Raw genomic sequence first — 55,947 nt, 5'->3', positions numbered from 1 at the left:
GCTGGCGCGGCGCGGCATCCACTTTGCCTGGGTCATCGTCGCCATCACTTTCCTCACCGCCTTGACCTCGTCGGCCGCGCTGGGCTTGCCAGGGGCGCTGATGCAGCCCTTGAGCCGCGAGTTCGGCTGGGATGCCGAGCAGATTTCCTCGGCCCTGGCCGTGCGCTTCGTGCTGTTTGGCCTGATGGGGCCGTTTGCCGCCATCCTGATGGAGCGCTTCGGCTTGCGCAATGTCATCTGTGTGGCGCTGGGCCTGATCGCTTGCGGCATGCTGCTGGCCACGCGCATGACACAGTTCTGGCATCTGGTGGCCCTGTGGGGCATCCTGCTGGGGCTGGGTTCGGGCATGACGGCGCTGGTCTTGAGTGCGGTGGTGGCGAACCGCTGGTTCGAGACGCACCGGGGCCTGGTGGTGGGCGTGCTGACGGCCAGTTCGGCAACGGGCCAGCTGCTGTTCCTGCCCGTAGGCGCCTGGCTGATCGAGCACTTCGGCTGGCGCACGGCCGTCATGCCTGTGTTTGCCAGCTGCGCCATCGTCGCCGTGCTGGCCTTCCTGTGCATGCGCAACCGCCCGCAGGATGTGGCCTTGCGTCCGTATGGCGCCGACTCGGCCACGCCTCTGATGGCGCCGCCTGCGGCAAAGATGACGTTTGCCACGCCGTTCGTGATCCTGCGTAGCGTGGCTTCCAATCGTACCTTCTGGATACTCTTCGGCACCTTCTTCATCTGCGGCCTCAGCACCAACGGCCTGATCCAGACGCACTTCATTTCCCTGTGCGGCGACTCGGGCCTGTCCGCCGTGCCGGCCGCCTCCGTGCTGGCCATGATGGGCGCGTTCGACCTGTTTGGCACGATCTTGTCCGGCTGGCTGTCGGACCGCTATGACAACCGCAAACTGCTGTTCTGGTATTACGGCTTGCGGGGGCTGTCCCTGTTCTGGCTGCCGTATTCGGAATTTACCCTGTACGGCCTGTCACTGTTCGCCATGTTCTACGGCCTGGACTGGATCGCCACCGTGCCGCCCACCGTGAAACTGGTGGGGGCCACGTTTGGGCGGGAGCGGGCGGGCATGGTGTTTGGCTGGATCTTCGCCGGCCACCAGCTGGGCGCCGCCGTGGCCGCGTATGGCGCAGGCCGCATCCGCACCCTGATGCTGACCTACAACCCGGCCCTGTTCGCCGCTGGCGCCGCCTGCCTCGTCGCCGCGCTGCTGGTGCTGGCAATCGCCCGCCAGAAGGCGGCCGTGGCCACAGTCCAGCCTGCATGAAAAAAGCCAGGCCCGCGTGAGCGGAGCCTGGCTTTGCAAGAAGTGCGCAGCAGGATTATTTTAAATATTTCGCCAGCCAACCCTCTACTTCGCTATAGAAGAAGCGGCTGTTCTCGCCCTTCAAGATCCAGTGGTTTTCGTCCGGGAAGACCAGCAATTTTGCCGGCACGTTCAGGCGTTGTTGCACGGCAAAGTTCATCAAGGCATTGTTGGCCGGCACGCGGTAATCGAGTTCGCCCACGGTGATCAGGATCGGGGTCGTGAAACCCGTGCCTTTTTCATGGTTGCCCGCTTGCATGACGGGGCTTTGATCGCGCCACACGGGCAGGTTCGACCAGACGGGGCCGCCCGCATTCGTTTCACGACCGAAACCGCCGTCGCTGGTGCCCCATTGCATGATCAAGTCCATTTCGCCCGCGTGCGAGACGATGGCCTTGTAGCGCGTTGTGGTCGCTTGCAGCCAGTTGGCCAGGTGGCCGCCATAGCTGGCGCCGCCGGCGGCCAGTTTCGTGCCGTCGATGAATGGATATTTCTTGATGGCCTCATCGACGCCCTGGTTGACTTCATCGCCCGGGCCTTTCAAGGGGTCGAACTGGATCGAGCGCGAGAATTCCTCGCCGTAACCCGTGGAACCCTTGTAGTCGGTCAGCAAGACAACATAGCCTGGCTTGGCCAGCAAGTGATAGTTCCAGCGCAGCACGAACTGGTCGCGCCACATGCTGGCCGCGCCGCCGTGGATGACGGTAAACAGCGGGTATTTCTTGTTCGGATCGAAATTGGCCGGCTTGACGAGCATATTGTGGATCTGGCGGCCGTCGGCCGTCGTGAACCAGAAGTGCTCGGGTGCCTGCCAGTCGATTTTATTTGCCTTGTCCGTGTTGAAGGCTGTCAGGCGTTTCGGCTGCTTGCCGGTGAAGGCATAGATTTCCGGTGGGTTGATGGACGACTCCCACACGCCGACCAGGGCTTTGCCGCCGCTGCTCAGCGAATTGATGCTGCCCGTCGGCAAGGATGGCTCCTCGCGCACGTCACCACCCTTGGCATCGATCGAGTACAGCTTTTCCAGGCCCGCGTGTTCATAGCTGAAGATGACGCGCTTGCCGCCTTCTGGCAGCACGAAACGCGAAATCGAACGGTCCAGCTTGGCCGTGAGTATCGTTGGCGCAGGGTTGCTCATCGGCCAGGCGAAACTGGCCAGGCGCTTCACGTCATACACTTTACCGGGCGTTTGCGCGTCGCTGAGGGCGAACAGGGTCTTGCCGTCGGCGGCGAATTTCAGGCTGCCATAGCTATGCTTATCCTGCGTCAAACGCTGCGCTTCGCCGCCTGCCACCGGCAGCAGATACAGTTGTGAATACACGGCTTCGCGCTGCGCCGCATCGCGGTTGGTGGCCGCATTGAAGACGATGGCCTTGCCATCGGGTGTCCAGACGGCGTCCAAGGATTGCCCCTCGTCGCCCTGGCCGCCGCCAAAGCCCGGCAGGGTGACCAGTTGCGTGCCCGACAGGATGTCGCGCGCTGTGTTGTCACCTCGTGCTGCGGCGTCGGCGTCGATGACGAACAGGCGCACTTGCTTGTCGGTCAGCCATTTGTCGAAATAGCGGGGTGCCGTCGTTTCATATGAACGGGCGCTGACCTTGCGTTCCTTGCGCTCCTTCGCGCTTTGCTTGACGTCGGCTTCCGTCTTGTTGCCTGGATAGATGTCGCTGATGAACAGCAATTGCTTGCCATCCGGACTCCATTTCGGCATGCGCGCGCCCAGGGTGAGCGAGGTCAGGCGCTGCGCTTCGCCACCAGCGGCCACGTCGAGGCGGTAAATCTGGCCCGCTTCATCGCCGTCGCGCCTGGCGACGAACACCAACTGGCGGCTGTCCGGCGACCAGGCCACGGCGCTTTCGCCGCTCTTGGAATAGCTCAGGCGGCGCGCGGGGCTGTCGTCAAGCAGCGACTTGATCCACAGGTCCGACCATTGCTCCTTGCTATCGTAGGCGCTGTCGACGACGGAAAACACGGCCCACTTTCCATCCGGGCTGGCGACGGGCGCGCCCACGCGTTTCATCAGCCATACGTCTTCATGCGTGATGGCATGTTTGGCATTGGCTTGCGTAGCGGCAACTGGGGTGGTGGCCTTGATATCGGCGGCGTGGACGGTCGTTGCCAGCGAGGCGCAGGCCGCTGCGATCAGCAGGGAGCCGAGGGAACGGCGAAGACGGGGTAAGGTCATGGGCGTGGTCCGGGAAGTGAAAAAGAGTACAGCGGGCAACATTATTGCCCATGGTTTCCTGCACTGCCAAGCCGGAGTACCGTTACTTACCAGGCGGGATAGGCGCGTAACGGGCGGGTGCAGCCTGGATGATCAGTTAAACTTGCCGCTTTACTCACGCTGGCGCTGCCTGAACATGAAAATTTGTCTACCCTCATTGAAAACGCTATTGCTGGGCGCGGGCGCGCTGCTGGCCGCTCCGGGCTTTGCCGCTGCCGCCGCTCCGTACCCGAATACCAGCGCCATGGGCGTGGGCCACGCGGAAAGCACGGCCTGGTATGCGACTTGCCTGAAGGTCAAGGATGCGGCGCCGCCGCCCGCCGACCTGCCGGCGCCGTCCTCCGTGGCATCGTTGCAGCAGTGCCAGGCAACAGACCTGTATTACGATACCAAGAGTATGTCTTCGCCCAAGCCTGCCGACTGGCGTCCCGCGCGCCATTGCGCGATGGCCACGCAAAACAGCGCCGTCTTGATGATGCTGTACCAGAATGGACAGGGCGTGCAGAAAGATCCGCTGCTGGCGCTCAAGTATGCGTGCAGCATCGATGCGGCGCCGGCCGAGATGCAGGGCCGCATCGAACACTTGCAGCAGATCAATGCCAGCGGACGCGGCATGATGGACTGGTGCGACGACATCACCAGCGGCTACATGATGGGCGTGTGCAGCGCCATCGATGCGCGCCAGAAACAAAGAGTGCGTACGCAGGCGACAGGCAAAGTCAGCGCAAGCATGCCGGCCGTGGCGCAAGCGTCGCTGCAAAAACTGCAGGCGGCGGCCAGCAAGTTTGCCGATGCGCGCGCAGCGAACGAAACGGACTTGAGCGGCACGGCGCGCGCCGCCCTGAGCATCGCCGCCCGCACGGCCGAGCTCGATTTGCTGGCGCACGATGTGCGCGAGTACGAAGCGGGCAAGTTGCCGGCCAGCATGTCCAAAGAGCAGGTGGCGGCGCTCGACAAGGAGCTCAACGCCATCTACGGCAAGCTGATGAAGAAGCCGGCCGAGACATACGCGGGCGCCGTGGGCAAGGATGGCATCCGCGCCACCCAGCGCCTGTGGCTGGCGTACCGCGATGCCTGGATGAATTTTGGTGCCGTGCGCTATCCGTCCGTCACCAGCGACACCTGGGCTGGCTGGCTGACGGCGCGGCGCAATACCCAATTACAAGATCTGCTGGAGAATTGAAGCATGCGCGAAGCCTATTATCACGAAGATGATTTTTGCATGATCGAACTGCTGCCGCTGGATAACTTGCAGCACTGTTTGACGCAGATGGGCGAGCAGCAGGTGTTTGCTGACGCGCACCGCAGCGGCGCCGGCTGGACGCAGATGTACGTGCCCGAGGCGCCGCCGTCGCAGATGCGCGCGCTGGGCCTCACGGCCGACCAGTTGCGGCTGGCGCTGGCGGACGCCATGCCGCCCTACGACGCCGTCTACACGGGCTACAGCAGTTATCGCGTGGAATGCAAGAACGTGCTGGCCTTTGGCGGCGAGAAAACGGAAACCCTGTTTGCCGGCCTGGGTGACGACGGCATCGTGGTGGATTTGTGGTGCAGCGACGCCATGCCGCAATTGCTGCTGCTGCCCTTGAAAGAGCAGTTGCTGCTGGCCGACTGGGGCGCGGGGTTTGCGTGCCCGTTGGCCGATGGCGACTTGTTTGTCCGTTATTTGGAGGAATACGAACTCGACTAGGGTAGGTAAACTTACTACTCGCAGGCGATGGCGTTCGGTTGCGCCACCTTTACCACCGATTGCAAACGCGCCATGTCGTTGCCGTCGCCTTGCTCGACGTACGGTTGATACGTGTCGATGACGATGCGCGCACGCGCTTGCCAGCCGCAATTGTCAGCCTGGCGCGCGGGCACGCGCAGCAGCCGGCGCGCCTCGCCATCGTTGCTGAAACAAAACCACGCGGCGTGCGTGGCGGCAGGGCGGGGCAGGCGGCCCCACTGCGCCTTGTCGGGCGCGAAGCAGACGCGGTTGCCGATGATCTGCAAGCTTATCTCGTCCGTGCGCGCGCTGTACTGGCCGTCAAGCACGATGGGCGCTTGCGCCTGGGCGGGCAGCGATAAAGAGCACAGCAGGGTGGATAGCAGGGGGGCAAGTTTCACAGTGCGTCTTTCCGTATCGTCAGCAGATGCGCCAGTATATCGGCACTGGCGGCGCACGATTGCATTGCTCGCGGGGAGATTCCTTCCGCATCCGTCACGCACTGCTTTCGTTCAGCTTGCCTCTGGTTGAATTTGGGCAAAAAAGGGTTGGCAAGTGGTAGTTTGCCAATCCTGTCTGTAATGCTGTATTCGTGGCAGGAGGGGATTAAAGGTCCCCGTTGCCACGGACAAGGAATACTGTAGTCAAAAGAACTTCAACCAGCCGAAACAGGGAATATTTTCGCCGCTACGCTCCTTATGGGCCTACCGGTACAAATACCAGCAGAGGGTCGTCTGTCTGGCCCACCATCATGAGTCCATCAGCAGAAATACCCAGGGTGCGGGTCATCAGGTTCCTCGCGTACCCTGCAAACTTGAAACTCTTGAGCAGTGCACCGTTTGCGTCGTGCACCCAGACATCGGCGCTCGAATACCAGCCTGAGATGCCGCAGTAAACGCGGTCATCGCTGCCCACCTCGACGTTGTTGGGGTAGGCGTCGCCGCCACTGAGGCTGCCGATGAAGCTCAGGTCCGACGGTTTTACGCTGCTGCAGCGGTATGGCGCCCCCGAAGCGACATACAGGCGCATGCCGTCAGCGCTGACCGCGATGTCTTGTCCATTCGATGCGCCGTTGATGAAGCCGGCGGAGGCTGCCGAAGCGCTGAACAGTGTGCCGCCACCGATATCGGCGTAGTCAACTGCGATTGCGCTTACCGATGCCGGGCTATAGCCTGAATCTTGCAAGTAGAGGCGGCTTCCGTCGCTCGATGCTGCCATGCTGTCGCCATTACTGATCATGCCCACCACGGCGCCTGTGCTGGCCAGGTATGCCTTGCCGTCGGCCGCTGCCACAATCTCTACGCCATTTGGCCGCAGCGCCAGCAAGGCCGACGATTGCTGGACTGCTGCTGCCATTGGCCAACTGGTTTTTTTCGTCAGCGTAGCCAGGTCCACGACGATGATATTCCGATTGGCGGTATCGTAGGTGTAAAGATGCCGGCCATTCGGGCTGATGCTCATGTCTCCCATCGCGGCACCGAGATTGCTGATGGTGCCGACCTGGGTGGCGGAATAGATGTTATACACATCGATATTACCTGCACCGTTGTTTGCATACAGCAAAGGCCGGATCGGATCGGTCTTGAGGTGGCTGTAGGTCTTCGTCAACTTCGTCGTGACGGCAGGCGTGACGCTTCCTTTCCAGAGCGCCACATGCAGCTGCTCTGAAGTCTGAATGCCATTCTCGCTGGCCAGGCTGACGGTGGCATAGCTGATGGCGTCGACCGGTAAAGTGGATGGGTCGGCCGTCAGTGTCAGCGCATTTCCGCTGCGTTGCACTGTCAGCCATGCCTTGTCTGAACTGGCAGTCCATGCAGGGGCCAGCCCGAAGTTGTCGCGCACGGTGACCTTGCGCGACAGGCGTGACCAGCCTGGGGTGGAAGACAGCCCGATGCCGACTTCCGAGAACAGCAGTTTGCGCGTATCGCGCTGAGCGGTGATGGTGACTGGCACCGAGATGGTATCGCCATTGACTTGCGTGCTTGTGGTCAAGGTCGTGGTACTGGTTCCGATGGGCTGGCTGGCGCCGATTTGCGAAAACACAATGCTGCTGCCAGCCTGATTCACCGTACCGCTGGTAGCGCTCGCGCCCAGCCATGCAGGCAGTGCCGAGAACGACCAGGGATAAGCGTTCTCCATGGTGTTGAGATTCAGCGTCAGGCTTGCTGTCGACGCAGGCGAGCGGCCATAAGGTCCTCCGAGCGTGATGCTGTCAATCGAGGGCGTTAAGGTGGCTTTCGTCAAGTTCAGCGTGACAGGAACCTTGCTGTCGCTGACGTTCGGTGCGGTAATCGTTACGATTGCATCGTGCCGGCCGCTGGCAAGCTTGCCGTTCGCCGGATCGACATATACCGATGCAATGGCAGGCGTGGTGCCGCTCGTCGGCGTCACGCCTAGCCATGCCGCGCTGGCGGTGGCTTTCCAGTTCGCCGCCAGGTTAGCTACCGTAAATTTCACGGGCGCTGCCGCAATGGGGGCGCCGTTGATGCCATTGAAGGTAATCTGGCCGTGATCAATGGAAAAAGCGGCAGGCAGCAATTCGGCACTGACAGGCAGCGAGGCGATTTGCCCGTCGCTGCTTGTGACTACGACAGTGCCCGTCTGGACTCCAGGTGCCATGGCGGAAACATCGTAGCCGACAGTAAACGAGCTGACGCCGCTACCTGCTGCCGTCGAGACTTTGATCCATGCCGCGTTCGTGTTCACAGTCCATGTGCGACTTTTCGCGCTGACGTTGACAGTGACGGGTGCTGGCGCCGGATTACCTGCAGAAATGGTCGCGTTGAGAAGGCCCAGTGGCGCCACTGTCATTGGTGACAAGGGTATCGGCACGACAGTGATCGCATATGGCAACTGCATCGGCGAACCGGGGAAGTGTTGCGTACAAGCGGCATCCTTGCAAACTTTGACTGAAAAAGTGCCTGTATGTTTTCCGATGGGCAGCGTTGGCGCAGTCTGGAGCAGAATGCTGTAACTGCTTGAGCTTAGCTGGGAAAATTGTACCTCCGGCAGTATCACGCCTGTCGTATCGATGACGTAGGCGAACACACTGTTTGCATTTTGAAAATCCGATGGCGTGTTCACGGTCGCTAGCAGCGACAATGCCTTCGTGCTCCCCTCATCGGCGGTGGCGGCGGCCGTCGGCACGCTGAATGTCAATGTAGGCGTGGGCGTCGGAACAACTGGCACTGGGACAATTGGCACCGGAGGGGCAACGCCGCTGCTTCCGTCGCCTCCACCGCTTGAGCTGCCGCCGCCACCACAGCCAGCCATTAATGTGGTTGCGAGCAAGTAAGCCAGTGCGCGCGAAGTGCTGTACCTGAAAAGAACGGACGCCATTTTTGTCGGATGTAATAATTGAGAGAGAGGCATTATTGCTTATTTCAAATTGCTTGAATAGCATTTAGTTGCCAATAATTAATTTCATTTATTCGTTTTCTTTTCGCAAATAGTGGCATTCTCGACGCATTGCCTGTATGGCATCGTTGAAGCTGGCGAGCTGGATATGCTGGGTTAAGGCAGTTCCGGGAGAGTTTCTGCACTTGGCAGTGACCGGGGCACATTTTCCCCATGTGGGCAATATCACGGATAAAGACGCAAAAAAGGGTTAGCAAACGATAGTTTGCTAACCCTGATCTGTACTGCTGTATTCGTGGTAGGCCGTGCGGGATTCGAACCTGCGACCAACGGATTAAAAGTCCGCTGCTCTACCAGCTGAGCTAACGACCCGAAAGAGGCCGCATTATATATCAGTTGAAAAAGAATGCAAAGCATTCCTGCGAGAAAATGCAGGCCAGCTAAGGCAGGGCTGCCGTGAGCTTTTGCACTTCGTCGATGCTGGTCGTGCCATCGATGATTTTGCGCGCACCGGCGATGCGCAGCGGCGTCATGCCGTCGAGCAGGCTTTGGCGGCGCAGCGCGTGCAGGTCGGCGCCCGCCTTGATCAGCTGGCCGAAGGTTTCCGTCACGCTCAGCAGTTCATAAATGCCGGCACGCCCCAGGTAGCCGCTGTGCCGGCACAGGGCGCAGCCAACGGGGCGGTACATGGCCTGTGGCCGTTCCAGCTGGCTGCCCGTCAGGCGCTGCCATGCGGCGGCGTCCGGGGCGGCGCCCGGCTGTTTACAGTCCGGACACAGGCAGCGCAGCAGGCGCTGCGCCAGCACGCCAGCCAGGCACGCTTCCAACAGATAGGCGGGCAAGCCCAGTTCCAGCAGGCGCATGACGGCCGAGGGCGCGTCGTTGGTGTGCAGGGTCGACAGCACCAAGTGGCCCGTCAGCGCCGCCTGCATGGCCATCTCGGCCGTGGCCAGGTCGCGGATCTCTCCCACCATGATGATATCGGGATCTTGCCGCATCAGTGCCCGTACGCCATCGGCAAACGACAGTTCGATGCCGGCCTGGGTTTGCACCTGCATCTGGTTGAAGGCCGGCTCGACCATTTCAATGGGGTCTTCCACCGTGCAGACATTGACTTCGCTGCTGGCCAGCGCCTTCAGGGTGCTGTACAGGGTGCTGGTCTTGCCCGAGCCGGTGGGGCCCGTCACCAGCACGATGCCGTGCGTACGCGCCGTCAGCTGGCGCCAGCGTTCGGCGTCCGCGGGCGGAAAGCCCAGCTCAAACAGGCTTTTGACGGCCACTTCCGGGTCGAAGATGCGCATGACGAGCTTTTCGCCAAAGGCCGTGGGCAAGGTCGACAGGCGCAGCTCGATTTCCTGGCCCTGCGCATTGCGCGTCTTGATGCGGCCATCCTGGGGGCGGCGCTTTTCCACCACGTCCATGCGCCCGAGCAACTTGATGCGCGCCGTCATGGCCAGCAAGACCACGGGCGGTAATTGATACGCCTGGTGCAGGCGGCCATCGATGCGCAGGCGCACGAGGCCCGCATCGCGCTTCGGTTCCAGATGGATGTCGGAGGCGCGCTGGGCAAACGCGTATTGCCACAGCCAGTCGACGATGCGCACCACGTGCTGGTCGTTGGCGTCGAGGCTGGTCTTGTTGCGCCCCAGCTCCACCAGCTGCTCGACATTCTGGCGCAGCGCCATGTCTTGCGTGGACGCCAGTTTTGCCACCTTGACGGAAGTGGCCAGGCTGAAAAATTGCGCGATGGCGTCGGCGATGTGCAGCGGATTGGCGATGACCAGGCTCAGCTTGCGTGGCGCCAGCGTTCCCAGTTGCGCCTGCCAAGCGAGCGCGTAGGGCTGGGCCGTGGCGATGACGATGCGCTCAAGCGTGCTGTCCACGGGCAGGATGTTGAAGCGGGCCGCATAGCTGGCCGTCATGACGTCGGCCACCTGGCTGAAATCGATGTGCAAGGGATCGATGCGCACATACGGCAAGCCCGAGCGTTGCGCCAGCCAGGCACACAGGGTGTCGAGCGTGAGTGCGCCATGGGCGATGCTGCATAGCGGATGCAAGGGGGGCGCCGGCAGCAGGGTGGCCTGGGCGACGATGGCCGCCGCTTGCGCCGCATCGAGCAAGCCGTCTTCCTGCAACCAGGCCAGCAGTTGCGGCAGTTGCAGCGGCGTGTTGGGTGAAATAGGGGAGGGAGGAGGGGAAGCGGGCATGGCCGGTGCCTTTCAGGGCTGCCGGCCTTGCGTGGGTGTGCCGGCGCTTACAGGGTGCTGACGATGCCCTTGACCCAGGTCTTGGCGGGCAGCTTGGTCTCGGCGACGATCTGCTTGGCGCGTTCCAGCAGAGCCGCTTGCGCTTCGGCATCGAGCGCCACTTTCGTCTTGAACGCGATCGCCACCACATTCCCATCATGGACTTCCGGCAGGCAGATCACCTGTGCAAACGCAAACTTCATCGCCTTGATGTTCTTCGCGTAGCTGGGGTGGTCGCCGAACAGGTTGACCGTCATGATGCCGTGCGGTGCCAAGCAGGCGCAGCAGGCGGTATAAAAATCCGCGCTGTCGAGCACGGGGCCGCGTGCCGTGGCGTCATACAGATCCACCTGCAGGGCGTCCAGGGTGCCGTGGTTGGCGTCATCGTTGACGTAATCGAGCGCATCCATCTCGCGCACGTGCAGGCGCTCATCGTTGGGCGGCAGCTTGAACATCGAGGCGCAGATGGTGATGACGGACGGGTTCAGTTCGATGGCTTCGACTTGCGCCTGCGGGAACTGGCGATAGCAGAACTTGGTCAGCGCGCCCGTGCCCAGGCCCAACTGGGCGAGGCGCTGCGGCTGCTCGATCCACAGCATCCACGCCATCATCTGCTGCGCGTATTCGAGTTCCGGCCAGTCCGGTTTGCGGATGCGCATGGCGCCCTGCACCCATTCCGTGCCGAAATGCAGATAGCGCACGCCATCCATTTCCGACAGGGTGACTGGAGCATAGCGGGGCTTGCGCGCGGGGCGCGAGGATTCGACTTGTTCGATGGATTTTCGTTTGATAAGCATAAGGCGGCCTGAAAGTGTGCCGCATTATAACGTGCCATAAAAAATGCCGACCCTTAGGAATCGGCATTTTAATAATGAGTAACAACGCCTGACAGAAGCGTCGCGAGCGGAAGGCAGAGGTGGCCGAGAAGCGCAACCGTACTCTAGTACGGTGAGCATCGCAGGCCGCCTATGCCGACGCGCAGCAGCTTATGTCAGGCGTTACTGTTGAGCTGGCTCGATGGATACGCGCAGACGGATGCGTTCGCCCGGATCGTAGGACATGATGCTCGTGTAGTTGCGGCCGCGATAGTCGTAGGTGACCTGGTAGCCATTGTTGCGCGATTCCCAGTGGTCGACCTGGCGGCATTGCTTGACGGCTTGTTCCTGCATGCCGCCCTGGTAATTGTTCTGGTTGTCGACACGGTCGCCGACGACGGCACCGGCAATCGCGCCGGCAGCAGCGGCGGCCGTGCGGCCATTGCCGCCACCGACCTGGCTACCGAGCAGGGCGCCGGCGATACCGCCGACGATGGAGCCGCCAGCGCTGCGCTGTTGCGGCGGCGCTTGCACTTGCACGTATTCCGTACGGCATTCCTGGCGTGGACGATTGATCTGTTCCACTTGCGGCACGACGCGCACGACTTTGCCGAAATCTTCAAAGTCGGCGGCTTGGGCGAGTGGCAATGCACCGATACAAAGGGCTGACATCATCAATTTGGCTTGCAAGTTCATTTCTAACCTCATTATGTAGAGAATCTTTCAGGTTTTTTTTACAACTTGGGACTATAGTAATCCCGCCAGCCCGAGGCAAGTGTTTCGCATGGCAACAAAATGTAACAGCCCAAGCCCCTTGCCCCACAGTCTGTAACATGCACTTTCAATCGATACAAGATGTTGAAGTGACTTGAAACCAGCGGTTTGTAACAAATCTTGCGTTTGACATCATATTCGGGTTGATTCATACAGGACAACACGTTACCCTAATACGCGTATGGCTTATATAAAATCGCACTGAATCGCATAAAAGTTGATACAGATCGAATCACCGCGTGCGCATTGACCCGCGTGCGGGGATGCAATAAGAAGAGCAGCTAGAAAAAATCCATACATAACAGGTCGATTTGAGGGAAAAATGAGTTTGTTACTAACCGTGCCGCCCAACCTTGTCCAGTCCATCCGTGCCTTTCGCGTGACCGAGTTACAAGACGAGGCGATCCGTCTCGGGCAGCACTTTTTATATGCGCATTGCAACGCTGGACAGACCAAACAACAAGTCATCGGCATTATTGCAGAAGCATTCCTGTTTCCTAAAAACCTGGCCAAGAATTTCGATGCCCTGCGCCTGTGCCTGACGGATACCATGCACAAGGCCGGCACGCAAACGGGCTTCCTGGTGGTGCTTGAGCAATTGCCAAATACGCAAAAATTCGACAAGGAAGCGCGCGAGATCCTGCTCGACGTGTTCCGCGACGCGGCCGACTACTGGGCCGAGAAGAAAGTGCCGTTCCGCGTCTTCTATTCGTTCGAGTAAATACTTACTCTTGCCGCGATGCCCTGAAGCCGGCCTCCCGTGCAGATGGCAGTCAGCATCGCCGGGCGGCTGCGGCGCGCCGGTGCTTATGTTGCGCCGCAACAATAATACCGGCCTTTCTAGATTCGCATCGCCATAGCGGGTACAATGCGCGCTATGAAAAATATCGTTATCCTCATTTCCGGACGCGGCAGCAACATGGAGGCGGTCGTACGCGCGGCGCAAGCCGAGCAATGGCCAGCCCGGATTGCCGCCGTCATCAGTAACCGGGCCGACGCCCAGGGACTGGTTTTTGCCGCGGAACATGGGATAGCGACGGCAGTCGTTGCCAACAAGGATTATGCCAGCCGCGAGCAGTTTGATGCGGCGCTGCAAGCCGTGATCGACGGCTTCGCCCCCGACCTGGTCGTGCTGGCCGGTTTCATGCGCATCCTGACGCCGCCCTTCGTCGAGCATTACGCGGGGCGCATGCTCAATATCCACCCGTCGCTGCTGCCGCTGTTCCCGGGCATGGCGACGCACCGCCAGGCGCTCGAGGCGGGTGTGACGGAACACGGCGCGACCGTGCATTTCGTGACTGCCGAGCTCGATCATGGCCCGGCCGTGGCGAGTGCGGTGGTGCCAGTCTTGCCAGGCGACACAGAAGACAGCTTATCGGCGCGCGTGCTGGTACAGGAACATCTGCTTTACCCGCGCGCCATCCGCCTGTTCATTGACGATAAACTGTCAGTCGAGCATGGCCAGGTCCGCGTGGACCCTCAATAAAATATTACAGGAAGAATAACAATGAGATTGCCACCAGCGATACTTGCCAATGCTGAAGAAGTATTGCGCGAAATTTTACGTTTCACGGCCCCGGCCGACACCACCCTGTCGCGCTATTTCCGCGACCATCCGCGCCTCGGTTCGCGCGAACGCGGCGCCATCGCCGAAGGCATTTATGCCGTGCTGCGCAACAAGTCGTTCTTTACCGATTTCGCCGAAGCGGGCAGTGGCCCGACCATGCGCCGTTTGACCATCCTCGGCCTGGCCGAAGCCGTCGGTGCCGACTCCCTGGGTGGCCTGACGGAAGAAGAAGTCGAATGGCTGGAACGCATCACGCAGATCGACCGCAGCCTGATGCCGTCGAACATGCGCGCCAACATGCCGACCTGGCTGTTCGACAAGCTGATCGCCCAGTTCGGCGAAGCGGAAACCATGAAGCTGGCCGATGCGCTGAACGCACCGGCGCCGCTGGACTTGCGCGTCAACTCGCTCAAAGCCACGCGTGAAGACGTGATGCTGGCCCTGGCCGAAGCGCCTATCCTCAGCACCCCGACGCCTTACGCGCCGCTGGGGCTGCGTGTGATCAAGAAGCCTTCGCTGCAAAACATGCCGTTGTTCCAGAGCGGCGCCATCGAAGTGCAAGATGAAGGCAGCCAGATCCTGTCGCAAATCGTCGGCGCCAAGCGCGGCGAGATGGTGGTCGATTTCTGTGCCGGCGCGGGCGGCAAAACGCTCGCACTGGGCGCGCTGATGCGCAACACGGGCCGTTTGTATGCGTTCGATGTGTCGGAAAAGCGTTTGGCCAAGCTGAAGCCACGCATGGCCCGCAGCGGCCTGTCGAACGTGCATCCGGTGCAGATCGCACATGAGCGCGATGCCAAGATCAAGCGCCTGGCCGGCAAGATCGACCGCGTGCTGGTCGATGCCCCGTGCAGCGGCCTGGGTACCCTGCGCCGCAATCCGGACGTGAAATGGCGCCAGCAGCCGAACTCGATCGTCGAACTGCAAGCCAAGCAGGCAGCCATCCTGGCCGGCGCGGCGCGCCTGGTCAAGGGCGGCGGCCGCCTGGTGTACGCCACCTGCAGTTTCCTGAACGAAGAAAACGATTTTATCGCCGAGCAATTCCTGGCGGCCCATCCCGACTTCACCCTGGTGCCGATGAGCAAGGTGCTGGCCGAACAGAAGATCGAGCTGGACATGGGCGACTACCTGAAATTGCTGCCGCATTTGCACCATACCGACGGCTTCTTCGCCGCCGTGTTCGAGCGCAAGGTCATGCCGAAAAAAGTCTACGCCGATGAAAAACCGGCCGACGACGCTGACGCTGAACCAGCCGAATAAGTTGGTCACGGGCCGCCGCTGCAGCATCGCAGCGGTGGCCATGCACTTGCGCCAGCCAGTCTGGCGCAGGCTGTGGGCGCCCCGCCCGGTTATTTCCCTGCACCATCTTCCAGACCATCCGCCATGAACCAAACCCCGCTGCTCAACCTGATCACTGACTTTGTCGACGATTTCCGTCAACCGGCCATCCTGTGGCAGGCATTGGTCATCGTCGCTTGCCTGGCACTGAGCTGGTTGCTGGTGCGGCAGTTGCGCGCATTCCTGCACCAGCGGGCGGAAGCGGCGGCTGTCCCGGCCACGCCGGAAACCTTGCAGCGCACGGACAGTTTCATCCGCATCCTGACGCCCGTGCTGGCGGCCATGTTGCTGGGCATTGCGCAGCATTTCCTGGCCAAGTTCCAATCGGTGAATCTGCTCAGTATCGCCATTCCCCTGTGTACCTCGATGGCGCTGGTGCGCTTCGGTTTTTATGTGTTGCGCCGCATTTTTGCCCGCCATGGCGATATCAGCCCCACCATGTTGTTGCTGGAAAAGATCTTTACGGTGGTGGTGTGGGCGGGCATGGCCCTGTATATCACGGGCCTGTGGCCGGAATTGCATACCTTCCTGGAAGGCATCGTCGTTCCGCTGGGCCGCAATAAAGTATCGGTGGCTGCCATCTTGCAAGCCGCTATTTCCGTGGCCGTGCTGCTGGTGCTGGCGATGTGGGCCGGCACTTCGCTCGACGAGCGCCTGATGAAAATGCAGGGCTTGCACACCTCCTTGCGCGTGGTGCTGTCGCGCATGGGGCGCGCCGTGCTGATCCTTGTTTCCGTGCTGGTCAGCCTGTCGCTGGTGGGCATCGACCTGACGGTGCTGTCCGTGTTTGGCGGCGCTTTCGGCGTGGCGCTGGGCTTCGGCTTGCAAAAGATCGCCGCGAACTTCGTTTCCGGTTTCATCATCCTGCTCGACCGCAGCCTGACCATCGGCGACATGATCACGGTGGGTCAATTTACGGGCAAGGTGACGCAGATCAATACGCGCTATACTGTGTTACTGGGTGGCGATGGCGTTGAATCCATCGTGCCGAATGAGATGCTGATTTCCGGCGGCGTGCAGAATATGTCGCTGAGCAACCGCATGGTGTGGCTGTCGACGGCCGTGTCGGTGGGCTATGAAACGGATATCGATGTCATCTTCCCCTTGCTGGAAGCGGCGACGGCCAAGGTGCCGCGTGTGTCGCAAAGCAATCCACCATCGGCGACCCTCGTGCGTTTCGGTGCCGACGGCCTCGATGTGCAGATCGGCTTCTGGATCGCGGACCCGGAAAACGGCACCGGCGGCGTGAAGTCGAATGTGAACCGCGCCATCTGGCGCACCTTGCAGGAACATAAGGTCACTGTACCGTTTCCGCAACGCGAATTGCGTATTGTTGGTACGCCTCCTGCCCCGCTCGTGGGCGCGGCAGAGGGTGAGTCCGCGCCATCCGGCACCCAGCCTTAACCTCGCTGCCTGCCTCCGATTTTGCCTGATCGCACCCATTAGGGCGTACAATCACGCCTAAAATTAACTCTGCCGGACCTCCAGAGTCACTGGAGCGACCGTGCGCATGCCCTGTCCACTTGGAGTAGCAGTAATGACATTGAGTTCCGTTTTACACGACGTTTTGCAGTTCATGGCCACTGGCATTACCGATCTGTCCGCATGGCAAGTTTTCCTGTACACCATGGTGGTCACGCATATCACGATCGCCAGCGTCACGATTTATCTGCACCGCCACCAGGCCCACCGGGCGCTGGAATTGCACGCCATCCCCAGCCATTTCTTCCGTTTCTGGCTGTGGCTGACGACGGGCCAGGTAACCAAAGAGTGGGCGGCCATCCACCGCAAGCACCATGCCAAGTGCGATACGGAAGAAGATCCGCACAGCCCCGTGACGCGCGGCATCAAGAAAGTGTTCTGGGAAGGCGCCGAGCTGTACCGCGCTGAATCGAAGAACATGGAAACCATGGCCAAGTACGGCCACGGCACGCCGACGGACTGGATCGAGCGCAACCTGTACACCAAGTACAGCTGGCTGGGCGTGGTGTCGCTGTTCGTCATCAATTTCGTGTTGTTCGGCGTGATCGGCATTTCCGTGTGGGCCGTACAAATGATGTGGATCCCCATCACGGCGGCCGGCATCATCAACGGCATCGGCCACTACTGGGGTTACCGCAACTACGATTGTGCCGATGCGGCCACCAACATCATTCCCTTCGGCATCCTGATCGGCGGCGAAGAGTTGCATAACAATCACCATACATATGCGACGTCGGCCAAGCTGTCGTCGAAATGGTATGAAATCGATATCGGCTGGGCGTATATCCGCGCGCTGGAAATGCTGGGCCTGGCCAAGGTGAAAAAGCTGGCGCCGGAACCGAAGTTCTCGCACGGCAAGCTGGAAGCGGACTTCGAGACCTTGCAGTCGGTCATCGCCAACCGCTACGACGTGATGGCCAAGTACGCGAAATCGATCAAGCATGCCTGGAAGGAAGAGCTGGAACACCTGAAGCACAAGGCCGAGCTGGAAAAGCGTTTCCTGAAATCGTCGCGCAAGCTGATGCAGCGCGAGCCGGGCAAGCTGGCCGAGGCGCACCATGAGCAGCTGTCTGAATTGTTCCAGCACAGCAAGGCGCTGGAAACCATGCACCACATGCGCGTGGAACTGGGCGCCATCTGGGAGCGTTCGCACTTTACGCGCGAGCAGTTGCTGCAAAAGCTGCAAGACTGGTGCACGCGCGCCGAAGCGTCGGGCATCCAGTCGCTGCAAGATTTCTCGTTGCGCCTGCGCAGCTATGCCTGATTAGCCTGTTGCGCCATATCAAGGCCCTGGATTCCAGGGCCTTTTTTTCGTCCTGGCAAAGGGGGAGGGCGGCGTCAAAATAAGGACGAAAAAAAAACCGCTCATCGGAGCGGCTCTTTTTACAGAACACAAGATCAATTACTTGATTTTGGTTTCTTTGTACGTTACGTGCTTGCGTGCTTTAGGATCAAATTTCATGATCTCCATTTTCGCAGGCGTCGTACGCTTGTTTTTGGTAGTCGTGTAGAAGTGACCCGTACCGGCGGTCGATTCTAACTTGATTTTGTCGCGGCCTGATTTTGCCATGATAGCTCCCTTATTCTGCTAATTAGACTTTTTCGCCACGAGCGCGCATATCGACCAATACGGCGTCGATGCCGACTTTATCGATGACGCGCAGACCGGCGTTGGACAAACGCAGGGAGACCCAGCGGTTTTCAGATTCAACAAAAATACGACGATTCTGCAAGTTAGGCAAAAAACGACGTTTGGTTTTGTTGTTTGCATGGGAAACATTGTTGCCGACCATCGGCTTCTTCCCAGTGACTTGGCAAACACGTGCCATGGCGCACTCCTTAAAGATATTCCAAATTGGAAAAACGAGAGTATATCCAAAATAAGCAGATTTATCAATGACTTGCGAAAAACAATTGTGTCATGTTGTATTGAAATAATTTAACAATTAGACTTTTACCCTTCTTCATAGGGGAAAGCACTGGTAAACAGAACTGTTTACTGTTAGATAAGCGTCCCGCTGCTGTCACGTATGTCCTTGTTTACACATGGTTAACTGTGATCAGGGCGGTGCCGGCCTAGATCTGGCCGTGCTCGGCAAACGAATGTACTTGCCGACCGGCCACGACGAAATGGTCGAGGATGCGCACGTCCACCAGCGACAAGGCTTGCACCAGCGCGCGCGTGAGCAATAAATCCGATTCGCTCGGTTCCGGCGTGCCGGATGGGTGGTTATGCGCCAGCATCACGCTGGCCGCGTTGTGCAGCAGCGCTTGTTTCACCACTTCGCGCGGATACACGCTGGTGTGGGTGAGGGTGCCGCGAAACATTTCCCGGGTCGTGATCAGGCGGTTCTTGACGTCCAAAAACAACACATGAAACGCTTCGTGCGCCAGGTTGCCCAGGGTCAGGCGTAAATAGTCTTTGACGGCGTGCGGCGAATTGAGGGCTTGGCCCGCCTGCAAATCCTCGATGATGGCGCGCCGCGCCAGTTCCATGACTGCTTGCAGCTGGGCAAACTTGGCGCTGCCCATGCCATGCACAGCGGAAAAACTCACGAGGCTGGCACCAAACAGGCCCCGCAGGGAGCCGAAATGCTCGACCGTGTCACGTGCCAGCTCCACGGCACTCTTGCCGCGCACGCCAGTGCGCAGGAACACGGCCAGCAATTCCGCATCCGACAGCGAGTGTGCGCCATCCTCGATCAGGCGTTCGCGTGGCCGTTCGCTGGCCGGCCAGTCCTTGATGCCCATGCTGTTCTCCTGTTTGTCACCGGCGCGCGCCCCAGTGTGGTCTTCTTTGACGAAGCCATGGGGCAGGCGCGGCCAGTGTGGCTTACAATATCGTTTTGCATCAGCTACTTGAAAACTCACTATGTCCAACGAGCAACCAGCAGTCGTCACCGAAGCGGCTTACCTCACCCTGCATTATCGTCTTGCTACTGTTGACGGTACTGATATTGTCACTACCTTTAGCGGAAATCCTGCTACCTTGATGCTGGGACAGGGCCAGCTGGCGCCATTCCTCGAGCAGCGGTTGCTGGGCTTGCCTGAAGGCACGCACCAGACGTTCGAGCTGGCCGCCGGCGAAGGCTTTGGCGAGCGCAATCCCGAGCTGGTGCAGTCCGTCTCGCGCGCGACCCTGGACGAGAACTCGGTGCCGGGCGCCGACTACAAGATAGGCGACTTGGTCGATTTCGCCGCGCCGGGCGGTGGCCGCTTTGCCGGCGTGCTGCGCGAAATGCGCGAGGACTCGGCCCTGTTCGACTTCAATCATCCGCTGGCCGGCCAGCCGCTGCGCTTTGAAGTCAAGCTCATTTCGGTGCTGTGAAGGAATAGCGATGGATAAAGAACTGTTACTGGCCCAGCCCCGCGGTTTCTGCGCGGGCGTCGACCGGGCGATCGAAATCGTCGAACGCGCCTTGCAGCAATTTGGTGCACCGATCTACGTGCGCCATGAAATCGTCCACAACGCCTATGTGGTGGCCGACTTGCGCAACAAGGGCGCGATCTTCATCGATGACCTCGATGACGTGCCTGCTGGCAATACGCTCGTGTTTTCCGCCCATGGCGTGTCGAAAGCCGTGCGCGCCGAGGCGGAATCGCGCGGCCTGAGCATTTTTGACGCCACTTGCCCGCTGGTCACCAAGGTGCACATGGAAGTGGGCAAGATGCGCCGCGAAGGCCGCGAGATCATCATGATCGGCCACGATGGCCATCCCGAGGTGGAAGGCACGATGGGGCAGGCCGACATGGGCATGCATCTGGTGGAAACGCTCGAAGATGTGGCGGCATTGCAGGTCGCCAATCCGGAGAGCCTGGCCTATGTGTCGCAAACAACGTTGTCAGTTGACGACACTCGCGACATTATCGAGGCCTTGAAGCTGAAATATCCGAACATCGCCGAGCCGAAAAAAGGCGACATCTGCTACGCCACCACGAACCGCCAGGAAGCCGTGAAATTCATGGCGCCGCAAGTGGAAGTGGTGATCGTCGTGGGCAGCCCGAACAGCTCGAATTCGAACCGCTTGCGCGAAGTGGCCGAGAAGATGGGCACGCCAGCCTACATGGTCGACAATGCCTCGCAGATCGATCCCGCCTGGCTGGAAGGCAAGCTACGCGTGGGTGTGACCGCTGGCGCCTCGGCGCCCGAGGTGCTGGTGCAAGCCGTCATCGACCGCTTGAAAGAGTGTGGCGTGAAGAGCGTGCGCCCCCTCGACGGCGTGCAGGAAGCCGTCACCTTTCCGATGCCGAAAGGCCTCGATGGCCTCAAGCGCGACGTGGCCTGAGTCTGCAGGACGGTTAAGTATCGATGAGGAGTTGCCTCAAAACCGAATTTAATTCGGAAATGATCGATTTATTCCAAGCTTAGTTTTTGCAAAAGATCGTTATGATTGCTTCAAGCTTGAATATGTTGTCGTTATGACTAAGCAAGGTCACGCCCGTTTTAAGTGCGTGCACCATGCTGGTGAGAACGGTCCAAGGATGGCACTGCAGGATTTCTTCCTCCGGTGCCGTTTTTGTATCAGCGACCTATTCTGGCGGAAGTTGTTCCCGAAAAATGCATATTTGATAGGGCAATCATGGATACATTCATCCAGCAGATCATTAACGGCTTGGTGTTGGGCAGCATGTATGCCTTAGTCGCCCTCGGTTACACAATGGTGTACGGCGTCTTGAACCTGATCAACTTCGCCCACGGCGACGTGCTCATGATCGGCGCCATGGTGGGCTTGACCATCCTCAAGCTGTTGGGCATTTATGTGCCGGACTGGCCCGGCTATCTGAAACTGGCCACCGCCATCCTCGGCGCCATCCCCATCTGTATTCTGGTCAACATCATTATCGAGCGGGTCGCCTACCGCCGCCTGCGCAACGCCCCCCGCCTCGCCCCCCTGATTACCGCCATCGGCGTCTCCATCCTGCTTCAAACTTTCGCCATGATGATCTGGACGCGCAATCCCTTGCCTTTCCCGCAATTGCTGTCGACCGACCCCATCAACATAGGCGGTGCCGTGATTTCGCAAACGCAAGTGCTGCTGCTGGCCCTGGCCGCGCTGTCGATGGGTGGCTTGGTATTGCTTGTGGAAAAGACGAAAATGGGCCGCGCCATGCGCGCCACGGCGGAAAACCCCCGCGTGGCGGGCCTCATGGGCGTCGATTCCGACAAGGTCATCGTGGCCACCTTTGCCATCGGCGCCGCGCTGGCGGCCGTGGCCGGCGTGATGTGGGGCGCCAACTATGCCTCGATTCAATTTTCCATGGGCGCCATCCCCGGCTTGAAGGCCTTCTGTGCGGCCGTGCTGGGCGGCATCGGCAATATCTATGGTGCCATGCTGGGCGGTATCTTGCTGGGCATTATCGAGAGCCTGGGCGCCGGCTATATCGGCGACATCACGGGCGGCTTTCTGGGCAGCCACTACCAGGATATCTTTGCCTTCGTCGTGCTGATCATCGTGCTGACCTTGCGCCCGTCCGGCATCATGGGCGAAAGAGTGGCCGACCGTGCCTGATGTGAAACTGGGAGATTAAATCATGGCACTACTCGATTTTGACGCTAAGAAAAATCCGACCAAAGCCTACGCCGGCATGCTGGGCCTGGCCGCGCTGCTGATGGTGTTCCCGTTCTTTGCCGCGCAGTTCGGCAACTCGTGGGTGCGCATCATCGACATGGCCTTGCTGTACATCATGCTGGCCCTGGGCTTGAACATCGTCGTCGGCTTCGCCGGCCTGCTCGACCTGGGCTACATCGCCTTCTATGCCGTGGGCGCTTACCTGACTGCCCTGCTGGCCTCGCCCCAGTTCGCCATCCTGCTCGAATCGGTGGTAAATCAATATCCGCTGCTGGGCGAGACCCTGGTGCAGCTGATGGGGCCGGAAATCCGCGAAAACGGCATCCATTTGTCGATCTGGATCATCGTGCCGCTGGCCGCCTTTTTTGCCGGCCTGTGCGGCGCCTTGCTGGGTGCGCCGACCTTGAAGCTGCGCGGCGACTATCTGGCCATCGTGACCCTGGGCTTTGGCGAGATCATCCGCATCTTCATGAACAATTTGAACGACCCGATCAATTTCACGAACGGCCCGCAAGGCATCAATCTGATCGACCCGATCCGCATCTTCGGCGTCAACCTGGCGGGCGAGGCGGGCACCAACAGCACCGTCGTGGTGGCCGGTTTCTCCATGCCGTCCGTGAATGCCTATTACTTTTTGTTCCTGTTCCTGTGCATCGCCGTCGTGTTCGTCACCAAACGCCTGCAGCATTCGCGCCTGGGCCGCGCCTGGGTCGCCATCCGCGAAGACGAGATCGCCGCGAAAGCCATGGGCATCAATACGCGCAACGTCAAATTGCTGGCCTTTTCCATGGGCGCCTCGTTTGGCGGCGTGGCCGGCGCCATGTTTGCCTCGTTCCAGGGCTTTGTCTCGCCCGAATCGTTTTCGCTGACGGAATCGATCGCCGTGCTGGCCATGGTGGTGCTGGGCGGCATCGGCCATATCCCCGGCGTGATCCTCGGCGGCGTGATCCTCGCGTCGATACCGGAAGTACTGCGCCACGTGGTAGAGCCGGCTCAGCAGGCGCTGTTCGGCCACGTGGTGATCGAGGCGGAAGTGCTGCGCCAGTTGCTGTACGGCCTGGCCATGGTGTTGATCATGCTCAACCGTCCCGCCGGCCTGTGGCCATCGCCGAAGCACGAAGACCGGCCCGACCACGATGTCGACCAGCCGAATAAATCCACCGGCGTCGTGTCCGCGTAAGGAAGCAATACCATGAGCGAACAGATCATTCTCAATATCGCCGGCGTAAATAAACGTTTCGGCGGCTTGCAGGCGCTCACCGACGTGGGCATCACCATCCGGCAAGGGCAAATCTATGGCTTGATCGGCCCGAACGGCGCCGGCAAGACCACGTTCTTTAACGTCATTACGGGCCTGTACCAGCCCGACACGGGCACCTTCGAGCTGGCCGGCAAGCCGTATTCGCCGTCCGCGCCGCACAAGGTGGCGAAGGCGGGTATCGCCCGCACCTTCCAGAACATCCGCCTGTTCGGCGACATGACGGCGCTGGAAAACGTCATGGTGGGGCGCCATGTGCGCTCGCACCAGGGCGTGTTCGGCGCCATCTTCCGCCACAAGGCGGCGCGCGAGGAAGAGGCATCCATCCGCAAGCGGGCCATGGAATTGCTCGATTTCGTCGGCATCGCCCAGTTCGCCAGCCGCACGGCGCGCTTCTTGTCGTATGGCGACCAGCGGCGCCTGGAAATTGCCCGCGCGCTGGCCACCGATCCCACGCTGCTGGCCCTCGACGAGCCGGCGGCGGGCATGAATGCGACGGAAAAGCTGGCCTTGCGCGAGTTGCTGGTGAAAATCAAGGCCGAAGGCAAGACCGTGCTGTTGATCGAACACGACGTGAAACTGATGATGGGACTGTGCGACCGCATCACGGTGCTCGAATATGGCAAGCGCATCGCCGAAGGCTTGCCGGCCGAAATACAACAAAACCCGGCCGTCATCGAGGCTTACCTGGGGGGATCGCACGCATGAGTAACAATGGCTTGAACAAGACTGTATTGAAAGTGGCGGGCTTGCACGTGGCCTACGGCGGCATCAAGGCCGTCAAGGGTATCGACCTGGAAGTCAACGAAGGCGAGCTGATCGCCCTGATCGGCGCGAACGGCGCCGGCAAGACGACGACCTTGAAAGCCATCACGGGCACCCTGCCGGCCTGCAAGGTCGAGGGCACGATCAGTTACCTGGGCGAATCGCTCAAGGGCACGAAGTCGTTTCACCTGGTGGAAAGGAAACTGGCCATGGTGCCGGAAGGGCGGGGCGTGTTTACCCGCATGTCGATCCGCGAAAACCTCATGATGGGCGCTTACACGCGCACGGACAAGGCCGGTGTCGAGGATGACATCGCCAAGTGGTTCGACGTGTTTCCGCGCTTGAAAGAGCGGGCGGCGCAGATGGCCGGCACCCTGTCGGGCGGCGAGCAGCAGATGCTGGCCATGGCGCGCGCGCTGATGAGTCATCCGAAGCTGCTGCTGCTCGACGAGCCATCGATGGGCCTGTCGCCCATCATGGTCGAGAAAATCTTCGAGGTGATCCGCAAGGTGTCGTCCGAAGGCATCACGATCTTGTTGGTCGAACAGAATGCCCGTCTGGCCCTGCAAGCGGCGCATCGCGGCTATGTGATGGATTCCGGCCTGGTCACCATGGGCGGTAATGCGGCCGCCATGCTCGACGACCCGCGCGTGAAGGCGGCGTATCTGGGGGAGTAAGCGCGTTCAGGAAGTGCTCAGGCATAAAAAATGCCCCAGCTGGGCTGGGGCATAATAGCATCCGTCGGAGAAGTGCGGGATGGATGCCTGGAGGAGCCGATAACAGCGGACCGCCGTAGCGGTCGCGCAATAATTACTTGGCAGCCGTGCGTGGCACGACTTTTTCAGCCGCTTGCGTGAACTGGTTCACGGCCGATGTCAGGTTCGCTTCGATGGCTTCGACGGCTTGCTTGCTGGTTTTCGAGAACTGCTCGTAGCCTGCATTGGCGTTGCCGATGGCGCTTTTCAGCATGGCAACAGCGTTTTCCGAACCGGCTGGCGCGTTTTTGGTGACTTCTTCCACCAGCGACAGGACTTTGCGGTTGGTTTCAGCGATTTGCGATTCAGCTGCTTTGCTGAATTCAGCTTGGGTGCCCGACGTGATGGCAGCCAGGTGACGACCGTAAGCGATGGCTTTTTCGGCGCTAGGCTGGGCTTGAGCAGCGCTCAGCGAGAAGAATTCTTGTGGATCTTTTGCCGACAGCAATTGCTTGGCGGCGGCGGTCGATTCTTCCAGCGTTGCCTTGGCAGCGGTCAGGTTCAGTTCGACGATCTTTTCGATGCCTTCGAAGGCTTTGCTCGTCAGCGACGAGAACAGGGCGAATTGGGCTTCCAGGTTGGTTTTGGTAGCGGACGAAAATTGCTCAGGAATTGAAAACATATAAATCTCCAAAAAATCGAAATCTGGTTAATTTGATGCTGCGTGTACCGTTTGGGAAAGCAGGTGAATCTAAATTTTCAAGCTGAACAAGAATTGTGCAACGCAACAAACCCTATTCTACGGCGAAAAAAAATGAAGTCAAGCGATTCTTGTGCAATGCAACAATTGAATAGATTTGCATCAAAAACCATTGTTTCTAAAGAGAAATATTTGATTTCTTGGTGTCAATGGTTTAACCCTAAACTGTTATTTCCCCGCCTTTCAGGACGAGTGCGGCGCAGCATGCTAGACTTTGCCTCCCGCACTGGTGCAGCGCCCCGGTGCCGACCCCGTTTCCCGAGTTGATATCATGTCCAATCTTCCCGCCGCGGCTGGCGCCAGCGGCAAAGCCCCCAAAGCTCCTTTCTTGACGACCCTGGCGCCGATGGCCTTGCCCGGCTTCTTTGTGTTGTTATGGAGCACAGGTTTTATCGTCGCCAAGTTCGGCCTGCCGTACGCGCCGCCGCTGACCTTCTTGCTGCTGCGCTTCCTGGGCGTGCTGGTGATCCTGCTGCCGCTGGTGCTGGTCCTGCGCGCACCGTGGCCCGTGGGACAGTTTCGCCAGATCGCCGTGGCCGGCATCCTGATGCAGGCTGGCTACCTGGCCGGCGTCTGGTGCGCCATCAAGCTGGGCATGCCGGCCGGCCTGTCCGCCCTGATCGTCGGCATGCAGCCCGTGCTGACGGCCTGCGCTGCGCCGCTGATCGGCGAATCCGTGCGCCCGCGTCAGTGGCTGGGCTTGCTCTTTGGCTTGCTGGGCGTGGCCCTGGTCGTGTATGCGAAGATCAATCTCGTGGGCCTGACCGTGGAAAGCGTGCTGCTGTGCGTGTTTGCCTTGCTGTCGATGACGGCCGGCACCATGTACCAAAAACGCCACTGTCCGCAGTTCGACTTGCGCACCGGCACGGTGGTGCAGTTTGCCGCCTCCATCGTGGTCGTGTTGCCATTCGCCCTGTATTACGAGGGGCTGGACCTGCATTTCAGCAACGTGCAATGGACGGCGAATTTCATAGGCGCCTTGCTGTGGTCGGTACTCGTGCTGTCCATCGGCGCCATTTTCCTGCTGTTCGCCCTGATCCGCCGCAGCGATGCGACGAAAGTGACGGGCTTGCTGTACCTGACGCCGCCCACGACGGCCGTGATGGCCTGGCTGATGTTTGGCGAAGCCTTTAATATGCTGGGTATCGCCGGCATGCTGGTGGCCGTGGTTGGCGTGGTGTTTGTTGTCAAGAAATAGAGTGAGCGGGAGAGTAGGGCAGTGAGCAAGCAAGCATCTGAAACAACGCCGGCGCAGCAAGCCGTGGACGCCGTCATTGTGTCGCGCCGTTCGATCCGCGCCTTTTTGCCCACGCCGGTGGCGCAGGACGATATTGCGCGCATCCTGGAAGTGGCGGCGCGCGCCCCCTCTGGCGCCAACATGCAACCGTGGAAAGTGTACGTGCTGTCGGGCGAAGCGCGCCTGCGCCTGTCGCGCCGCATCCTCGACGCCTATGCCGCACCGAAGGCGCCGGACGCCCCCGCGCGCACGGCGTCGTATACCTATTACCCGCGCCAGTGGACGGCGCCGTTCATCGAACGCCGCCGCAAGATCGGCCTGGACCTGTATCAGCTGCTGGGCCTGGAGCGCGGCGACACGGCCGGCATGGCGGCCCAGCATGGACGCAATTTCCAGTTTTTCGATGCGCCCGTGGGCCTGATCTTTACCATTGAACGGGTGCTGGAACAGGGTTCCTGGCTCGACTACGGCATGTTCTTGCAAAACATCATGCTGGCGGCGCGCGCGCGGGGACTCGATACCTGCCCACAAGCGGCCTTCATCCACTACCATGACATCATCCGCGAGGAACTGGGCGTGCCGGCCAGCGAAATGGTGGTGTGCGGCATGGCCCTCGGCTATGCCGACCCGGACAAGATCGAGAACCGCCTGAACACGGAACGCGAGCCGCTGGCCGGCTTTGTTAAATTCATGGATCAATAGACACGCCAGCGATTTGCGCACACAATCAGTTGATTAAGGATGAGTTTGTTTGCTGATCGCCAACGATTTGTATTTCGTTGCTGCAATAAATACTGTCCCAACTGTTAAATAGGCTTGCGATTACTCTGCATTTCGCTACACTGCAATAAGGCAACAGCTTCACGGGGAATTATCGAATGGCTAAGTTTAAACTTGCGCTGGGTGTCCTGGCTTCCCTGCTGTTTGCATTGGCGCCGGCTGCGGCCGTGCACGCCAAGGAAGCGAACAGCAAATCCTCAGCCTCCAAGAAACATAACACCAAGAAAGTCAAAGTCGTGCTGCGCAAGGGCGCGACGGCCGCGCCGCGCGACAAGACCGTGCGCCGGGTCGTCATGGTGCGCGGCAAACGCAAAGTCATCTATCAAAAAGTCAGCAGCGTGGCCGTACCCATGGCCGCACCGATGCCCACCATGGGCGACCTGGCCGGCCTGAACCTCACGCGCGATCCGCTCGACCTCAAATCGAGCGTGGCGCTGGTGCTGGATCAGGCCAACTCGGAAGTGCTGTTTGAAAAGAATTCGAATGTCGCCCTGCCCATCGCCTCCATCACCAAGATGATGACGGGCCTGGTGGTGGTCGAAGCGCGCCAGGACATGGATGAAGTGCTGACGATCATGGACGAGGACGTCGACCGCGCCAAGTTCAGCAGCTCACGCCTGAAAGTGGGCTCGCAATTGACGCGCGCGAATATGCTGCATATCGCCCTGATGAGCTCGGAAAACCGCGCCGCCTCGGCGCTGGGCCGCAATTATCCGGGCGGCTTGCCGGCCTTTGTCGACGCCATGAACAGCAAGGCGCGCCAACTGGGCATGCTCGACACGCATTACGTCGATTCCAGCGGCTTGTCGAAGATGAACGTGGCCAGCGCGCGCGACCTGGGCAAGCTGGCCATGGCCGCCTTCCGCCATCCATTGCTGCGCCAATACTCGACGGACCCGAAAGCCATCGTCGAAGCCAGCGGACAGCCCATGCAATTTGGCAATACGAATCACCTGGTGGCCAACCCGGGCTGGGAAATCGGCTTGCAAAAGACGGGCTTCATCAATGAGGCGGGACGTTGTCTGATGATGCAGGCCGTCATCGAAGGACGGGCCGTGATCATGGTCTTCCTCGATTCCAAGGGAAAACAGTCGCGTACGGCCGATGCGGGACGCATGCGCAAGTGGCTCGAAGCACTCAAACCCGCCAACATGAGCTTGCCTGGTGGATAAAAGAAACAGGGCAGCGTTGCTGCCCTGTTTCTTTAGTCTTGGGGTATAAACCCCAAAGTCACTGAAATCTGGTTCGCCGTTTCGACCAGGTCGACCAGCCACTCATCCTGCAAGCGGTCGGCGGGCGCCGAGATCGACAGGCCGGCGATCAGCTTGCCCGAGTCGTCGCGGATGCCGGCGGCCATGCAGCGCACGCCCAGTTCCAGTTCTTCATTGTCGCGCGCATAGCCGCGCTCGCGCACCAGGCTCAGTTCGCGTTCCAGTTTCAGCAGATCCGTGATGGAATTCTTGTTGTGCCCGGCCAAGCCCGTGCGCGTGGCGTACGCGCGGATGGCTTTCGGCTCGTCGACTGACAGGAACAGCTTGCCGGTCGAGGTCAGGTGCAGCGGGCCGCGGCCACCGATGGCGCGCACCACCTGCATGCCCGAGCGCTCGGAAAAGGCGCGGTCGATGTAGACGATCTCGTCGCCCTGGCGCACGGACAGGTTGATCGTTTGCTGGGTTTTCTTGTGCAGCTGGCGCATGAAGTCCAGCGCCGCTTCGCGCACGCTGAGGCGGCTTTTCACGACATTGCCCAGTTCCAGCAGGCGCATGCCCAGGCGATACGTGCCCGGTTCGATGCGGTCGACAAAGCGCGTCAGCACCATGTCGTTGAGGATGCGGTGCGCCGTCGACGGGTGCAGGCCGGAAACTTTCGACAATTCCTTCAGGCTGACCGGGTCGGAATATTTGGCCAGGGCATCAAGCAGGGCGACCATGCGTTCGATCACCTGGATCGTCGTCTTCGGGGCAGCGACCGGTTCAATTTTCATGATGGATTTGGTGCAATGCAGTATTCATTCTTCTTTATACCATGATGTGAAAAAATAGTGAAATGTTCCGAGATATTCAGCGAATAAATTGTCACAATTCTCATGTTGGCCGTCATAATTGACGGCTGGACGTACTTTGAACCATGGAAAACTATGCAACCTGTCAATGAATTCAAGAGCAAGAGCGGCTTGAAACGGATTTTCTCCGCCTTTTTCTACTCGCTCGACGGCCTGAAGGCGGCCTGGCGCCATGAACATGCGTTCCGCCAGGAACTGGGTTTGTTCGTCGTCGGCACGCTGATCGCCTTGCTGCTGCGCATCTCCGCCTTTGAAAAACTGGTGCTGATCGGCGTGCTGCTGCTGGTCTTGATCGTCGAATTGATCAATTCCGCGCTGGAAGCCGTGGTCGACCGCATCTCGCTTGAGCTTCATCCGCTGTCGAAAAACGCCAAGGACTTCGGCAGCGCCGCCGTGTTGCTGACGTGCATCCTGGCCTTCGCCACCTGGGCCGTCGTATTATTTAATCGTTTTTATTAACTGCTTTATCCCCGTTGCGCGCCGCCCATATGTGAAAAACGCATATCAAACGGCGAAACGCTTCGTTCTCTTTGCGGCCGTTGCGCCGTAATCTGGTGGCTCTGAAAGTTCAACCACACGGGGATCTTAGATGCTGTCGAAAAAAATCATCATTGCCGCCGCCCTCAGCACGTTTGCCCTTCTGCAAACGGCGCAGGCCGCCGATATCACCCTGCTCAACGTGTCGTACGACCCGACGCGCGAGCTGTACCAGGATGTGAACACGGCATTTGCCAAGGAATGGAAAGGCAAGACGGGCGACAACGTCAAGATCAAGCAATCGCATGGCGGTTCCGGCAAGCAGGCGCGCGCCGTCATCGACGGCCTGGAAGCGGACGTGGTCACGTTGGCCCTGGCCTATGACATCGATGCGCTGGCCGAGCACAAGCTGCTGGCCGCCGACTGGCAAAAGCGCCTGGCGCACAACAGCGCGCCGTACACCTCGACCATCGTGTTCCTGGTGCGCAAGGGCAACCCGAAAGGCATCAAGGATTGGAACGACCTGATCAAGCCGGGCGTGTCCGTCATCACGCCGAATCCGAAAACCTCGGGCGGCGCCCGCTGGAATCATTTGGCAGCGTGGGGCTACGCGCTGCGCCAGCCGGGCGGCAATGAAGCCAAGGCCAAGGATTTCCTCGGCAAACTGTATAAAAACGTGCCCGTGCTCGATTCCGGCGCACGCGGCGCCACCACCACCTTCGTTGAACGCGGTATCGGCGACGTGCTGATCGCCTGGGAAAACGAGGCTTACCTGGCCGTCAAGGAACTGGGCCCAACCAAGTTCGACATCATCACCCCGTCCGTCAGCATCCTGGCCGAGCCGCCCGTCGCCGTCGTCGATAAAGTTGCCGACAAGCACGGCACGCGCAAGGTGGCCGAGGCTTACCTGAACTACCTGTACACGGACGAAGCGCAAGACATCATCGCCAAGAATTACTACCGTCCGGCAACGGACAAGGCGGCGAAGAAATACGCGTCGCAGTTTGCCAAGGTCAAGCTGTTCACCATCGAGCAAGTGGCCGGTGGCTGGACGTCGGCCCAGAAGGCGCACTTTGCCGACGGCGGCATCTTCGACCAGATTTATCAGCCGAAGTAATCTTCACCGGCAGGCGGCAACGCTTGCCGGAATCGATCACGCAAGGACACATCATGGCGCTGCGCAGCTTTTCCGATTACCGGGTACTGATCGTGCCGGGCTTGCATAACAGCGGTCCCGAGCACTGGCAGAGCCGCTGGCAGCGCCTGTATCCGCAATTCGAGCGGGTCGAGCAGGATGACTGGAACGAACCCGACCTGGCCACCTGGTCGGCGCGCCTGGACCAGGTGCGGCGGCAAGATGCGCGCCCCACCCTGATCGTCGCCCACAGCTTCGGCTGCCTGGCGACGGCGCACAGCCTGGCGCGCGACCCGCAGGCCGTGGCCGGCGTGCTGCTGGTGGGGCCTGCCGATCCGGACAAGTTTGGCGTGGCGAAAGCCCTGCCGCAAAAGCGCTTGCCTTGCCCCGGCATATTGATCGCCAGCCAGACGGACCCGTGGATGACGGCCGAGCACGCGGCGCAGTGGGCACGGCGCTGGAATTGCAAGTATATTGATGGCGGTGCACTGGGCCATATCAACGCCGAGTCGCGCCTTGGCGATTGGGTCTACGGCCAGGCGCAACTGCAAACGCTGTTTGATCTGGCGCAAAGCGACAAGCGCCACCGTCAGGCAGCCTGATACGACGAACATCCCGCCACACAACTTTTCAAGGAGAGCACGATGACTTTACGCCTGGGCGATGTCGCCCCTGATTTTGAACAAGACAGCTCGATCGGCCCGCTCAAGTTCCACGAGTGGGCTGGCAATTCCTGGGTGGTGCTGTTTTCCCACCCGGCCGACTTTACCCCCGTGTGCACGACGGAACTGGGCCTGACGGCCAAGCTCAAGCCGGAATTCGACAAGCGCAACGTAAAGGCCATCGCCCTGTCCGTGGACGCGGCCGAGTCGCACAAGAGCTGGATCAAGGATATCGAAGAGACGCAAAACACGGTGGTGGGCTTTCCCATCATCGCCGACGTCGACAAGAAAGTGTCGGTGCTGTACGACATGATTCACCCGGAGCAATCCGTCACGGCCACCGTGCGCTCCGTCTTCATCGTCGACCCGAACAAAAAGGTACGCCTGATCCTCACGTATCCGCTCAGTACGGGCCGCAACTTCAATGAAATCCTGCGCGTCATCGACGCCCTGCAACTGACGGACGGCTACACGGTGGCCACGCCCGGCAACTGGAAGGACGGCGACGACGTCATCATTCCCTTGACCGTGCAAGACCCGGATGTGATCAAGCAGAAGTATCCGAAGGGATTTACGGCGGCGAAACCATACCTTCGTTTGACGCCGCAGCCAAACAAGTAATTCCGGGGTCAGTCGCTGATATACCCCAAAAGCAAGTTCTGGGGTCGGACCCTCAGGGTCTGACCCCGGCATTTCGCAGGGGTTTCTCAAGTGACACTTAAAAAACGCACCTGTCCGGTGCGTTTTTTTTCGCCCAGCACTTTGATAGCGAAGTATGCAAAATCCATCTAAGCAAATGAGAAATGGTTAGTTCTTTTTATAACGATTGCATGTGAATATTGCACCCTATAACTCAAAAATGTAATAAGAAGGGGTTTCTATGTCTGCAGCATCAGCAGCACCGATCAAGGCGCGCGGCGCGCCGTTTCGGGTCATGCCGGGTTTCAAGCTGTCACTGGGCTTCACGCTCTTTTACCTGGCCTTGATCGTTCTCATTCCGCTCTCGTCGGTGTTCCTGAAAACCTTCACCATGACGTGGGACGCCTTCTTCAGTGCCGTCACGTCCGACCGCGTGATGGCGTCGTACCGGCTGACGTTTGGCGCCTCGCTGATCGCCGCCCTGCTGAACGTGGTGTTTGGCGGCATCCTGGCCTGGGTGCTGGTGCGCTATAAGTTCCCCGGCAAGCGCATCATCGACGCCCTCGTCGACTTGCCGTTCGCCTTGCCGACGGCCGTGGCCGGCATCACCCTGACGGCCCTGTATTCCTCGAACGGCTGGTTCGGCCAGTTCATCGAAGGCGTGCTGGGCATCAAGGTGGCGTTCACGCCGCTGGGCGTGGTGGTGGCGCTGACCTTCATCGGCTTGCCCTTCGTCGTGCGCACCGTGCAACCGGTGCTGGAAGACGCGGAAAAGGAACTCGAAGAAGCGGCCGCCAGCCTGGGCGCCAATTCCTGGCAAACGTTTATTCGCGTCATCTTTCCCACGATTTTGCCGTCCTTGCTGACGGGCTTTGCGCTGGCCTTTGCCCGCGCCACGGGCGAGTACGGTTCGGTGATCTTTATCGCCGGCAACATGCCGATGGTGTCGGAAATCACGCCGCTGTTCATTATTACCAAGCTGGAGCAATACGATTACGCGGGCGCCACGGCCATCGCCGTGGTGATGCTGGTGGTGTCCTTCCTGCTGTTGTTAACGATTAACCTGCTGCAAGCCTGGACGCGCGGAAAGGCGAAGAAATCATGAGTACGAATATCACTGCCGTGGCGACTGTGGAAGATCCGCTGCCAAAGGCGCGCCGTTTCGAACCGAACGTCGGCCCCGTCGTGCTGGAACCGTTGTGGGTGCGCACGGTATTGATCAGCATCGCCCTGCTGTTCCTGACGGCATTCCTGATCGTGCCCCTGGTGGCCGTGTTTGCCGAAGCGTTCAAGAAGGGCTGGGAAGCGTATATCGCCGCCATCATCGATCCGGATGCGATTTCCGCCATCAAGCTGACCCTGATCACGGCGGCCATCGCCGTGCCGCTGAACCTGGTGTTCGGCGTGGCGGCATCGTGGTGTATCGCCAAGTTCGAGTTCCGCGGCAAGAGCATCCTGCTGACCCTGATCGACTTGCCGTTTTCCGTTTCCCCGGTGATTTCCGGCTTGATCTATGTGCTGATGTTCGGCGCCCAGGGCTGGTTCGGTCCGTGGCTGCAGGAACACGACATCAAGATCCTGTTTGCCGTGCCCGGCATCGTGCTGGCCACCATCTTCATTACCTTCCCCTTCGTCGCGCGCGAACTGATACCGCTGATGCAGTCGCAGGGCAGCGAAGAGGAAGAGGCCGCCCTCGTGCTGGGCGCGTCGGGCTGGAACACGTTCCGCCGCGTGACTTTGCCAAACATCAAGTGGGGTCTGCTGTACGGCGTGATCCTGTGTAACGCCCGCGCCATGGGCGAGTTCGGTGCCGTGTCCGTGGTCTCCGGCCATATCCGCGGCGAAACCAACACCATGCCGCTGCAGGTGGAAATTTTGTACAACGAGTACAACTTTGCCGCCGCGTTTGCCGTCGCCTCCCTGCTGGCCTTGCTGGCCTTGGTGACCCTGGCCTTGAAAGCTTTTATTGAGTGGCGTTTGAACGAGAGCGACGCCGACGATTCCGCCTTACGTTCTACGGAGCACTGATATGACCATCGCAGTTAAAAACATCAATAAACGTTTCGGTGATTTCGTCGCCCTCGACAATATCTCGCTGGACTTTCCCGCCGGCGAACTGACGGCCCTGCTGGGCCCGTCCGGCTGCGGCAAGACCACCTTGCTGCGCATCATCGCCGGCCTCGAACATCCGGACAGCGGCCAGGTGCTGCTGGACGCGGAAGATGCGTCGAACCGCCATGTGCGCGAGCGGCAAGTGGGTTTCGTCTTTCAACACTATGCGCTGTTCAAGCACATGACCGTGTTTGAAAACGTGGCCTTTGGCCTGCGCGTGAAGTCGCGCAGCGAGCGCCCGTCGGAAGACCAGATCCGCCGCAAAGTCAAAGATTTGCTGGAACTGGTGCAGCTGGACTGGCTGGCCGACCGCTATCCGCCGCAGTTGTCGGGCGGACAACGCCAGCGTATCGCCCTGGCGCGCGCACTGGCCGTCGAACCGCGCGTGCTGCTGCTCGACGAGCCGTTCGGCGCTTTGGATGCCAAGGTGCGCAAGGAATTGCGCCGCTGGCTGCGTCGCCTGCATGACGACTTGCACGTCACCAGTATTTTTGTCACGCATGACCAGGAAGAAGCGCTGGAAGTGGCCGACCAGGTGGTGCTGATGAACAAGGGCACCGTCGAGCAACTGGGTTCGCCGGAGCAGGTGTACAACCATCCCGCGTCGCCGTTTGTGTACGGTTTCCTCGGCAACGTCAACCTGTTCCATGGCCGCGTGCATGACGGCGTGATGGCGACCGGTGACGCCAGCTTCGACGTGCCCGACTATGCGGGTGTGAGCGACAGCAAGGGCACGGCCTATGTGCGTCCGCACGACCTGGAAATCGACCGCTACACGCAGGGTGCCGAAGGCATCGTCGTGAAACTGAGCCGCGCGCATGCGATCGGCCCGCTGGCCCAGCTGGACTTGCAGCGCATCGATAACAGCGAACTGATCGAAGCGGTGATGTCGAACGAGCGTTTTACGCATCTGCAGCTGAAGGAGGGCGAGACGCTGGTTGTGCGCCCGAAACGATTACACGTGTTCGTTGAACCGACAAGAACCTAAGAGGCTGGAACACTATGAATTTTCAACAACTGCGCTCGATCCGCGAAGCGGCCCGCCGCGGCTATAACCTGACGGAAGTGGCCAACGCCCTGTTCACGTCGCAACCGGGCGTGAGCCGGCAAATCCGCGAACTCGAGGACGAGCTGGGCGTGGTGATTTTCGAGCGCAACGGCAAGCGCTTGACGGGCTTGACGGAGCCGGGCAAGGGCATTTTGAAAATCGTCGACCGTCTCTTGATCGAGGCGGAAAACCTGCAGCAGGCCAGCCTCGAATACAGCGGCCAGACCAGCGGCACTCTCTCGGTGGCGGCCACGCACACGCAGGCGCGCTATGCGCTGCCGAAAGTGGTGCAGGGCTTTCGCGCCGCCTATCCCGACGTGCGCATCGCGCTGCAGCAAAGCGCGCCCGAACACATCGCGGAATGGGTGTTGTCGGGCAAGACCGATATCGGCATCGCCACGGAAGGCCTGAGCCAGTTCCCCGACCTGGTGTCGTTCCCGTGCTACCGCTGGAGCCATCTGATCGTCGTGCCGGATGGCCACCCGCTGCTGGAACACTCGCCGATCCGCCTGGAAGACCTAGCCAAATATCCCTTGATTACCTACGACAAGGGTTTCACGGGACGCGGCCATATCGACGATGCGTTCGCCAAGGCGGGCGTGGCGACCGACATCATCCTCACCGCCATGGATTCCGACGTCATCAAGCAATACGTGGCGCTGGGCCTGGGCGTGGGCATCGTGGCCTCGATGGCCTTCGACCATGGCCGCGACAAGGGCTTGCGTGCCGTGGAAGCGTCGCATCTGTTCGCCAGCAACACGACGCGCCTGGCCGTGCGTCGCGGCGCCTACCTGCGCGCCTACGCCTACGAGTTCATCTTGCAACTGGCGCCGGATCTGACGCGCGCAGACATCGACCGCGCCATGGCGGGCGAGGAAGCGCTCTAGGCGATGGCCGCCCTTTGCGCGCGCGTCAGGCTGGCCACGGCGCGCGCGTAGCTATCCTTCACCAGTTGTGCCAGGTAATCGCTGGGGAAACGCGCCACGTCGACGATGGTGACCCAGTGAAAGCGGCCCATGTAGCGGGCCGGTTTCACGCCGGGCATGTCCGTCAGTTCAATAAAGCGTTCCGCGCTGACACGCAGGCTGAAGCGCCACTGCTCCGGTGCGCTGGTCTTAAAGTAGGCAAATTTCTTGCCGCTCACTTCACACACGAGGATGTTCGACGGCGCACCGTACAGCACGGCTTGCGCGCCGGGCAGGGCCGCGCAAAAATCCTTCAATTCATCAGTTGTCATTCGTCCACCGCCACGAATTGTTGCGAGTTGTGGTCGAAGGCATAGGCCGACCCGGCTGGAGCATCGAGCAGCGCAATAAAACGGTCGTCCACGCTGAGCACGGCACCGAGCGACACGAGGGCCACGTTGGCGCTGTCGTTGATGTAGTCGTCGCTTTCGTCGTTGGCCGTGAAGCGCCAGCCGCTGTCTTCGCCGTTGTCCGGCTCCTCGCGGTACAGATAGCCGACGGGCGCGCCGTCTTCCAGTACGCGTTTTGTCACAAAGCACAGGCCTGCATAGCGGTTGACGAGATTGTCGTCATCGTCGTGCTGGGTATTGATGATGTGGCGCGCTTCGAAGGCGATGGCGTCCTTGGCGTGCAGATCAGCGATGTAGCCGGGCATGTTGTCGAGCTTGCCCGTGAAGTGGCCATTCGCTTCCAGCGTATCAACCAGCACCCACATGCGCTCGGCGCCCGGTGCTTGCGGATCGTCGCTGTGGAAGGCGAAGATCAGCTTGACCACCTCGCCGGGGCGCACCTGGGCGATGGCCTCGGGCGGCGATTTGTAGAAGGTGTAAGGGTGGCGCGCCGCCAGTTCGGCAGCGTCGGTCAGATGCCAGCTGGGCATGGTATTCCGTCGTCAGAGTGGGCGAATGTCCATGGTAGCCTATTGCTGGCCAGGATGGCCACCCGTACGCCAGGGCTGTATTTGCTCGGTCGGAATAAAAAACGGGAGGCAGATGCCTCCCGTGCTGTGTTGCTATTGCCAGCGATTACCAGCTATAGCCCGCCTTGGCGTAGTAATAGCGGCCGTTGAAGCCGTTTGGCGCGAAGATGCTGTACGGCTGGATGCCGTTGACGTTCAGGTTGCCGTTGCTCGTCACTTGCGCCGGGTAGCGGTTGGTGACGTTGTCGATGCCGGCCACCAGGCGCCAGTTCTTGCCCAGCCTCACGGAACCGGACACGTCCAGTACCCATTGCGGATCATACGTCTGGTCCAGCTTGGCATCGTTCTGCGGCACGGTGAAGCTGCCGTAGCGCGTCACCAGGCCGTGCACGTTCCAGATGCCGAAGCCATAGTCGGCGGCCAGGCTGAACTTGTCCTTCGGCGACGCCACCGTGGTGCGCGCTATGGTCTGGCGGTCGATCAGTTTCAGGTTGTTGGCCGTCAGGATGGCCGGGTTGTCCGCCACGCGCTCCACTGAACTCTTGTTGTGGTTGTAAGCCACGGTCAAGTCCAGGCGGTTTTTCTCCTGCAGGTCGATGCGGTAGGTGCTGACGATGTCCACGCCTTCGGTGCGCGTGTCGACGGCGTTGGTGAAGTAGCGCGCTGCTGTGACGGGGGCGCCGGGAGCTGAAACGAGTTGTTGCAGCGTGGCGTTCAGTTGCAAGTTACCCGAGAACAGCACGCGGTTATCGATGTCGATGCGGTAGGCGTCGATGGACGCGGTGAAGTTGCGGCTAGGCTGGAATTGCAGGCCCAGGCTGTAGTTGCGGGCCTTTTCCGGTTTCAGGTTTTGCGCACCCAGGGCGCGCGCTTCTGGCGTGTTGACGGCGTAGGTGGCCGTTTCCAGCGGGGTGTTGACGAGATCTTTTACGATGAAGCTTGTGGTGGTGATGGTGTAGTACTGCTGCGCCAGCGACGGCGCGCGGAAGCCGCTCGACACGGTGCCGCGCAGAGACAGCGCATCGCTGAACGAATAGCGGGCCGAACCCTTGGCCGAAGTGGTGCTGCCGAAATCGCTGTAGCGCTCATGGCGCAGGGCCACGCCACCGGACAGGTTTTTCGTCGCTTCCGCTTCCAGGTTGACATAGATCGATTCGTTGTGGCGCGAGTGGCTGCCCGCGTTGGCGGGACGGTAGCCGGAGAAGCTTTGCGAACCGCTGCCGAAATAGGATGCGGGCTCCCCAGCGCCTATCGTGTATTTTTCATGGCGCGCTTCCGCGCCCACGGCCACCGTCAGCGGCCCCGTAAAGTAAGACACGGGAAATTCGCGCGCCGCATCGAGGTTCAATACGGTTTGTTCATTTTTCAGCGAGCCGGCATAAAAGTGTGTGGGGCTGTTCGCGCCTAGCGACTGGTTGACCGTGTTCTCCAGGTCCAGTTCGAACTTGTTGCTGCCGTAATTGATGCTGGCATCCCAGCGCCAGCCGGCCGCCTCGCCGCGCAAGCCGGTGACGATGGATTGGTCGGTCAGGGTACTGTTTTGCAGCGGCAGGAAGCCTTCCGGGAAGAGCGGCGTGCGCTGCGAGTACACCTTGGTGTTGGAGTCCTGTATCAGGGCCGTGCGCCAGGTGGCGGCGGCCGACGTATCGCGCTTGCCATAGTTGCCGAAGGCATACCAGTCCACATTGTCATTGATGTGGTATTCGCTGTTGAGAAAAATCGTCGCCGGTTTGCTTTCCGCGTCGCCGTAGCGCTGGTTGACCTTGCCGTAGCGCGGTTCCAGCGGATTGCGCAAATCGGCGCCGGCACGGTCGGTCGGGTCACGTTCGGCCACTTCCGCCGAGACGCGCACCCAGCCGTCGTCGCCCAGGGCGAAGCCGGCCGAACCCTTGATGGATTTTTGCTTGCCGTCGCGTTCCTGCGTCTGGCCATAGCCCACTTCGATATCGCCGCCGGCCGCGCCTTTTTTCAGGATGATGTTGATCACGCCGGCAATCGCGTCGGAGCCGTACTGGGCCGCCGCGCCATCGCGCAGTACTTCCACGTGGTCGATGGCGGCCAGGGGAATGGCGTTCAGGTCGACGGGCGCCGAGCCGCGGCCCAGGGAACCGTTGACGTTGACCACGGCGGACGTATAACGGCGCTTGCCGTTCACCAGTACCAGGGTCTGGTCGGGCGACAGGCCGCGCAGCTGCGCCGGACGCACGGCGTCGCTGGCGTCGGCGCCCGTGGCGCGGGCAAAGTTCAGCGATGGCAGCAGGCGGCTCAGCACGGTAGCCAGTTCGCCCGAACCCGTGCTTTGCAGGTCGCGCGAGGTGAGGATGTCGATCGGCGATTCGGAATCGATGGTGCGGCGGTTCTTGGCGAAGGTACCGGTGACCACCACCGATTGCAATTCACCTTCGGCCGGCAGCTCTTGCTGCGCTTGCACATGCATTGGCAGGCTGAAGCAGGCGATCAGGCTGGCGGCGATAACGGTTTTCACGGGGAGGGCGGGAAGCTGGGAGCGGGCGGTGCTTGAACTCATCGACAATATCTCTTCGGTTGGTGGTTGCGCGGACCATGGCGGTCCGGTGACGAAATCAGCTTAGCAGCGGGCGAACGGCGTGCTTACGAATTGTTCTGTCTATCGATATGCAATAAATATCTGATACTGGCCAACATGGCGCGAGTAGTGCATATGGCCTTGTCTCCAGCATACGACCGGGCATGGCAGGCTGCAATGCTGCACCGCAGTAAATTGTTGGCTGTTGTATAAATACGACTATCCGCGAGGAGCGTGGGGTATCTGGCGGCGGCATGCTCCGCCAGATGGTGGCGCCTACTGGCCCGGATTGGGCGCTTTGGCGTGGATGGCGTCGACGGCCGCCAGCAGTTCCGGCGACAAGCTGACTTCATGCGCATCGATATTTTGCTGCAGTTGCGCCACGCTGGTGGCGCCGATGATGGTCGAGGCCACGAACCAGCGCGTATAGCACCAGGCCAGCGCCAGCTGTGCCGGCGTCAAGCCGTGCGCGCGGGCCAGCGCCGCATACTGGCTGGCTGCCGCGATGGTGGCAGGGCGCACGTAGCGGGGACTCCAGCCGGCCGGGAAGCGCGTCAGGCGGCCCTTGGCCTGCGGATCGTCGAGGTATTTCGCCGTCAGCTGGCCGAAGGCCAGCGGGCTGTAGGCCAGCAAGCTGACGTTTTCCCTGTGGCAGGTTTCGTCGAGCAGGCTGGTTTCAAAGTGGCGCGCCGTCAGGTTGTACAGGTTCTGGATGGACGCGATGCGCGGCAAGCCTTTCAGCTCGGCCTGCTTGATGAATTCGCACACGCCCCACGACGATTCGTTCGACACGCCGATGTGGCCGATCTTGCCTTCGTCGACCAGCTTGCCCAGCACGGCCAGCGTATCCTCGATGGCCACCGAGGCGTGTTCCTTGCGCGGGTTGTAGACGCTGGCGCCGAAGATGGGCAGGTTGCGGCTGGGCCAGTGCAGCTGATACAGGTCGATGTGCTCCGTCTGCAGCCGGCGCAGGCTGTCCTCGACGGCGGCGCGGATGTTGACCGCGTCGTGGTCCGTCTTGCCCTTGCGTATCCAGTGCATGCGCGAGTTTGGCCCGGCTATCTTGCTGGCCAGCACGATGTCGCTGCGCCGGCCGCTTTTCTTCAGCCAGCTGCCGATATGGCGCTCCGTGCTGCCCTGCGTCTGCGCGCTGGCCATCACCGGATACATCTCCGCCGTGTCGATGAAGTTGATACCCCGTTCCAGCGCGTAATCGAGCTGGCTGTGCGCTTCGGCTTCCGAATTCTGTTCGCCGAAGGTCATCGTGCCCAGGCAGATCCGGCTCACTTCCAGGCTGCTGGCGCCCAGCTTGATCTTGTTGATCATTTCGCCTGTTTGCCGTGCAGCGCGCGTGCGCAATCCTTGATCAAGGCGGGACCGGCGTAAATCAGGCCGCTGTACAGCTGCACCAGCTGCGCGCCCGCCTCGAACTTGGCCACGGCATCCTTGCCTTGCATGATGCCGCCCACGCCGATGATGGGCAAGGCGTCGCCCAGTTCCGCCTTCAGCAAACGGATGACATTGTTCGACAGCTCGAACACGGGCGCGCCCGACAGGCCGCCCGCTTCCGCACCGTGCGGCATGCCTTCGACGGCGCTGCGCGACAGGGTCGTGTTGGTGGCGATGACGCCGTCGATGCGGTGGCGCGTGAGCGAGTCGGCGATGCTTTTCACCTGTTCAGCATCCATGTCCGGCGCGATTTTCAGGGCCAGCGGCACGTAGCGCTTGTGTTTGTCCGCCAGGCGCGCCTGGGCATCCTTGAGCTGCGACAGCAGGGCGTCGAGTTCGGACGCGCCCTGCAGCTGGCGCAAATTCTTGGTGTTCGGCGAGGAGATGTTCACCGTCACATAGCTGGCATACGGGTAGACTTTTTCCAGGCACAGCAGGTAGTCCTCGGCCGCCCGTTCGATGGGCGTGTCGGCGTTCTTGCCGATGTTCAGGCCCAGCACGCCGGCGCGGTTCTGGTAAAACTTCGACGCCTGCACATTGGCCACGAAGGCATCCACGCCGCCATTGTTGAAACCCATGCGGTTGATGATGCCCTGCGCCTGCGGCAGGCGGAACATGCGCGGTTTCGGATTGCCCGCCTGCGCGCGCGGCGTGACGGTGCCCACTTCGATGGAGCCAAAACCCAGGTCGGCCAGCGCGTCGATGTAGGCGCCATCCTTGTCCAGGCCAGCGGCCAGGCCCACGGGATTGGGGAAGGTAATGCCCATCACCGTGCGCGGATCAAGCGCCGGTTTGCCGGCCAGCTTGGTCAGGCCCAGCGCGCTGGCGCGTTTCAGGGCGGGCAGGGTGAGATGGTGGGCCGCTTCGGCATCCATCGAAAACAGCAGCGGGCGGGCGAGGGAGTACAGGAATTTTTCAGACATGGGGGCGCTTTTAGGGTGGTGCGCAGGCCGCCGGGAAGGGCTGGCGGCGCGCGAAATAAGTGGCGTATTTTACCGTGTTCCACGCGGCGGCCGGGTGTATAGTTCTCTTTGGTCTGATGCAACATTAATTCCTTGATAATTTGTATCCGGCCATGGACGTTCCTGTTTCTTCCCTGTTCTGTTTACCTTACAAGCGAGACATCGATTGAAAAAGACACGCATCTTGACGGCCATCGCGGCCGCCAGCGCACTGCTGCTGAGCCACCCGGCCCTGGCCCTGCCCAATACGCAAGACACCCGCATGCTGAGCGAGCCGGCCGTCTCCAGTCGCCATATTGCCTTCATCTATGCGGGCGACCTGTGGCTGTCGAACCTCGATGGCGGCGGCGCGCGGCGCCTCACGTCCGACCTGGGCGACAAGTCCAATCCCGTCTTCTCGCCCGACGGCAGCCAGATCGCGTATAGCGCCAACATCGACGGCAATGTCGACGTGTATGTGATCGCGGCGGCGGGCGGCGTGCCGCGCCGCCTGACCTTCCATCCGGGCGCGGACCTGGCGCAGTCGTTCACGCCCGATGGCCAGGCCGTGATGTTCACCTCGCCCCGTGCCGCCTTCAACAACCGTTTTCAGAAGTTGTTCACGGTGCCGCTGGCAGGCGGCGTGGAAACCCAGCTGGAGATCCCGAACGCGTCGCGCGCCGCGTATTCGCCGGACGGCCAGCGCATCGCCTACAACCCGCTGATGCCGGCCTTCAAGCAGTGGAAGCGCTACCGGGGCGGCACCAATTCCTGGCTGTGGCTATTTTCCTCGGCCGATAAATCCATCGAAAAAATCCCCCAGCCGACGACGCGCTCGAACGACGTCGATCCCATGTGGATCAAGGACACCGTGTACTTCCGCTCGGACCGCAACGGCGAATTCAACCTGTTCGCGTATGACGTCAAGACCAAAGCCGTGCGCCAGCTGACGCAGCATACGGATTTCCCCGTGCTGAATGCGTCGGCGGCGAATGGCACCATCGTCTATGAGCAGGCGGGCTACCTGCACGCGTTTGACATCGCCAGCGGCCAGGCGCACAAACTCGCCATCGGCGTGGCCAGCGACCTGGGGCAGACGCGCCCGCGCTGGGTGAAGAACGCGAAATACATCCGCGACGCGTCGATTTCGCCGTCGGGCGCGCGCATCGCCTTTGAATACCGGGGCGAGATCGTCACCATCCCCGCCGACAAGGGCGACGTGCGCAACCTGACGCAGACGGCTGGTGCCCACGAGCGCACGCCCATCTGGTCGCCCGATGGCCGCTCGGTCGCGTATTTCTCGGACGAGTCGGGAGAATATGAACTGCATGTGCGTGCGCAGGACGGCAAGGGTGCCGTACGCAAGTTCAAGCTGAATGGCAGCGGCTTCTATGACAACGCCGTCTGGTCGCCCGACAGCAAGAAGATCGCGTTTGCCGACAATGGCTGGAGCATGTATGTGATCGACGTCGGCACGGGCAAGGTGCAGAAGGTCGCCACGGAGCCGATGTATGGCGTCGACAAGAGCATGCGCGCCGCGTGGGCGCCCGATTCGCGCTGGCTGGCCTACACGCTCAATTCGCCCACCTACACGCGCAGCGCGTATATCTATTCCGTGGAGCAGAACAAGTCGATGCCGGTGACCGATGGCCTGTCCGACGTGGCCCAGCCCGTGTTCGACAAGAGCGGCAAATATCTGTACTTCTTCGCCTCGACCAACGCAGGCCCCAGCAACAACTGGTTCTCGCAGCAGAATGAAGACAACCTGGTGACGCGCACCGTGTGGATGGCCGTGCTGCGTCGCGACTTGCCGTCGCCGCTGATCAAGGAAAGCGACGAGGAAAAGGCCGCCAGCGCGGAGAGCAAGAAAGACACGGCCAAGGCGGAAGCCGAGCCGAAGAGCGAAGCGAAGGTCGATCCGAAGACGGGCCGCGACGATCCGAAAGTGGTGGTGGCGCCCGTGGCGCCGATCAGCATCGATTTCGACGGCATCGCCACGCGCATCGTCGACCTGCCGCTGCCGGCCGCGCAATTCTCCAGCCTGACGGCCGGCGCTGCGGGGCAGATCTTCCTGCTGCGCGAAAGCGATGGCAAGAAGGCCGTGCAGCGCTTTGACTTGAAGGAGCGCAAGGCGGAAACCGTGGTGGCCGAAGCCGATGATTTCGAGGTCTCGGCCGATGGCAAGAAGCTGCTGTACCGCCAGAAGGATAACTGGGCCATGGGTTCCGCCACAGGCAAGCTGCTGGCGCCGGGGGAGGGCAAGATCAAGGTCGACGCCATCGAAGTGAAAGCCGATCCGCGCGCCGAGTGGACGCAGATTTTCAATGAAGTGTGGCGCATCAACCGCGACTATTTCTATGATCCGGGCATGCATGGCGTGGACTGGAAGGCCATGCGCGACAAGTACGCCGTGTTCCTGCCCGAGCTGTCCAGCCGCGCGGACCTGAACCGGTTGATTCAATGGATGTGCAGCGAACTGGCCGTGGGCCACCATCGCGGCGGCGGCGGCGACGATTTTATCGAGGCGAAGAAAGTGCCGGGCGGCTTGCTGGGCGCCGATTACGAAGTGCGCGACGGCCATTACCGCTTCAAGAAGGTGTATGGTGGCTTGAACTGGAATCCGGCCCTGCGCGCGCCGCTGACGGAGCCGGGCCTGAACGTCAAGGCGGGCGAATACCTGCTGGCCGTCGACAGCCGTCCTTTGCTGCCGCCGACGAATATCTACAGCGCCTTCGAGAACACGGCCGGCAAGGCCATCGACCTGACCGTGGGGCCATCGGCCGACGGCAAGGGCGCGCGCACGATCACCGTGGTACCCGTGCCGACCGAGGATGCCCTGCGCAACCGCGACTGGATCGAGGGCAATATGCGCAAGGTCAATGCGGCGACCAATGGCAAGGTGGCGTATGTGTACGTGCCCAATACGGCGGGCCTGGGCCACACCTATTTCAAGCGCTATTTCTTCCCGCAGGCGGACAAGCAGGCCATCATCGTCGACGAGCGTTTCAATGGCGGCGGCAGCGTGGCCGATTACTACATCGAGATCCTGCAGAAGAAGGAAATCGCCTGGTGGACCATGCGCTATGGCGCCGACATGAAGACGCCGTCCGCCTCGATCCAGGGGCCGCGCGCCATGCTGATCGACGAGACGGCCGGTTCGGGCGGCGACCTGCTGCCGTGGATGTTCCGCAAAAACAACATGGGCCCGCTGATCGGCAAGGCGACGTGGGGCGGCCTGGTGGGCATCCTCGGCTTTCCCGTGCTGATGGATGGCGGCACCATCACGGCGCCGAACCTGGCGTTCTGGACGCGCGAAAACGGCTGGGGCGTGGAAAACGAAGGCGTGCCGCCCGATATCGAAGTCGAGCAAACGCCGGCCGACGTCATTGCCGGCCGCGATCCGCAGCTGGAAAAGGCGATCGAGGTGATCCAGGCCGAACTGGCGAAGAACCCGCCCGTGCGGCCGGCACGTCCGGCGTTTCCTGACAAGAGCAAATAAAACGGAAACCCCCGTTGCAAAGACTGGGGTCGGACCCTGAGGGTCCGACCCCGGCCCTTCACCGTTGGGTTTAATTTACAGGATCACCCACTGCCCCTTGATGCGCGCTTCCAGCGGCTTGAAGTTGGTTTTATATGCCATCTTCGGACTTTGTTCTATCCAGTAGCCCAGGTAGATGTAGGGCAGGCCCAGTTCGCGCGCCTGGGCGATTTGCCACAGCACGTTGTAGGTGCCGTACGAGGCGCCCGGCACGTCGGGATCGAAAAACGTGTAGACGGACGACAGGCCATCGGCCAGCACGTCGATGATGCTGACCATGCGCAGGATGCCGTCGGCATCGCGAAACTCCACCAGGCGCGTGTTGACCCGGCTTTGCAGCAAAAATTGCGCGTACTGGTCGCGGCTGTCCTGGTCCATGCCGCCGCCCGCGTGGCGCGTGCTCTGGTAGCGCAGATACAGCTCGTAATGCTCGTCGAGGAAGGAGAGGCTGGCCACGCCCGCCTGCAGGTCGGCGTGTCGGCTCCAGGCGCGGCGCTGGTTGCGGTTGGGCGTGAACGATTGCGCCACTACGCGCACGGGGATGCAGGCCTGGCAGCCGTCGCAGTACGGCCGGTAGGTGAAGATACCGCTGCGGCGAAAGCCGTTGCGCACCAGTTCCGAATACACGTCGCTGTTGATCAGGTGCGAAGGCGTGGCCACCTGCGAACGGGCCTGGCGGTCGTCCAGGTAGCTGCACGGGTAGGGCGCCGTCGTGTAGAACTGCAGGGTGGCAAACGGTAGTTCGTTCAGGTGCGTCATGCTGATCCTGTCTAGTCTGGCCGCAGCAATGGATGTCTGTGTGAAGCTATCATAGCTTTTTTACGCCGCTGGCGCAGCATGCCAATCGGTGATTTGCGCTGCTTCAATGGCGACGCGTACATGGGCCAGGAAGCGCGCGCGCGAAATGGGCGCCGCGCCCAGCGAGGCCAGGTGTTTTGTTTCTTGCTGGCAGTCAATCATGGTCACACCGCGCGCCTGCAAAAAGCGCACCAGTTGCGCCAGCGCGATCTTCGAACCATCCGAGACGCGCGCGAACATCGATTCACCATAGAACATGCGCCCGATCGACACGCCATACGCGCCGCCCACCAGTTCGCCGTCCAGCCACAGTTCCGACGAGTGCGCGTAGCCCAGCTTGTGCAAGCCCGTGTAGCCGGCAATGATCTCGTCGGAAATCCAGGTGCCGGGGCCATCCTTGCGCGGCGCCGCGCAGGCGCGCATGACGGCGTCGAAATCGCCGTCGAAGCGCAGCTGCCAGGGCCCGTCCGTGGCGGCGCTGCGCTCGACCTTGCGGATGGCCTTGGCCAGGCTGTCGGAGACCTTGAAGTCCTCCGTCATCAGCACCATGCGCGGATCGGTGCTCCACCAGAGTATGGGCTGGCCCTCGGAAAACCAGGGAAAGATGCCGTGCCGGTAGGCGTCGAGCAGGCGCGCGGGCGACAGGTCGGCGCCGGCCGCCAGCAGGCCGGGCGCTTCATCGGTGAGGGCGCGCGAGACGTCGGGAAAGGGGGTGTGGATATCGAGCCAGGGAATCATGCCATCGCAATGGTAATGGGGTGGATGGGCTTACTCGGCATCCGGGCGCGCCATCGGGCGCGTGATGTCGCCCGTATGGACGCCATAGCTGCCGCCTTCGCGGATTTTCACGCGGTCGGCAAAGAACAGTTCCAGGGTGGCGCGGATGGTGGGGAAGGCCAGGTCATCCCAGGGAATCTGCGCTTCCGTAAACAGCTGTACCTCCAGGCTTTCGATGCCCGGTGCGAAATCGAGGTCGCGCAAACGCGCCAGGTAGAACAGGTGCACCTGGTGCACGCGCTGCACGTTGAGCAGTGAAAACAGGGGCCCCAGCTCGATATTGGCGCCTGCTTCCTCCACCGTTTCGCGCTCGGCCGCGTCGGACGTGGTTTCATCGTTTTCCATGAAGCCGGCCGGCAGGGTCCAGTAGCCGAGGCGCGGCTCGATGGCGCGCTTGCACAGCAAGACCTGCAGCTGGCCATCCTCTTCCCACACGGGAATCGAACCGACCACCATTTTCGGGTTCTGGTAATGGATGGCGTCGCAGTTGGCGCAGACATAGCGCGGACGGTTGTCGCCTTCCGGGATGGACAGGCTGACAGGATGGGCGCATTCGGAGCAGAATTTCATGGGCAGGCTTGGAGTAGGGATGGCATCGGGTAAGTCGATAGTGTAACGCTTACTGTACACCGATTGCGTGCGGCGTGGCGTGACGGGCGGACACCATGCCAAGCGGCAATTGACCGACCTATTTAATTAAATGGCTCTATTGCAGCCGAAGTTGAGATAGCTATTGCCTAAGCCACCCGTTTGCCCTTATAATTCTTGTGCGGGGTGGAGCAGTCTGGCAGCTCGTCGGGCTCATAACCCGAAGGTCACAGGTTCAAATCCTGTCCCCGCAACCAATACCGGAAAGCCGCTGACTCTTGCAAAAGATCAGCGGCTTTTTCCATTGCTGGCCAGCGGCAAGCTCCGGCAGACGGGGCAGGAATGAGATTGTCAATTCTTGCCCTTTACGCGGCGCAACAATCTGGTATATAATTCGAGTGCGGGGTGGAGCAGTCTGGCAGCTCGTCGGGCTCATAACCCGAAGGTCACAGGTTCAAATCCTGTCCCCGCAACCATTTCGAAGCCGCTGGTTCCTCGCAAGAGGGCCAGCGGTTTTTTCGTTCTACGGCGTTTCTTCTTCCAGCTGGCGCGCATACACCACCAGCCGCAAATGGCGCTCCGCATCGATGGTCAGCGAGGTGTGTTCATACGCGACCTGCTCGCCGTCGATTGCCAGGCGGCGCACGCCGTCGCACGGCGCATGCACGTCGTGGCGGCGCCACCACTGCTTGAATTCAGGCGAGACCTTTTCCAGTTCCTCCACCAGCGCGTGGATATCGGCTTCCTGCGTGGCGCGCGCGTAGTCGCGGCGAAAGCTCGACAGCATCAGCGGCGCCTGCTCTTCCCAGCCGGCAAAGCGTGAGCGCAGCAGCGGGTCGGTAAACAATAGCCACAGCAGATTGCGGCGCGCGGCGGCATGCGCGCCGAAGCCAAGCAGGGCATCCGCAGCCCCGTTAAACGCCAGCACGTCCCAGCGCAGGTTGAGCACATAGGCAGGATGCGCCAGCTCGTGCATCAGGCGGCGCACCAGCGGCGGCACCACGCAATACGTCTTGCCCTCTTCGGCCGGTGGACGCGCATGCGCCAGCAGGAACAGGTGGCGGCGCTCGCCCCCGTCCAGTTTCAGCACTTCGGCCAGTTTGTCGAGGAAGACGCTGGAGACGCCGATCTCGCGCCCCTGCTCCAGCCAGGTGTACCAGGTCAGGCCCACGCCGGCCAGCGCCGCCACTTCTTCGCGGCGTAAACCCGGCGTACGCCGCCTTCCACCGCCGGGCAAGCCCACGTCTTCCGGCGACAGCCGCGCGCGCCGCGCCTGCAGGTAGGCGGCCAGTTCGTGGCGGGTGCGGGCCAAAGTGCGCATGCTGCGGTCTCTCCTGTGAACCTGTTGCTATTAGTAATAGCATAAACAGTTAAATTGTAATTGTTTATATTGTATTCCAGAATGCCTGCTTTCTTCCCGAAAGCTGGCCCATGTCTGACGCTTCTTCCTCCCGTGCCGTTCTTCCCGCCACCGTCTATCTGATCGCCGTGGGCGCGTTCGCGCTGGGCATGGCCTCGTATGTGACGGCGGGCTTGATGCCGCTGATCGCCAGTGCATTTTCCATCTCGCTGGCGATGGCCGCGCAACTGGTGACGGCATTTACCCTGGCCTATGGCCTGGGCTCGCCGCTGGTCGTGGCCTTGCTGCCGGCGCGCGCGCAACGCACAGGCCTGTTGCTCGCCCTGGCCGTGTTCGTGCTGGCGAACGGGGCTAGCGCGCTGGCGCCCGGCTTCGCCAGTTTGCTGGCTTGGCGGGCCATTGCCGGCATCGGGGCCGGTGTCTACCTGGCGCTGGGTATCGCGGCGGCGGCGGGCGTGTCGGCGCCGCAGCAGCGGGGCAAGGCCATCGGCGTGATCATGGGCGGCATGGCGGGCGGCACGGTGCTGGGCGTGCCATTGAGTTTGCTGCTGGCGCAGCAGCTGGGCTGGACGGCGGCCCTGTGGCTGGTCGCCATCCTTGGCGCGCTGGCGCTGGCGGGCTTGCTGTGGCAGCTGCCTGCGCTGCCGGTGGCGCCGGCCATGTCACTGCGTCGCAAGCTGGCCTTGCTGGCCGATGGGCCGGTGCTGCTCATTCTGCTGGTGTCGTTGCTGGCGGCCGTCGCCAGCCTGGGCATGTACACGTTTATTGCGCCGCTGCTGACGTGGTCCGCGCAGGGTAAGGCGATGTCCGCCACGCCGTTCCTGTGGGCGTGGGGCGTGGGCGGCATCGCAGGCAGCGTGCTGGTGGGGCCATGGGCGGACAAGGTGGCGGCGCCGAAACTGACCGCCTTCATCTTGCTGCTGCTGGCGCTGGCCCTATGCGTGCTGCCGTTGGCGGCTGGCTGGGCGGCCTGGCTGATGCTGGCGCCCATTGCGTTGTGGGGCGCGGCTGGCTGGGCCCTGCAAGTGCCGCAGAACCAGCAGTTGCTGGCCGTGCGCGCGCGGCAGGGCGACGGCAACCTGGCCATCGCCCTCAATGAATCGGCGCTGTACCTGGGCAGCGCCATCGGCGCCGCCACGGGCGGGCTGCTGCTCCTGCTGGACTGGCCCATGTGGCTGCTGGCGGCCGGTGCCGCCTTGGTCGCCGCCATGGCCCTGCTGCTGCAGTTGCCCGCCGCGCGGCGGACTTAAGCCTTTTTCGCCAGTTGCATGCCGACGGGCAGGGCGCGGATGCGCTTGCCCGTGGCGGCGAAGATGGCGTTGCACAGGGCCGGCGCGATGGGCGGCGTGGCCGGTTCGCCCACGCCGCCCAGTTCCATGTCCAGGGTGCCGGGCACCAGGTGCGTGTGGATTACGTGCGGCGCATCGGCGGCCCGCAGCACGGCATAGTCGTGGAAATTGCTTTGCTCGACCCGGCCATTCTTGAAACTGATTTCGCCGCTCATGGCCAGGGACAGGCCCATGATGCAAGCGCCTTCGATCTGCGAACGCACGCGGTCCGGGTTGATCTGCGGTCCGCAATCCATGGCGATATCGACCCTGGGCACGATGACTTCACCGGCCGCGTTGATCTCCACCTCGATCACGGCCGCCACATAGGTGACAAAGCTGTAGGACACGGCCAGGCCCAGTCCCCGGCCCTTGGGCAGCTTGCGGCCCCAGCCCGCCTTGGCTGTCGCCAGCTCGATCACGTGGCGCATGCGGCCGATGTCGACCGGATACTTCGCCGGGTCTTCACCATAGTTCCAGCCATCGGACAAATCGGCCGGGTTGATCTTGCGCGCGGGACCCAGCAGTGCCAGCAGGTAGTCGCGGTGATCTTTTTTCGCCGCATGCGCCAGTTCGGCCGTGAACGACTGGATGGCAAATGCGTGCGGGATGTTCGAGACGGAACGGAACCAGCCGATGCGCGTATGCGCCGGCACTTCCGGCACTTCGACGCGGATGTTCGCAATCGCATACGGCACGTTGATGGCCGACATGCCCAGCTCGAATGGTGCCTGCTTGTTCGCGCCGGCGGCAAAGGTCGAGGTGATGGTGGGCGCAGCCGTGCGGTGCAGCCAGGCCGTCGGCATGCCTTTGGCGTCCAGCGATGCTTCCAGCCGCTCGACGGACACCGTGTGCAAGTAGTCGTGTTGCAGGTCGTCGTCGCGCGTCCATGTCAGCTTGACGGGCGCGCCGTCCATGGCTTTCGACAGCAGCGCCGCCTCGACGGCGAAATCGGGTTTCGATTTGCGTCCGAAGCCGCCGCCGAGCAAGGTCACGTGCACGGTCACGTCGTCATACGCCAGACCCAGGGCCTTGGCCACGTTGCTGCGCGTCGCTTGCGGCGCCTGCACGCAGGCCCACACTTCGGCCTTGCCATCGGCGATGCGCACGGTGGCGGCGGGCGGTTCCATGGTGGCATGGGCCAGGTGGGGCAGATAGTATTCTGCACTGAATTTTCGCGCGGCGGGAGCGGCGGCCAGGGTGGCCACCGTCTTGCCCTGGTCGCGCGCCGGGCTGGCCGGCTGGCGCACGGCCGCTTCCAGCGTCTTGCGGAAAGCCTTCGAATCGTAGGCGCCGTTCGGGCCATCCTCCCATTCCAGCACCAGCGCTTCGCGGCCCTTGATGGCGGCCCAGGTGTTGCTGGCGATGACGGCCACGCCGCCCAGCGGATTGAACATGGCCGGCGGCGGACTGCCCGCCAGTTCGACGATGCGCAGCACGCCAGGCACCTTCAGGGCCGCCGTCTTGTCCACGCTTTTCAGCTTGCCGCCAAATACGGGCGGACGGGCGATGACGGCATACGCCATGCCATCGAGGCGCGTGTCGATGCCAAAGTGGGTGTTGCCCGTGACGATGTCGTGCAGGTCGATGCCTCGCGTGCTGGTTTGCCCAATGTAGCGCAGCTCGCCCGCCGTTTTCAGGCTGATGCGCGCGCGCGGCGGCACCGGCAATTTGGCCGCTTCTTCGGCCAGGGCGCCGAACGACAGGGAGCGTCCGCTGGCCGCATGCACGACCGCGTGGTTGACGGCCTTGACTTCCGTCACGGGCACGTCCCAGCGCACGGCGGCAGCCGTTTCCAGCATCAAACGCGCCGTGGCGCCCACGTGGCGCATGGCGCGGAATGAGTGGCGCATGCTGCGCGAACCGTCCGTATCCTGGCTGCCGTAGCGCGCCTCGTCGGCGGGCGCCTGCTGCACGCGCACCTGCGCCCAGTCGGCGCCCAGTTCATCGGCCGCCACCATGGGCAGGCTGGTGCGGATGCCCTGGCCCATTTCGGAGCGGTGCGCCACGATGGTGACGATGCCGTCGGCGCCGATCGACAGGAATACGAGGGTGTCGTCGACCACGCCGCCGGCCATCTTGTCGCCGCCGTATTTGACGGCGTCGGCTGCCATCACCAGGCCGGAAGGGCCGGCCACCAAAGTCAAACCGGCCAGCGCGCCGGCGGCCTTGAGCCAGTTGCGCCGCGCAGGCGAAGTGGGGGCGGGGATGTTTTCAAGGATGCTCATTTGGCTGCTCCTTTCGCGTTGATGCTGGTCGCTGCCTGCTTGATGGCTGCGTGGATGCGCGTGTAGGTGCCGCAGCGGCAGATATTGCCGCTCATCGCTTCGCGGATTTGCTTGTCGTTCGGCGCCGGCGTCTTGTGCAGCAGGGCCGTGGCCGACATGATTTGGCCAGCCTGGCAATAGCCGCATTGCGGTACGCCGTGTTCCTGCCAGGCTTGCTGTAGCGCAAAGCCGACCTTGTCTTCGCCCACCGCTTCGATGGTGGTGATGCGTTTGCCGGCCGCGGCCGACACGGGCGTCACGCAGGAGCGGATGGCCTCTCCATCGAGGTGCACGGTGCAGGCGCCGCACAGGGCCATGCCGCAACCGAATTTGGTGCCGGTCATGCCCAGTTCGTCGCGCAGGGCCCACAGCAGGGGCGTGTCTTCAGGCAGTGCAAGGTCGTGCTGCTTGCCATTGATGGTCAGGGTCGTCATATTTATTCCTCTGTGGGGGATGGTGCGGGAAAGCGCGACGGCCATCCACCATACGGATGAGCGCATCAGTACGGGATGGTAGCACCGCCCGCCCTGCGCTGCAGGACATGGGGCAGGTGGCATACTGCGCTTCTGATAGCGGAGTTTTCATGACATACCTCACAACGGCTCCGGGCTTGCCCGACATCCTGGCTCCCGGCTTGCAAGTGGTCTTTTGCGGCCTCAATCCCGGTGTGGACGCGGCGGCGGCAGGCCACCATTTTCTCGGCCGCGGCAACCGCTTCTGGCCCGTATTGCACCTGGCCGGCTTCACGCCGCATCTGGTGGCGCCGCAAGACGATGCCAGCGTGCTCGATTTCGGGCTGGGTTTGACGGCGGCCGTCGGGCGCCCGACCAGACGCGCGCCGGCGCGGCAATAGCGGCTATCCGTGGCTCAGCGATGTGCCTCCAGCTGCGCATACACGGCGTCGGCGATCTTGCCCAACTCGGCTTTCGGTAGCCTGGCCGAGAGGGCGTAGCCCATCTGGCCATCGATCCAGTAAAACACGCCCAGGTCCTTTTCCTGCGTGTAGCGGAACGCCGTTTCCTGTTTGCCGGCCCGCTCCCTGGCCACGTACAGGGTCAGGCGCTTGCCAGTGCCCTCTTCGTACATGAATTGCGCCACGGGACCGTCGCCATCGCCGGGCAGCAGGCGTCCGCCGATCAAGTGATAGCCGAGCGGCGACAGCACGGGCGGCTGCAAGGTGCTGCCCAGGCGTTTCGACAGCCATTGCACCAGGTGCGCCTCTTGTTCGACCCCCACTTCCACGGGGTGGCGCACCTCGGGCGTGTAGACGGCATGGGCGATGGCGGCGCTGCGCGCCAGGGCCAGGTGGCTGGCGCTGGCGGCCCGCATGTCGCCGCTGTCGCCGCCATCGCCGCGCAGCAGCCAGCCGCCCGCGCCGCCGGCGATGACCAGCACGATGGCCGCTGCTGCCTGCATGGCGTGGCGCTGCCAAGCGCCGTTCGCCGCCGGTGGCGATGCCGCCTGCATAAGGCGCGGCGGCACGGCTTCGTCCAGCACGGGGTCGAACAGCGCGCGCAATTGCCGGTTCTGTTCGCGCCAGGCATCCACCCTGGCGGCGTCCTGCGGATGCGCACGCAGGTGGGCGTCGACGGCCGCGCGCTGCTCTTCCGGCAGGACGCCGTCGGCCAGGGCGTGCAATTGCGCTTCGCTGATGGCTTGCGTTGTCATTTCACGACTTTCAGGGTGGGTGGGCCGCTGCCCTGGCTGCCGGCAGGGCGGCCATCGAGCAGGGCGCGCAGCCGGTCGCGTCCGCGCGACAGGCGCGACATGACGGTGCCGACGGGGATGTCCAGGGTGGCCGCCACCTGCTCATACGGCATTTGTTCGAGCGCGACCAGCAGGATCACTTCGCGCTGCCCCAGCGGCAGGCGGGCCAGCGCCGCATCCATTTCGCCGATGGCGATGGCTTGCCCCGGCGCCCGCTCAGGGGCGGGCAGCACGCTGTCGTCGTCCAGTTCCTGCAGCGCCAGGCCGGGGCGGCGCAGCTGGTCCACGTGCAGGTTATGCATGATGGAGAACAGCCAGGGCCGCATTTCGCCGCCGCGCTGCCACTGACCGAGCTTGCGCCAGGCACGCTCCACGGTATCCTGCACCAGGTCGTCCGCCTGCAGTCCGCCCACCAGCGCACGCGCATAGCGGCGCAGGCCCGGCAGGCAGGCTTGCAGCTGGCGGCTGTCCTCTGGCGTGGTCATCCTGGCGGCGGGAAGGGGCTTAGGGCTTGACGACGTGCCACACGTTCTTGAAGTTGTCGCCGGCGACATCGCCCGGCTTCTTGTCTTCCTTGTACAGGTACAGGGGCTTGCCCTTGTAGGTCAGCTGCATGGCGCCGTTGTCTTCGCGCTTGATGCTCCCATACGGGGCGGCGGGCGCCGCGTCAGTGGCGATGACGGCGGGCCAGGCCACCAGGCAGCCGCCGCTGCAGGCGCTCTTGCCGCTGTCGGCGACATCCTTGTCG

The 55,947-nt window shown here is 61.6% G+C and carries 52 protein-coding genes, 3 tRNA genes and 1 pseudogene (2 of these 56 cut by a window edge); 30 read left to right on the top strand and 26 right to left on the bottom strand.

From position 1 onward, the window contains the following. Positions 1-1,267, top strand: the 3' portion of a protein-coding gene (locus tag C8C92_RS23235) for an MFS transporter (RefSeq protein WP_116745347.1). The gene continues 26 nt to the left of window position 1, outside the view; 1,267 of the gene's 1,293 nt are visible here — the last part of the coding sequence; its start codon lies off the left edge, out of view; the stop codon is at positions 1,265-1,267. A gap of 55 nt (positions 1,268-1,322) precedes the next feature. Here C8C92_RS23235 and C8C92_RS23230 read toward each other — a convergent pair whose 3' ends face one another. After that, the gene (locus C8C92_RS23230) at positions 1,323-3,491 is read right to left on the bottom strand and encodes a S9 family peptidase (RefSeq protein WP_116746098.1); all 2,169 of its coding nucleotides are present in this window, start codon (positions 3,489-3,491) and stop codon (positions 1,323-1,325) included. Positions 3,492-3,666: 175 nt separating this feature from the next. On the opposite strand from C8C92_RS23230, the gene C8C92_RS27670 reads away from it, so the two are divergent. Next, positions 3,667-4,713: a lysozyme inhibitor LprI family protein gene (locus C8C92_RS27670; protein WP_207781037.1), complete on the top strand. Its 1,047-nt coding sequence runs from the start codon at positions 3,667-3,669 to the stop codon at positions 4,711-4,713. A 3-nt stretch (positions 4,714-4,716) separates the two neighbouring features. Next, a complete protein-coding gene (locus C8C92_RS23220; protein ID WP_116745346.1) occupies positions 4,717-5,220 on the top strand; it encodes a hypothetical protein in 504 nt (167 codons plus the stop codon). A 14-nt stretch (positions 5,221-5,234) separates the two neighbouring features. On the opposite strand, the gene C8C92_RS23215 is transcribed toward C8C92_RS23220, so the two are convergent. The 6 genes from C8C92_RS23215 to C8C92_RS23190 form a co-directional block, all read right to left on the bottom strand. After that, positions 5,235-5,639 (bottom strand): hypothetical protein, encoded by a 405-nt coding sequence (locus tag C8C92_RS23215; protein WP_116745345.1) that lies wholly within the window; start codon positions 5,637-5,639, stop codon positions 5,235-5,237. A 295-nt stretch (positions 5,640-5,934) separates the two neighbouring features. Continuing rightward, positions 5,935-8,385: a BACON domain-containing protein gene (locus C8C92_RS23210; protein ID WP_133250817.1), complete on the bottom strand. Its 2,451-nt coding sequence runs from the start codon at positions 8,383-8,385 to the stop codon at positions 5,935-5,937. Positions 8,386-8,891: 506 nt separating this feature from the next. Continuing rightward, a tRNA-Lys gene (locus tag C8C92_RS23205) sits at positions 8,892-8,967 on the bottom strand. Between the two features lie 68 nt (positions 8,968-9,035). Next, complete coding sequence (locus C8C92_RS23200) at positions 9,036-10,802, bottom strand: GspE/PulE family protein (RefSeq protein WP_116745343.1); 1,767 nt, start codon at positions 10,800-10,802, stop codon at positions 9,036-9,038. Positions 10,803-10,849: 47 nt separating this feature from the next. Continuing rightward, positions 10,850-11,638, bottom strand: a complete 789-nt coding sequence (locus C8C92_RS23195) for a spermidine synthase (protein WP_071075769.1) — start codon at positions 11,636-11,638, stop codon at positions 10,850-10,852. Between the two features lie 201 nt (positions 11,639-11,839). Continuing rightward, complete coding sequence (locus C8C92_RS23190; protein ID WP_034785134.1) at positions 11,840-12,352, bottom strand: glycine zipper 2TM domain-containing protein; 513 nt, start codon at positions 12,350-12,352, stop codon at positions 11,840-11,842. A gap of 400 nt (positions 12,353-12,752) precedes the next feature. Here C8C92_RS23190 and C8C92_RS23185 point away from each other — a divergent pair, with 400 nt between their 5' ends. From C8C92_RS23185 to C8C92_RS23165, 5 genes are all read left to right on the top strand, one after another. Further along, positions 12,753-13,151 (top strand): barstar family protein, encoded by a 399-nt coding sequence (locus tag C8C92_RS23185; protein WP_071075771.1) that lies wholly within the window; start codon positions 12,753-12,755, stop codon positions 13,149-13,151. A 156-nt stretch (positions 13,152-13,307) separates the two neighbouring features. Then, positions 13,308-13,916, top strand: a complete 609-nt coding sequence (gene purN, locus C8C92_RS23180; protein ID WP_099666788.1) for a phosphoribosylglycinamide formyltransferase — start codon at positions 13,308-13,310, stop codon at positions 13,914-13,916. 21 nt (positions 13,917-13,937) lie between these two features. Then, positions 13,938-15,257, top strand: a complete 1,320-nt coding sequence (locus C8C92_RS23175; protein WP_099762417.1) for an RsmB/NOP family class I SAM-dependent RNA methyltransferase — start codon at positions 13,938-13,940, stop codon at positions 15,255-15,257. 123 nt (positions 15,258-15,380) lie between these two features. Beyond that, positions 15,381-16,739, top strand: a complete 1,359-nt coding sequence (locus C8C92_RS23170; RefSeq protein WP_099762418.1) for a mechanosensitive ion channel domain-containing protein — start codon at positions 15,381-15,383, stop codon at positions 16,737-16,739. A 133-nt stretch (positions 16,740-16,872) separates the two neighbouring features. Then, positions 16,873-18,081: a fatty acid desaturase gene (locus C8C92_RS23165; RefSeq protein WP_071075775.1), complete on the top strand. Its 1,209-nt coding sequence runs from the start codon at positions 16,873-16,875 to the stop codon at positions 18,079-18,081. Positions 18,082-18,219: 138 nt separating this feature from the next. On the opposite strand, the gene rpmG is transcribed toward C8C92_RS23165, so the two are convergent. The 3 genes from rpmG to radC all read right to left on the bottom strand — a co-directional run bounded on the left by rpmG (position 18,220) and on the right by radC (position 19,568). Beyond that, on the bottom strand, positions 18,220-18,387 hold the full coding sequence (rpmG, locus tag C8C92_RS23160; RefSeq protein WP_010400929.1) for a 50S ribosomal protein L33: 168 nt from the start codon (positions 18,385-18,387) through the stop codon (positions 18,220-18,222). Positions 18,388-18,409: 22 nt separating this feature from the next. Continuing rightward, positions 18,410-18,646: a 50S ribosomal protein L28 gene (rpmB, locus tag C8C92_RS23155; protein ID WP_010400928.1), complete on the bottom strand. Its 237-nt coding sequence runs from the start codon at positions 18,644-18,646 to the stop codon at positions 18,410-18,412. 247 nt (positions 18,647-18,893) lie between these two features. Then, positions 18,894-19,568 (bottom strand): DNA repair protein RadC, encoded by a 675-nt coding sequence (radC, locus tag C8C92_RS23150; protein WP_099762420.1) that lies wholly within the window; start codon positions 19,566-19,568, stop codon positions 18,894-18,896. Positions 19,569-19,689: 121 nt separating this feature from the next. Between radC and C8C92_RS23145 the strand changes: the two genes are divergently transcribed. From C8C92_RS23145 to C8C92_RS23120, 6 genes are all read left to right on the top strand, one after another. After that, positions 19,690-20,145, top strand: coding sequence for an FKBP-type peptidyl-prolyl cis-trans isomerase (locus C8C92_RS23145; RefSeq protein WP_070224501.1), 456 nt, complete (start codon positions 19,690-19,692; stop codon positions 20,143-20,145). Between the two features lie 10 nt (positions 20,146-20,155). Beyond that, positions 20,156-21,103, top strand: coding sequence for a 4-hydroxy-3-methylbut-2-enyl diphosphate reductase (ispH, locus tag C8C92_RS23140; RefSeq protein ID WP_099762421.1), 948 nt, complete (start codon positions 20,156-20,158; stop codon positions 21,101-21,103). 294 nt (positions 21,104-21,397) lie between these two features. After that, the gene (locus C8C92_RS23135) at positions 21,398-22,327 is read left to right on the top strand and encodes a branched-chain amino acid ABC transporter permease (RefSeq protein ID WP_034785168.1); all 930 of its coding nucleotides are present in this window, start codon (positions 21,398-21,400) and stop codon (positions 22,325-22,327) included. A gap of 22 nt (positions 22,328-22,349) precedes the next feature. Then, positions 22,350-23,567, top strand: a complete 1,218-nt coding sequence (locus tag C8C92_RS23130; RefSeq protein ID WP_116745342.1) for an ABC transporter ATP-binding protein — start codon at positions 22,350-22,352, stop codon at positions 23,565-23,567. Positions 23,568-23,579: 12 nt separating this feature from the next. After that, the gene (locus tag C8C92_RS23125; RefSeq protein ID WP_034785170.1) at positions 23,580-24,353 is read left to right on the top strand and encodes an ABC transporter ATP-binding protein; all 774 of its coding nucleotides are present in this window, start codon (positions 23,580-23,582) and stop codon (positions 24,351-24,353) included. An 11-nt stretch (positions 24,354-24,364) separates the two neighbouring features. Next, the gene (locus tag C8C92_RS23120) at positions 24,365-25,087 is read left to right on the top strand and encodes an ABC transporter ATP-binding protein (RefSeq protein WP_071075780.1); all 723 of its coding nucleotides are present in this window, start codon (positions 24,365-24,367) and stop codon (positions 25,085-25,087) included. Positions 25,088-25,220: 133 nt separating this feature from the next. Here the strand turns inward: C8C92_RS23120 and C8C92_RS23115 are convergent, their stop codons facing one another. Then, positions 25,221-25,787: a phasin family protein gene (locus tag C8C92_RS23115; RefSeq protein ID WP_071075781.1), complete on the bottom strand. Its 567-nt coding sequence runs from the start codon at positions 25,785-25,787 to the stop codon at positions 25,221-25,223. 349 nt (positions 25,788-26,136) lie between these two features. On the opposite strand from C8C92_RS23115, the gene C8C92_RS23110 reads away from it, so the two are divergent. The 3 genes from C8C92_RS23110 to pbpG all read left to right on the top strand — a co-directional run bounded on the left by C8C92_RS23110 (position 26,137) and on the right by pbpG (position 29,054). Further along, positions 26,137-27,063 carry a DMT family transporter gene (locus C8C92_RS23110; protein ID WP_099762424.1) on the top strand — a complete coding sequence of 309 codons (927 nt, stop codon included), beginning with the start codon at positions 26,137-26,139 and terminating at the stop codon, positions 27,061-27,063. Positions 27,064-27,084: 21 nt separating this feature from the next. After that, complete coding sequence (locus C8C92_RS23105; protein ID WP_099762425.1) at positions 27,085-27,804, top strand: nitroreductase; 720 nt, start codon at positions 27,085-27,087, stop codon at positions 27,802-27,804. Between the two features lie 176 nt (positions 27,805-27,980). After that, positions 27,981-29,054, top strand: a complete 1,074-nt coding sequence (pbpG, locus tag C8C92_RS23100; protein WP_099762426.1) for a D-alanyl-D-alanine endopeptidase — start codon at positions 27,981-27,983, stop codon at positions 29,052-29,054. Between the two features lie 32 nt (positions 29,055-29,086). Here pbpG and C8C92_RS23095 read toward each other — a convergent pair whose 3' ends face one another. Next, the gene (locus C8C92_RS23095) at positions 29,087-29,866 is read right to left on the bottom strand and encodes an IclR family transcriptional regulator (RefSeq protein WP_092795825.1); all 780 of its coding nucleotides are present in this window, start codon (positions 29,864-29,866) and stop codon (positions 29,087-29,089) included. A 153-nt stretch (positions 29,867-30,019) separates the two neighbouring features. On the opposite strand from C8C92_RS23095, the gene C8C92_RS23090 reads away from it, so the two are divergent. The 8 genes from C8C92_RS23090 (at position 30,020) to C8C92_RS23055 (ending at position 36,904) form a co-directional block, all read left to right on the top strand. Then, complete coding sequence (locus C8C92_RS23090; RefSeq protein ID WP_099762427.1) at positions 30,020-30,403, top strand: diacylglycerol kinase; 384 nt, start codon at positions 30,020-30,022, stop codon at positions 30,401-30,403. 130 nt (positions 30,404-30,533) lie between these two features. Next, entirely contained in the window at positions 30,534-31,538 is a 1,005-nt protein-coding gene (locus tag C8C92_RS23085) for a sulfate ABC transporter substrate-binding protein (RefSeq protein WP_116745341.1), read from the top strand. A gap of 53 nt (positions 31,539-31,591) precedes the next feature. Beyond that, positions 31,592-32,158: an alpha/beta hydrolase gene (locus C8C92_RS23080; protein ID WP_099764437.1), complete on the top strand. Its 567-nt coding sequence runs from the start codon at positions 31,592-31,594 to the stop codon at positions 32,156-32,158. Positions 32,159-32,200: 42 nt separating this feature from the next. Beyond that, positions 32,201-32,839: a peroxiredoxin gene (locus tag C8C92_RS23075; RefSeq protein ID WP_034785187.1), complete on the top strand. Its 639-nt coding sequence runs from the start codon at positions 32,201-32,203 to the stop codon at positions 32,837-32,839. 259 nt (positions 32,840-33,098) lie between these two features. Then, positions 33,099-33,962, top strand: coding sequence for a sulfate ABC transporter permease subunit CysT (cysT, locus tag C8C92_RS23070; RefSeq protein ID WP_116745340.1), 864 nt, complete (start codon positions 33,099-33,101; stop codon positions 33,960-33,962). Beyond that, positions 33,959-34,885: a sulfate ABC transporter permease subunit CysW gene (cysW, locus tag C8C92_RS23065; protein ID WP_243420331.1), complete on the top strand. Its 927-nt coding sequence runs from the start codon at positions 33,959-33,961 to the stop codon at positions 34,883-34,885. Before cysT ends, cysW begins: the two co-directional genes overlap by 4 nt. Before the next feature lies 1 nt (position 34,886). Next, entirely contained in the window at positions 34,887-35,957 is a 1,071-nt protein-coding gene (locus tag C8C92_RS23060; RefSeq protein WP_099762431.1) for a sulfate ABC transporter ATP-binding protein, read from the top strand. A 14-nt stretch (positions 35,958-35,971) separates the two neighbouring features. Next, positions 35,972-36,904: a CysB family HTH-type transcriptional regulator gene (locus tag C8C92_RS23055; RefSeq protein WP_099762432.1), complete on the top strand. Its 933-nt coding sequence runs from the start codon at positions 35,972-35,974 to the stop codon at positions 36,902-36,904. On the opposite strand, the gene C8C92_RS23050 is transcribed toward C8C92_RS23055, so the two are convergent. The 5 genes from C8C92_RS23050 to C8C92_RS23030 all read right to left on the bottom strand — a co-directional run bounded on the left by C8C92_RS23050 (position 36,901) and on the right by C8C92_RS23030 (position 42,818). Beyond that, positions 36,901-37,254: an MmcQ/YjbR family DNA-binding protein gene (locus C8C92_RS23050; protein ID WP_116745339.1), complete on the bottom strand. Its 354-nt coding sequence runs from the start codon at positions 37,252-37,254 to the stop codon at positions 36,901-36,903. The genes C8C92_RS23055 and C8C92_RS23050 overlap by 4 nt on opposite strands. After that, positions 37,251-37,862: a DUF2185 domain-containing protein gene (locus C8C92_RS23045; protein WP_099762434.1), complete on the bottom strand. Its 612-nt coding sequence runs from the start codon at positions 37,860-37,862 to the stop codon at positions 37,251-37,253. Before C8C92_RS23045 ends, C8C92_RS23050 begins: the two co-directional genes overlap by 4 nt. A gap of 145 nt (positions 37,863-38,007) precedes the next feature. Next, the gene (locus C8C92_RS23040; protein ID WP_116745338.1) at positions 38,008-40,428 is read right to left on the bottom strand and encodes a TonB-dependent receptor; all 2,421 of its coding nucleotides are present in this window, start codon (positions 40,426-40,428) and stop codon (positions 38,008-38,010) included. A 294-nt stretch (positions 40,429-40,722) separates the two neighbouring features. Next, on the bottom strand, positions 40,723-41,769 hold the full coding sequence (locus C8C92_RS23035; RefSeq protein WP_116746096.1) for an aldo/keto reductase: 1,047 nt from the start codon (positions 41,767-41,769) through the stop codon (positions 40,723-40,725). Further along, a complete protein-coding gene (locus C8C92_RS23030) occupies positions 41,769-42,818 on the bottom strand; it encodes a quinone-dependent dihydroorotate dehydrogenase (RefSeq protein ID WP_116745337.1) in 1,050 nt (349 codons plus the stop codon). The genes C8C92_RS23035 and C8C92_RS23030 overlap by 1 nt, the downstream gene beginning before the upstream one ends. Before the next feature lie 205 nt (positions 42,819-43,023). On the opposite strand from C8C92_RS23030, the gene C8C92_RS23025 reads away from it, so the two are divergent. Continuing rightward, positions 43,024-46,335 carry a S41 family peptidase gene (locus C8C92_RS23025; RefSeq protein ID WP_116745336.1) on the top strand — a complete coding sequence of 1,104 codons (3,312 nt, stop codon included), beginning with the start codon at positions 43,024-43,026 and terminating at the stop codon, positions 46,333-46,335. A 75-nt stretch (positions 46,336-46,410) separates the two neighbouring features. Here the strand turns inward: C8C92_RS23025 and C8C92_RS23020 are convergent, their stop codons facing one another. From C8C92_RS23020 to C8C92_RS23010, 3 genes are read right to left on the bottom strand one after another with little or no spacing between them, the layout of a single operon-like run. Next, positions 46,411-47,133: an arginyltransferase gene (locus C8C92_RS23020; RefSeq protein ID WP_116745335.1), complete on the bottom strand. Its 723-nt coding sequence runs from the start codon at positions 47,131-47,133 to the stop codon at positions 46,411-46,413. 60 nt (positions 47,134-47,193) lie between these two features. Next, the gene (aat, locus tag C8C92_RS23015; protein WP_116745334.1) at positions 47,194-47,910 is read right to left on the bottom strand and encodes a leucyl/phenylalanyl-tRNA--protein transferase; all 717 of its coding nucleotides are present in this window, start codon (positions 47,908-47,910) and stop codon (positions 47,194-47,196) included. A 30-nt stretch (positions 47,911-47,940) separates the two neighbouring features. Beyond that, positions 47,941-48,519, bottom strand: coding sequence for an NUDIX hydrolase (locus tag C8C92_RS23010; RefSeq protein ID WP_116745333.1), 579 nt, complete (start codon positions 48,517-48,519; stop codon positions 47,941-47,943). Between the two features lie 198 nt (positions 48,520-48,717). On the opposite strand from C8C92_RS23010, the gene C8C92_RS23005 reads away from it, so the two are divergent. Beyond that, a tRNA-Met gene (locus C8C92_RS23005) sits at positions 48,718-48,794 on the top strand. 142 nt (positions 48,795-48,936) lie between these two features. After that, positions 48,937-49,013: transfer RNA gene (locus tag C8C92_RS23000), tRNA-Met, on the top strand. A gap of 47 nt (positions 49,014-49,060) precedes the next feature. On the opposite strand, the gene C8C92_RS22995 is transcribed toward C8C92_RS23000, so the two are convergent. Then, positions 49,061-49,858 carry a helix-turn-helix transcriptional regulator gene (locus C8C92_RS22995; protein ID WP_116745332.1) on the bottom strand — a complete coding sequence of 266 codons (798 nt, stop codon included), beginning with the start codon at positions 49,856-49,858 and terminating at the stop codon, positions 49,061-49,063. A 110-nt stretch (positions 49,859-49,968) separates the two neighbouring features. On the opposite strand from C8C92_RS22995, the gene C8C92_RS22990 reads away from it, so the two are divergent. Then, on the top strand, positions 49,969-51,147 hold the full coding sequence (locus tag C8C92_RS22990; protein ID WP_116745331.1) for an MFS transporter: 1,179 nt from the start codon (positions 49,969-49,971) through the stop codon (positions 51,145-51,147). Here C8C92_RS22990 and C8C92_RS22985 read toward each other — a convergent pair. After that, complete coding sequence (locus C8C92_RS22985) at positions 51,144-53,453, bottom strand: xanthine dehydrogenase family protein molybdopterin-binding subunit (protein WP_116745330.1); 2,310 nt, start codon at positions 53,451-53,453, stop codon at positions 51,144-51,146. The two genes, C8C92_RS22990 and C8C92_RS22985, sit on opposite strands and share 4 nt — an antisense overlap. Then, complete coding sequence (locus tag C8C92_RS22980) at positions 53,450-53,926, bottom strand: (2Fe-2S)-binding protein (protein ID WP_099762444.1); 477 nt, start codon at positions 53,924-53,926, stop codon at positions 53,450-53,452. The genes C8C92_RS22985 and C8C92_RS22980 overlap by 4 nt, the downstream gene beginning before the upstream one ends. A gap of 149 nt (positions 53,927-54,075) precedes the next feature. Between C8C92_RS22980 and C8C92_RS22975 the strand changes: the two are divergent. Then, a pseudogene (locus C8C92_RS22975) lies at positions 54,076-54,321 on the top strand (mismatch-specific DNA-glycosylase); the annotation flags it as partial. 38 nt (positions 54,322-54,359) lie between these two features. Here the strand turns inward: C8C92_RS22975 and C8C92_RS22970 are convergent. The 3 genes in view from C8C92_RS22970 to C8C92_RS22960 are tightly spaced (at most 19 nt apart) and all read right to left on the bottom strand, a layout consistent with a single transcriptional unit that may run on beyond the window. Next, complete coding sequence (locus C8C92_RS22970; RefSeq protein ID WP_116745328.1) at positions 54,360-55,160, bottom strand: anti-sigma factor; 801 nt, start codon at positions 55,158-55,160, stop codon at positions 54,360-54,362. Then, positions 55,157-55,684 carry an RNA polymerase sigma factor gene (locus tag C8C92_RS22965; RefSeq protein WP_116745327.1) on the bottom strand — a complete coding sequence of 176 codons (528 nt, stop codon included), beginning with the start codon at positions 55,682-55,684 and terminating at the stop codon, positions 55,157-55,159. The genes C8C92_RS22970 and C8C92_RS22965 overlap by 4 nt, the downstream gene beginning before the upstream one ends. A gap of 19 nt (positions 55,685-55,703) precedes the next feature. Further along, a protein-coding gene (locus tag C8C92_RS22960) for a hypothetical protein (protein ID WP_116745326.1) crosses the window boundary here: on the bottom strand, positions 55,704-55,947 show its 3' portion. Its footprint extends 122 nt past the window's final position; 244 of the gene's 366 nt are visible here — the last part of the coding sequence; its start codon lies off the right edge, out of view — the gene reads right to left on this strand; the stop codon is at positions 55,704-55,706.

Origin of the sequence: Janthinobacterium sp. 78, assembly GCF_003096775.1 — a bacterium.
GTDB lineage: Bacteria > Pseudomonadota > Gammaproteobacteria > Burkholderiales > Burkholderiaceae_D > Janthinobacterium > Janthinobacterium tructae.
Note: the sequence above shows the minus strand (reverse complement) of the source record. Positions and strands in the feature narration are given on the sequence as shown.

What these genes read in the sequence shown, in the direction of transcription:
- C8C92_RS23230 (WP_116746098.1), bottom strand. Translation starts at nt 3,491, where the DNA reads ATGACCTTACCCCGTCTTCGCCGTTCCCTCGGCTCCCTGCTGATCGCA.
- C8C92_RS27670 (WP_207781037.1), top strand. Translation starts at nt 3,667, where the DNA reads ATGAAAATTTGTCTACCCTCATTGAAAACGCTATTGCTGGGCGCGGGC.
- C8C92_RS23220 (WP_116745346.1), top strand. Translation starts at nt 4,717, where the DNA reads ATGCGCGAAGCCTATTATCACGAAGATGATTTTTGCATGATCGAACTG.
- C8C92_RS23200 (WP_116745343.1), bottom strand. Translation starts at nt 10,802, where the DNA reads ATGCCCGCTTCCCCTCCTCCCTCCCCTATTTCACCCAACACGCCGCTG.
- C8C92_RS23195 (WP_071075769.1), bottom strand. Translation starts at nt 11,638, where the DNA reads ATGCTTATCAAACGAAAATCCATCGAACAAGTCGAATCCTCGCGCCCC.
- C8C92_RS23190 (WP_034785134.1), bottom strand. Translation starts at nt 12,352, where the DNA reads ATGAACTTGCAAGCCAAATTGATGATGTCAGCCCTTTGTATCGGTGCA.
- C8C92_RS23185 (WP_071075771.1), top strand. Translation starts at nt 12,753, where the DNA reads ATGAGTTTGTTACTAACCGTGCCGCCCAACCTTGTCCAGTCCATCCGT.
- purN (WP_099666788.1), top strand. Translation starts at nt 13,308, where the DNA reads ATGAAAAATATCGTTATCCTCATTTCCGGACGCGGCAGCAACATGGAG.
- C8C92_RS23175 (WP_099762417.1), top strand. Translation starts at nt 13,938, where the DNA reads ATGAGATTGCCACCAGCGATACTTGCCAATGCTGAAGAAGTATTGCGC.
- C8C92_RS23170 (WP_099762418.1), top strand. Translation starts at nt 15,381, where the DNA reads ATGAACCAAACCCCGCTGCTCAACCTGATCACTGACTTTGTCGACGAT.
- C8C92_RS23165 (WP_071075775.1), top strand. Translation starts at nt 16,873, where the DNA reads ATGACATTGAGTTCCGTTTTACACGACGTTTTGCAGTTCATGGCCACT.
- rpmG (WP_010400929.1), bottom strand. Translation starts at nt 18,387, where the DNA reads ATGGCAAAATCAGGCCGCGACAAAATCAAGTTAGAATCGACCGCCGGT.
- rpmB (WP_010400928.1), bottom strand. Translation starts at nt 18,646, where the DNA reads ATGGCACGTGTTTGCCAAGTCACTGGGAAGAAGCCGATGGTCGGCAAC.
- radC (WP_099762420.1), bottom strand. Translation starts at nt 19,568, where the DNA reads ATGGGCATCAAGGACTGGCCGGCCAGCGAACGGCCACGCGAACGCCTG.
- C8C92_RS23145 (WP_070224501.1), top strand. Translation starts at nt 19,690, where the DNA reads ATGTCCAACGAGCAACCAGCAGTCGTCACCGAAGCGGCTTACCTCACC.
- ispH (WP_099762421.1), top strand. Translation starts at nt 20,156, where the DNA reads ATGGATAAAGAACTGTTACTGGCCCAGCCCCGCGGTTTCTGCGCGGGC.
- C8C92_RS23135 (WP_034785168.1), top strand. Translation starts at nt 21,398, where the DNA reads ATGGATACATTCATCCAGCAGATCATTAACGGCTTGGTGTTGGGCAGC.
- C8C92_RS23130 (WP_116745342.1), top strand. Translation starts at nt 22,350, where the DNA reads ATGGCACTACTCGATTTTGACGCTAAGAAAAATCCGACCAAAGCCTAC.
- C8C92_RS23125 (WP_034785170.1), top strand. Translation starts at nt 23,580, where the DNA reads ATGAGCGAACAGATCATTCTCAATATCGCCGGCGTAAATAAACGTTTC.
- C8C92_RS23115 (WP_071075781.1), bottom strand. Translation starts at nt 25,787, where the DNA reads ATGTTTTCAATTCCTGAGCAATTTTCGTCCGCTACCAAAACCAACCTG.
- C8C92_RS23110 (WP_099762424.1), top strand. Translation starts at nt 26,137, where the DNA reads ATGTCCAATCTTCCCGCCGCGGCTGGCGCCAGCGGCAAAGCCCCCAAA.
- pbpG (WP_099762426.1), top strand. Translation starts at nt 27,981, where the DNA reads ATGGCTAAGTTTAAACTTGCGCTGGGTGTCCTGGCTTCCCTGCTGTTT.
- C8C92_RS23095 (WP_092795825.1), bottom strand. Translation starts at nt 29,866, where the DNA reads ATGAAAATTGAACCGGTCGCTGCCCCGAAGACGACGATCCAGGTGATC.
- C8C92_RS23090 (WP_099762427.1), top strand. Translation starts at nt 30,020, where the DNA reads ATGCAACCTGTCAATGAATTCAAGAGCAAGAGCGGCTTGAAACGGATT.
- C8C92_RS23085 (WP_116745341.1), top strand. Translation starts at nt 30,534, where the DNA reads ATGCTGTCGAAAAAAATCATCATTGCCGCCGCCCTCAGCACGTTTGCC.
- C8C92_RS23080 (WP_099764437.1), top strand. Translation starts at nt 31,592, where the DNA reads ATGGCGCTGCGCAGCTTTTCCGATTACCGGGTACTGATCGTGCCGGGC.
- C8C92_RS23075 (WP_034785187.1), top strand. Translation starts at nt 32,201, where the DNA reads ATGACTTTACGCCTGGGCGATGTCGCCCCTGATTTTGAACAAGACAGC.
- cysT (WP_116745340.1), top strand. Translation starts at nt 33,099, where the DNA reads ATGTCTGCAGCATCAGCAGCACCGATCAAGGCGCGCGGCGCGCCGTTT.
- cysW (WP_243420331.1), top strand. Translation starts at nt 33,959, where the DNA reads ATGAGTACGAATATCACTGCCGTGGCGACTGTGGAAGATCCGCTGCCA.
- C8C92_RS23060 (WP_099762431.1), top strand. Translation starts at nt 34,887, where the DNA reads ATGACCATCGCAGTTAAAAACATCAATAAACGTTTCGGTGATTTCGTC.
- C8C92_RS23055 (WP_099762432.1), top strand. Translation starts at nt 35,972, where the DNA reads ATGAATTTTCAACAACTGCGCTCGATCCGCGAAGCGGCCCGCCGCGGC.
- C8C92_RS23050 (WP_116745339.1), bottom strand. Translation starts at nt 37,254, where the DNA reads ATGACAACTGATGAATTGAAGGATTTTTGCGCGGCCCTGCCCGGCGCG.
- C8C92_RS23045 (WP_099762434.1), bottom strand. Translation starts at nt 37,862, where the DNA reads ATGCCCAGCTGGCATCTGACCGACGCTGCCGAACTGGCGGCGCGCCAC.
- C8C92_RS23040 (WP_116745338.1), bottom strand. Translation starts at nt 40,428, where the DNA reads ATGAGTTCAAGCACCGCCCGCTCCCAGCTTCCCGCCCTCCCCGTGAAA.
- C8C92_RS23030 (WP_116745337.1), bottom strand. Translation starts at nt 42,818, where the DNA reads ATGTCTGAAAAATTCCTGTACTCCCTCGCCCGCCCGCTGCTGTTTTCG.
- C8C92_RS23020 (WP_116745335.1), bottom strand. Translation starts at nt 47,133, where the DNA reads ATGACGCACCTGAACGAACTACCGTTTGCCACCCTGCAGTTCTACACG.
- aat (WP_116745334.1), bottom strand. Translation starts at nt 47,910, where the DNA reads ATGATTCCCTGGCTCGATATCCACACCCCCTTTCCCGACGTCTCGCGC.
- C8C92_RS23010 (WP_116745333.1), bottom strand. Translation starts at nt 48,519, where the DNA reads ATGAAATTCTGCTCCGAATGCGCCCATCCTGTCAGCCTGTCCATCCCG.
- C8C92_RS22995 (WP_116745332.1), bottom strand. Translation starts at nt 49,858, where the DNA reads ATGCGCACTTTGGCCCGCACCCGCCACGAACTGGCCGCCTACCTGCAG.
- C8C92_RS22990 (WP_116745331.1), top strand. Translation starts at nt 49,969, where the DNA reads ATGTCTGACGCTTCTTCCTCCCGTGCCGTTCTTCCCGCCACCGTCTAT.
- C8C92_RS22985 (WP_116745330.1), bottom strand. Translation starts at nt 53,453, where the DNA reads ATGAGCATCCTTGAAAACATCCCCGCCCCCACTTCGCCTGCGCGGCGC.
- C8C92_RS22980 (WP_099762444.1), bottom strand. Translation starts at nt 53,926, where the DNA reads ATGACGACCCTGACCATCAATGGCAAGCAGCACGACCTTGCACTGCCT.
- C8C92_RS22970 (WP_116745328.1), bottom strand. Translation starts at nt 55,160, where the DNA reads ATGACAACGCAAGCCATCAGCGAAGCGCAATTGCACGCCCTGGCCGAC.
- C8C92_RS22965 (WP_116745327.1), bottom strand. Translation starts at nt 55,684, where the DNA reads ATGACCACGCCAGAGGACAGCCGCCAGCTGCAAGCCTGCCTGCCGGGC.